The following is a 44,592-nucleotide window of genomic DNA, read 5'->3' on the forward strand; positions in this document are numbered from 1 at the left end:
GAATATATTTTCCGCTGAACGCCGCCCCAGGGGGAGAGACCATGACATCCAGCACGTCCCTGCCGCGCCGTGCGGCCGCCGAACTCATCGGCACCGCGGCCCTGCTCGTGGTGGTGATCGGATCCGGAATCCAGGCCGCCGCCCTCACCACCGACATCGGAGTCGCCCTCGTCGCCAACTCGCTCGTGTCCGCGATCGGTCTCGGTCTGATCATCACCCTTTTCGGTCCCCTTTCCGGCGCGCACCTCAACCCCGTCGTCACCCTCACCTCCTGGTGGGGGCGACGCGCCGGCGGCGAAGGGCTCGGCGGTCGCGAGGCCCTCGTCTACGCCGTGGCCCAGACCGCCGGGGCCATCGGCGGAGCCGTCCTCGCGGAGGCGATGTTCGGCCGTACGCCGGGCACCTTCTCCACCCAGGTCCGCGACGGCGGGCACCTGCTCGTCGGGGAGGTCGTCGCCACCGCCGGGCTGGTCCTCGTGATCCAGGGGCTGGGCCGGACGGGACGCCCGAAGCTCATCCCGGCGGCGGTCGCCGCGTACATCGCCGCCGCGATCTGGTTCACCTCCTCCGGCTCCTTCGCGAATCCGGCCGGCACCATCGGGCGCAGCTTCAGCGACTCCTTCACCGGCATCGCCCCGCAGTCGCTGCCGGGCTTCGTCGTCGCGCAGCTGCTCGGCGGGATCCTCGGCCTGGTCCTCGCGGCACTGCTCTACGGAAGCGGGCGCGCATCCTCGAAGATCACGGTGACCGAGTCGGCCGAGCTGGCCGAGCTGGCCGTGCCGGTGGCCGAAACCCGCGCCGCCGGCACGGCGTACCAGACCGCGAGCTGAGCCGAAGGCGCGGTTCCCCACAGGAAGAACGGAGTTGTCCACAGCCCTTTGGGTCGGTTTCGGCGGCAACGAACTGATCCGACCTGTGGACTACTGATCGAGTACTACCGGCCGCCCCGGCTGGCCAGATCGTTCATCGTCCGGGCCTGCAGCTCCCGCTCCGTGGCGGCTCGGACGAACTCCGCCACATGGTCGGGACCCACCAGGTCCTGCACCGCCCGCACCGTCTCGGCGGGCAGCGCGACCGGTGCCGGCCCCGAGGGCTGCGGTACCCCGCCCGCGCCGAGGTGCCGCTGCAGGTGCCGGGTCGCGAAGAGCCGCATCGCCCGCGCCAGCTCGGCGTCCACCGTCTGCTGCGCCAGCGGCCGCAGCCTGCGCACCATCGTCGCCGCTTCCGCGGCGTCCGAGTCCGTCGGAGGAACGTCCCCCAGGTAGCGGGCGAAGACGTGCTCCGTGGTGAACTCCAGGAAGCGCGACGCGATGTGTTCCACCTGGCCGCGCAGCTCCCGCAGATGACCGGTGATGGCGGGCAGCGGTACCCCGGCCGCGTACAGCTCCGCGGCCACCGCCAGTTCCTGCGGGGACGGTACGCGGAACTGGTCCGGGCAACCCGGGATCCGCTCCAGCACCCCCAGCTCGCAGGCCTCGCCCACCGCGTCGTCGTCGGGCCTGCCGCCGAACCGCTCGTTCAGCTCGTCCCGGCTGATCCGGGCCGCCTCCTCGTCCGTCCACGGTCCGTGCACCTCGGCGACCAGCCCGAGGACACCGCCGAGCCCGCGACCCGCGTCCCAGGCTTCCAGCAGTTCCTTGATGGAGGCCAGGGTGTACCCGCGGTCCAGCAGGTCGGCGATCTGGCGCAGCCGCGCCAGATGCGTGTCCCGGTAGACGTTGGAGCGGCCCCGCCGTTCCGGCTTCGGCAGCAGACCGCGGTCCTGGTACGCCCGGATCGTGCGGACGGTCGCACCGCTGTGGTGCGCCAGATCCTCGATCCGGTACTCGGCTACTGCCTGATCGGACAATCCCGGCTCCCTACGACATCGCGGCTCGGCCGACCGCGCCCGCGGCGGACCGGGCGGCGGGCGGAGCCGCAAGGTACCCGACCGCCCTGCGCAGCGAGCCCTCCTGCGAGGGATGGTACGACTGCCGCAGGGAGCGGGGTATGGCCGTGCCGAGCTCTCTCCGGCTGGGCGGCAGACACGCGGCACCCGGTCGCCCGGGGCTGCGCCGGACCGGCTGGGCGGGCCCGTTCACAGCTTGGGCTCCAGCTTCGCGAACCGCCGCAGGGTGCCCGGCGCGAACCGGGACATCCACAGGGCGCCCTTGGACTCGGGCGTCACCGGGACCACGGCCTGGTTCTTCACCACGGCGAGCAGGATCGCGTCGGCGACCTTCTCCGGGGGGAAGTTGCGCAGTCCGTAGAGCCGCGAGGAGCGCTGCTGTCGGCGCTTCTCCTCGGCCGCGTCCACCCCGGTGAACCGGGAGGTGGCCGTGATGTTGGTGTTGACGATGCCCGGGCAGATCGCCGATACCCCGATCGACTGCGCCGCCAGTTCGGCGCGCAGGCACTCGCTCAGCATCAGCACCGCCGCCTTGGAGGTGCTGTAGGCGGGCAGGGTCTTGGACGGCAGATAGGCGGCGGCAGAGGCGGTGTTGACGATGTGGCCGCCCTGGCCGCGCTCGGCCATCTGCTTGCCGAAGATCCGGCAGCCGTGGATGACCCCCCACAAGTTGACGTCGAGGACCCTCTTCCAGTCCTCGGCGCTCGTCTCCAGGAACGGCCCGGACAGGCCGATCCCGGCGTTGTTGACCAGGACGTCCACGATCCCGTACTCGGCGGCCACCTTCACCGCGAGCTTCTCCATGGCCTGCTCGTCGCTGACGTCGACGCACTCGCCCCAGGCCTGGGGCGAGCCGACGAGGCGGGCCATGTCCGCGGTGCGCGCCGCGCCTTCGGCGTCCCGGTCCACGCACACCACACGGGCGCCGGCCTCGGCGAACGCGAAGGCGGTGGCCCGGCCGATGCCGCTGGCGGCTCCGGTGACCAGCACCAGCTGGCCTCCGAAGCGGTCGGCGTACTTGCCCGGGGCCTTGAGCTCGGGAACCCGCGTGGAGGGCTCCTCCCGGGAGGTGACGAACTCGGTGATCCAGGCGGCCAGCTGGTCGGGCCGGGTCCGGGGCACCCAGTGCTTGGCCGGCAGGGTGCGCCGGACCAGGTCGGGGGCCCACAGCTCCAGTTCGTCGTAGAGCCGCTCGGAGAGGAAGGCGTCGCCGGTGGGGGTGATCAGCTGAACCGGCACGTGGGCGTACGCGTCGGCGCGCGGCCGGCGCAGTCGCGGCCTGATGTTGTCCCGGTAGAGCCAGGCGCCGCGGGCGGCGTCGGAGGGCAGCGAGGCCGTGGGATAGGTGCCGGCCGGGACCTTCTCCAGCCGCTGGAGGATCTTCGGCCACTGCTTTCCGAGCGGCCCGCGCCAGGCGAGCTCGGGCAGCAGGGGGGTGTGGAGCATGTACACGTACCAGGACTTGGCGCCCTGGTTGAGGAGCTGTGCGGCCCGGCGCGGGGTGGGCCGCGCCATCCGCTTCTTGATCCAGTGCCCGAAGTGGTCGAGGGAGGGCCCCGACATCGAGGTGAAGGAGGCGATCCGGCCCTCCGTGCGGGAGACCGTCGCGAACTCCCAGCCCTGGACGGAACCCCAGTCGTGGCCGACCAGGTGCACCGGGCGGTCCGGGCTGACCGCGTCCGCCACCGCGAGGAAGTCGTCGGTCAGCTTCTCCAGGGTGAAGCCGCCGCGCAGCGGCTGCGGTGCCGTGGAGCGGCCGTGGCCCCTGACGTCGTAGAGCACGACGTGGAAGTGGGGGGCCAGCCGCTCGGCGACCTCCGACCAGACCTCCTTGCTGTCCGGGTACCCGTGGACCAGGACCACGGTCGGCAGCCGGGCGTCGCCGAGTTCGACGACGCACAGCTCGATCCCGCCCGTACTCACCCGGCGCTCGCGCGCCCCCGCGAACGCCGGGCCCGATGCCGTCCCGAATGCCGTCCCGCTCATGCCGTCTTCTCCTCAGCCCAGCGCCGCACGTGCGGCAGATCGTCGTCCAGCCAGAACGCGCTTTCGCCGGGATCCACGGAGTCGGTGACGACCAGGATCTCCTCGAACTTCGCGCCGGTGCCCCGGAAGCCCAGGTGGGGCTCCACCGCCCACAGGCCGGGCTGCGGGGGATGGTCGGAGAAGCGGTAGGGGCTCCACAGCGGGGACCAGCCCTCGCGGTGTCCGTGCAGGGCGTCCGAGACCAGCCCCCTCAGGGCCTGCGTGCCGAACCCGAACGCGGTCGGCGACCAGCGCCGCTCCCTGACCCGGTCTATCTTGTGCGCGATGACGCCGAAGGGGTAGGCCCGGTGCCGGTTCGCGTACCCCTGGCTGATCATCAGCCGTTCCACGTCCTCATAGATGTCGCGCAGGGAGCGGCGCTCGCGCACCTGGTCCAGGATCAGCGCACGGTGGGCCCTGAGGTCGGACATGAGCCGGTCCTGCACCGGGTTGAGGCCGAGGCTGCCCGAGTACCCGATGTCCGCGGTGTAGCCCTTGTGGACCGGGGCCATGTCGAGGATGAACGGCATCCCCGGCTCCAGGGCCCGGTTCGTCGGGAAGAACTGCAGGGGGATCTTGAAGTCGGTGAAGGCCGTGCGGTCGCCGAACCAGGCGAACGGCATGTGGAACCAGTCCCGGACCCCGCGCTCGCGCAGCCAGTCGCGCTGCATCCGCGCGGCCTCGCGCTCGGTCACACCGGGCCGCAACTGGGCCGCGACGGCCTCCGCGCACTCGTAGGCGAGGCGCTGCACTTCCTTGAACCCGCGCAGTTCGGCGGAGAGTTCTGTGGTGCGTTGCTTGGTGTCCCCAGCCATGCCAGCCGTCCGTCCGTAGAGCCGTACGCGCCCGTAACTTGACACTGATGAATGTGACAATGACCGGAGATCACGTCAAGGCCCGTGCACGGACCTGTGGACAAAGTTGGCCGGTGCGCGTCAGTCTGGAGTCAGCCTTATGTCGGGGTCCGTAGTCCTGAAGGCGGAGGGAGGATCGGGCTTCAGGTCTGACGATGCGAGCCCGGACCGCCACTAACGTCGTTCCCGTGACTGTCATCGCGACCGAAAGCCTGAGCAAGCGGTACCCCCGAGTGACCGCCCTCGACCGGCTCTCCCTGGACATCGGGCCCGGCGTTACCGGGCTCGTGGGTGCCAATGGAGCCGGCAAGTCCACGCTGATCAAGATTCTGCTGGGACTCTCCCCCGCCACCGAGGGCACCGCCGCCGTGCTCGGACTCGACGTAGCCACCCATGGCAGCGCGATCCGCGAGCGCGTCGGCTACATGCCCGAGCACGACTGCCTGCCCCCCGACGTCTCGGCCACCGAGTTCGTCGTGCACATGGCGCGCATGTCCGGGCTCCCGCCGACCGCCGCGCGCGAGCGCACCGCGGACACCCTGCGCCACGTCGGGCTGTACGAGGAGCGCTACCGCCCCATCGGCGGCTACTCCACCGGCATGAAGCAGCGCGTCAAACTCGCGCAGGCGCTCGTCCACGACCCCCAGCTGGTGCTCCTCGACGAGCCCACCAACGGGCTCGACCCGGTGGGCCGCGACGAGATGCTGGGCCTGATCCGCCGCGTCTACACCGACTTCGGCATCTCGGTCCTGGTCACCTCGCACCTGCTCGGCGAGCTGGAGCGGACCTGCGACCACGTCGTCGTCGTCGACGGCGGCAAGCTGCTGCGCTCGAGCTCCACCAGCGATTTCACCCAGACCACCACGACGCTCGCGGTCGAGGTCACCGACTCCGACGCGCACCCGGACGGGGCCGCCGCCCTGCGCAAGGCGCTCACCGGGGCGGGCGTCGCCCTGCACGCCGGCGAGGAGGCGGGGCTGCCCGGAGCCGGTCACATCCTCCTGGTCGAGGCGAACGGCGAGGCGACGTACGACATCGTCCGCGACACCGTCGCCGACCTCGGCATCGGCCTGGTCCGCATGGAGCAGCGACGACACCACATCGCGGAGGTCTTCCGCGACAGCGACCAGCAGGCCGCCCAGGCGGCGCAGGCCGCAGCCCTGTACGCCACCCAGCAGAAGGGAGCCGGTTCCGATGGCGCCTGACACCTCGACCCAGATCCACAACATCGGCTACCGGTCCTACGAAGGCCCCCGGCTCGGCCGCGCCTACGCCCGCACGTCGCTGTTCTCGCAGTCCCTGCGCGGTGCCTACGGACTCGGCCGCTCGGCCAAGTCCAAGGTGCTGCCGATGCTCCTCTTCGCGGTGATGTGCGTGCCCGCGCTGATCCTCGTCGCGGTCGCCATCGCGGTCCCGGGCTCCACCGACCTGCCGATCAAGTACACGACGTACGCGCTGACCACCCAGGTGATCATCGGCCTCTACCTCGCCTCTCAGGCGCCCCAGTCGGTCTCCCGCGACCTGCGGTTCAAGACCGTCCCCCTCTACTTCTCGCGGCCGATCGAGCGCGGGGACTACGTGGTCGCCAAGTTCGCGGCCATGGCCTCGGCCCTCTTCATCCTCACCTCGACGCCGCTGCTGATCATGTACATCGGTTCGCTGCTCGCCAAGTTCGACTTCGGCGACCAGACCAAGGGATTCGGGCAGGGACTGGTGTCCGTACTGCTGCTGTCGCTGCTCTTCTCCGGCCTCGGCCTGATCATGGCCGCGCTCACCCCGCGCCGCGGTTTCGGCGTCGCCGCCATCATCGCCGTGCTCCTGATCCCCTACGGCGCGGTGACGGCCGTCCAGGGCATCGCCTACAACACCGGTTCGACCGGAGTCGTCGAATGGCTGGGACTGTTCTCCCCGATCAGCCTCATCGACGGATTCCAGGCCGCCTTCCTCGGCGCCACCTCCGCCTTCCCCGGCCAGGAAGCCCCGCCGGCCGCGGCCGGCACCGTCTACCTGCTCGTCATCCTCGGCCTGATCGCCGGCTCCTACGCCGCCCTGATGGCCCGCTACCGGAAGGCCGGGCTGTGACCATCCTCGACATCGACCACACCTCCCGCTGGTTCGGGAACGTCGTCGCCGTCAACGACGTGACCATGCGCGTCGGTCCCGGCGTCACGGGCCTGCTCGGTCCCAACGGCGCGGGCAAGTCCACCCTGATCAACATGATGGGCGGCTTCCTCGCACCCTCCACGGGCACGGTCACCCTCGACGGTGCGCCGATCTGGCGCAACGAGCAGGTCTACAAGCAGATCGGCGTCGTACCCGAGCGCGAGGCCATGTACGACTTCCTCACCGGCAAGGAGTTCGTCGTCGCCAACGCCGAGCTGCACGGTCTCGACGAGGTCGCGGCCCAGCGGGCCCTGGCCACCGTCGAGATGGAGTACGCGCAGGACCGCAAGATCTCCACCTACTCCAAGGGCATGCGCCAGCGCGTGAAGATGGCCTCCGCCCTGGTCCACGACCCGTCCGTGCTCCTGCTCGACGAGCCCTTCAACGGCATGGACCCGCGCCAGCGCATGCAGCTCATGGACCTGCTGCGACGGATGGGCGACGACGGCCGCACCGTGCTGTTCTCCTCGCACATCCTGGAGGAGGTCGAACAGCTCGCCTCCCACATCGAGGTGGTCGTCGCCGGCCGGCACGCGGCCTCCGGAGACTTCCGGAAGATCCGCCGCCTGATGACGGACCGCCCGCACCGCTACCTCGTCCGCTCCTCCGACGACCGGGCCCTTGCCGCGGCCCTGATCGCCGACCCGTCCACCGCCGGGATCGAGGTCGACCTCAAGGAGGGCGCGCTGCGCATCCAGGCCGTCGACTTCGGGCGTTTCACCGAGCTGCTGCCGCGGGTCGCCCGCGAGCAGGGCATCCGGCTGCTGACGGTCTCGCCTTCCGACGAGTCCCTCGAGTCGGTCTTCTCCTACCTCGTCACGGCCTGAAGGAGCTGGCATCCATGTACAACCCCACCGTTGCCCGGCTCACCTACCGGGCCCTGCTCGGCCGGCGCCGCGCGCTGATCCTCTGTGCGCTGCCCGCCCTGCTCATCGTCATCTCCGTCGCCGTCCGCGCCTTCGCGGGCCTGGACGACAAGGTCGCGGCCGACCTCCTCGGAGGGTTCGCACTGGCCACCATGGTTCCGCTGATCGGGGTCATCGCCGGAACCGGCGCCATCGGACCGGAGATCGACGACGGCTCGATCGTCTACCTGCTCTCCAAGCCGGTGAAGCGCCCGACGATCATCATGACGAAGCTGACCGTCGCGATCGCCGTCACCATGGTCTTCTCCGCGATCCCCACCCTGATCGCCGGCTACATCCTCAACGGCAACGGCCAGCAGATCGCCGTCGCCTACACCGTGGCCGCCCTCATCGCGTCGGTCGCCTACAGCGCGCTGTTCCTGCTGCTGGGCACCGTCAGCCGGCACGCGGTCGTCTTCGGTCTCGTCTACGCGCTGATCTGGGAATCGCTCTTCGGCAGCCTGGTCGACGGAGCCAAGACCCTCAGTGTCCAGCAGTGGTCCCTGGCCCTGGCCCAGAAGATCGCCGGTGAGGGATACGTGGACGCCACCGTCGGGCTGCCCACCGCCGTGATCCTCCTCGTCGCGGTCACCGTCGGCGCCACCGTTTACGCCGGACAGAGGCTCCGCCGCCTCACCCTGGCGGGCGAGGAGTAGGGGGCACCCGGCTCCCCGCCTCGCGGCGGGTGCCCCTGCCCGCTTCTGAACGTGGATGTTTCACGTGAAACAGTGCCCCGCCCGGCCCACCGGCCAGGCGGGGCACAGGTTCGCGCGGCATCATCGGGACATGATCGAGCACAGGGAGCCCGAGCCGTCCAGGCCCGTATGGGCCTGGATACGCTCCGCGCCCGGCACCCACATATGGCTGCTGATCATCGCCCTCACCAGCGTGGTGGTCGTGATCGTGCCCGACCATCTGGAGCACGTCCTGCTCCACCGCAACAGCAGTAACATCCACGAGCTCGCCCGCCACCCCGTACGGGCCTTGCTCAGCAGCGCTTTCTGGATTCAGAGCCCGTCCTCGCTCCCCCTTTACGTGGTCCTCTTCGAGGTCTTCCAGGCCAACGTCGAACGCTGGCTCGGCACCTTGCGCTGGCTCTTCGTCATCGCGACCGGTCACATCACGGCCACCCTCATCAGCCAGAAGCTGGTCCTGATGGCCATCGAGGACCACCGCGCTCCGCGCAGCATGGTCCACGTCGTCGACATCGGCGTCAGCTACGGCCTCGCGACCGCCGTCGGGGTGCTGACCTACCGCCTGCCCGGCCCGTGGCGCTGGCTCTACCTGGCCGGATGCGTGGCCTTCTTCGGCCTTCCGCTCACCACCGGAGGCACCTTCACCGACCTCGGCCACGCCATCGCGCTCGCCGTCGGCCTGCTGGCCTGGCCGATGACCCGGCATCCGCGCCCGCGCCGGGCCGCCGCTCATGTTTCACGTGAAACATGATCAGGAGCGGTCCGTCCCCACCACCCCGTGCTCCCAGGCCCAGGTGGCGATCCCCACCCGGTTGCGGACCGCCAGCTTCGCCTGCACATTGGCGACGTGCGTCTTGGCGGTCCCCGCGCTGATGAAGAGCTCGGCCCCGATCTCCGCGTTCGTGTGTCCCTTCGCCACCAGCCGTACGATCTCCACCTCGCGCTCCGTCAACGGATGCGCCACCGGCGCGATCCGGCGCTCCCGGGCCGGCCGGCTCAGCAGCCGCACCGTGATCTGCGGGCTGATCAGCGTGTCCCCGGCCATGGCCGCCCGCACCCCCTCGATCAGCAGCGCCGGCCCCGACCGCTTCAGCAGAAAACCGCAGGCACCCTCGCGCAGCGCGGTGTGCACGTACTCGTCCAGGTCGAAGGTGGTCACCACCACCACCCGGGTCTCGGACGCCAGCAGCCGGGTCACCTCCAGCCCGTCCAGCAGCGGCATCCGGATGTCCGTCAGCACCACGTCCGGCCGCAGCTCCCGGGCCAGCGCCACCGCGCTCCGACCGTCCGAGGCCTCCCCCACCACGGTCATGTCGGGCTGTGAATCGAGGATCAGCCGGAAGCCGCTGCGGATGTCCTCTTGGTCGTCGGCTATCAGGATGCGTGTGGTCACCCCGACATGATCACCCGTCGAGGCGTCCCGCCGCCGGGAAGACGGCACGAACACGCCAGCCCCCGCCCTCGTCCGGACCCGCCTCCAGGGTGCCGTCCGCCGATTCCACCCGCTCCCGCAGCCCCACGAGCCCGGTACCACCGGCATGCGTGCGCCGGCCCAGCAGCGTCCGCGTCGTGCGCGGTGGCGCGCTGTTCGCCACGCTCAGCTCGGTGTCCGCCCCCACCCGCCGCACGACCACGCGCACGGTCCCGGCGCCGGCCGCATGGCGGCGTACGTTGGTGAGCGCCTCCACCGCCACCCGGTACGCCGTCGCGTCCGCGTCCCGCGACAACCCCGCCAGCGCCCCGGCGTCGGCCTCCAGTACTCCGCCCTCGAACCGGCCCACCAGCTCCGGCAGGTGAGCGAGCCCCAGGGCCGGGGCCTTCGGACCGCCCTCCCCCTCGCGCAGCGCGTGCACCGTCCGGTCCATCGACGCGAGCGCGTTCAGCCCCGCCGCCTCGATCCGCTCCAGCGCCAGGACGGCCTGACGCGGATCGCTGTCCGCCACGAACCGGGCCGCCTGCGCCTGCACCACGATCGCGCTCACGTCGTGCGCGACGTAGTCGTGCAGGTCCCGGGCCAGCTCGAGCTGCTGATCCCGGCGCGCGTCGAGAACAGCGCGCCGGGCACGGTCCGCCTGACGTCGCAGGAACGCCCCGGCGCCGGCCGCTCCCAGCGCGGGCGCCGCCCAGAACGCCGCCGCACCCGCCGCCTGGAGCCAGCCGCCGAGTCCCGCGCCGCGGTCCAGCACCAGAGGAACGGGCCACACGGCGACCGCCGCACCGCCCACCGCGCAGGCGGCGACGGCGCTGCGTACGGGAGACCAACGGGCCGTCAGGGCCATCAGCGGCAGCAGGACCCCCACGCCCGCGAGCGTCCACGCCCCGGGGGCCCGCAGGGAGGAGCAGACGAGCGACACCAGGGCGGCCGAGATCAGCAAGGGGGCATAGGGGGCACGCGATTTCCAGGACACCCGCCCGACCCTACGAGTCCCGCGCGCCGCCGGACATCTGCCGATCGGCAGAGACGGGCCGGGCCGGGCGGCCCGCCGAACGTGCTGATCGGCGGATGGTTCGCGGGGACCCCGAGGACGAGGCTGGAGACATCAACCGACGCCTCCTGAAACGGACTCGACGATGACCGCCACCGCGACCCGCCCCCCGCTCCACACGGCTGCCACCGCCCCTGCTGCCGGTGTCTCCCGTCCGCTCCGCTGGATCGCCAAGGGCGCCGCGCTCACCCTGCTGCCGAGTGGCCTGTGGCGCATCGGGATCGCCTTCGGCATCCCGTCCGGTTTCAAGGCGGGTGACCTGCTGCACGCCGACAACTTCCCCGGTCCGACGTCCTTCTACTTGATCGGACTGAGCATCTTCGCCGAATGCGTGGGCCTGCTCAGCCTCGGTCTCGTCCAGCGCTGGGGCGAGGTGATGCCGTACTGGGTGCCGCTGCTCGGGGGCCGGCGGATCCCTCCGCTCGCGGCCGTGCTGCCGGCGGCCCTCGGAGCCGCGGCCGTCACCCTCATCACCGTTGACGGCGCGTTGCGCTGGGACGGCGCCATGGCCGGCCCGACGGCCCCCACGGGGGCCGCGTACTGGGTCATGACCGCCGCCTACGCGCCCCTGGTCCTCTGGGGACCCCTGCTCGCGATCGTCACCGTCGCCTATTGGCGTCGGCGCCGGACGCAGCGCTGACGTACGGAAATTCACTGGTACGCGGCGTGCGGCGGGGGCAGAGTGATGCGTGCGGGGAGCAACAAGAAGGTCCGGAACAGCCACTTCGAGCGCGCCTCGCGGCGCGGGCTGTTCCGGACCTTTCCCGTTCTTCTTTCGGGCTACGCGGCGCCCAGCAGACGCTCCAGAACCACGGCGATGCCGTCCTGCTCGTTGGACGTGGTCACCTCGTCGGCGACCGCCTTCAGCTCCGCGTGGGCGTTGGCCATCGCCACCCCGTGCGCGGCCCATCCGAACAGCGGAATGTCATTGGGCATGTCGCCGAAGGCGATCGTCTCGGCCGCCTTCACGCCCAGCCGGCGCGCGGCCAGCGAGAGGCCGGTGGCCTTGCTGAGCCCCAGCGGCAGGATCTCCACGATGCCCGGACCCGCCATGACGATGCCGACCAGGTTGCCCACGGTCTGCCGGGCCACCTCGACGAGGGTGTCCTCGTCCAGCTCGGGGTGCTGGATGTACAGCTTGTTCAGCGGCTCCGTCCAGACGTCGGCGGTGTCCTCCAGGTAGATCGCCGGAAGCCCCTCGTGCACCTGGTAGCCGGGACCGAACAGCACCTCGCCGTCGACTCCGTCCCGGCTGGCGGCCAGTGCCAGCGGACCCACCTCGGCCTCGATCTTCTCCAATGCGAGGGCGGCCAGTTTCCGGTCGAGCGTGACCGAGGTCAGCAGCCGGTGCGCGCCCGCGTCGTAGACCTGCGCGCCCTGACCGCAGACCGCGATGCCCCGGTAGCCGAGGTCGTCGAGGATGTGCCGGGTCCAGGGCACGGCGCGGCCCGTGACGACGATGTGGGCGGCACCCGCCGCGGTGGCCGCGACGAGTGCCTCACGGGTGCGTTCGGAGACGGTGTCGTCGCCGCGCAGCAGCGTGCCGTCGAGATCGGTCGCGACGAGCTTGTACGGGAACGGGGCCGCGCTCACTTGGCGATCGGCTCCAGGAATTCACGGCCGCCCAGGTAGGGACGCAGGACCGGGGGAACACGGACCGTGCCGTCGGCCTGCTGGTGGTTCTCCAGGATCGCGACGATCGTGCGCGGGACGGCGCACAGCGTGCCGTTCAGTGTGGACAGCGGTGCGGTCTTCTTGCCCTCGCGGTAGCGGATCGACAGCCGGCGCGCCTGGAAGCCGTCACAGTTCGAGGCGGAGGTCAGCTCGCGGTACTTGCCCTGGGTGGGGATCCAGGCCTCGCAGTCGAACTTGCGGGAGGCGGACGATCCCAGGTCGCCGGTGGCGACGTCGATCACCTGGAAGGGCAGCTCGAGGCTGGTCAGCCACTGCTTCTCCCACTCCAGGAGCCGCTGGTGCTCGGCCTCGGCCTCCTCCGGCGCGACGTACGAGAACATCTCGACCTTGTCGAACTGGTGGACGCGGAAGATGCCGCGGGTGTCCTTGCCGTACGTTCCGGCCTCGCGGCGGAAGCACGGGGAGAAGCCGGCGTAGCGCAGCGGCAGCTTGTCCGCGTCGATGATCTCGTCCATGTGGTACGCGGCGAGCGGGACCTCGGACGTGCCGACCAGGTAGTAGTCGTCCTTCTCCAGGTGGTACACGTTCTCCGCGGCCTGGCCGAGGAAGCCGGTGCCCTCCATGGCGCGCGGGCGGACCAGCGCCGGGGTGAGCATCGGGATGAAGCCGGCCTCGGTGGCCTGGGCGATGGCGGCGTTGACGAGTGCGAGCTCGAGCAGGGCGCCGACGCCGGTGAGGTAGTAGAAGCGCGAGCCCGACACCTTGGCGCCGCGCTCGACGTCGATGGCGCCGAGGGACTCGCCGAGCTCCAGGTGGTCCTTGGGCTCGAAGCCCTCGGCGGCGAAGTCGCGGATGGTGCCGTGGGTCTCGAGGACGGTGAAGTCCTCCTCGCCGCCGACGGGCACGTCGGTGTGGACGATGTTGCCGAGCTGGAGGAGCAGCTGCTTGGCGGCTTCGTCCGCCTCGTTCTGCTCGGCCTCGGCCGCCTTGACGTCCTGCTTGAGCTGGTCGGCCTTCTTCAGCAGCTCCGTGCGCTCCTCCGGAGAGGCCTTCGGGATGAGCTTGCCGAGCGACTTCTGCTCATTGCGCAGTTCGTCGAATCGCATACCGGAGGACCTGCGGCGCTCGTCTGCGGAGAGCAGGGCGTCGACGAGTGCGACGTCCTCTCCACGGGCGCGCTGCGAGGCGCGGACACGGTCAGGGTCTTCACGGAGCAGCCGGAGGTCAATCACCCCTCCAGGCTACCGGCCCGGGCTTCCGGGGATCACACCGATATCACGCTGCGTGTCACTATGTCCCAATTGCGGCGAATGGAAAACTCCCGGAAGGCGGCCGGAAGTGACCCCTCCCCGGAGGTCGATAAACCGGGTCCATTCCCCGAAAAGGGGCGTGGTGCGGGGTGCCCGGTCAGCCTCTGAGCAGGGTCGCAGGCCCTTCTTTGTCCACAGGAATTCCCCACCTGGGCGGCTTATCCACAGGCTGTGCGCCGCATCTGTGGACACAGGAATAGATCAATCCGGCCCTGAGGGCGGCCAGGCTCAATCAGGGTTCAAACCACCCTCACACACTCATTCGGGTGGGAATGACTCGCCCCAAAGAGTTGATCGGCGATGTACGGGTGACGCCGTTCACCTTCCGCTCCTCAGCGCGAAACCTGGGCCGCCCGACCGATTTGTCGACCTTGTCGTGCTGCACTGTCGACTTGTCCCCAGGCGTGACCCGCGCCTGTGGATAACTCTGTGGATAGTGGACAGAGCCCTACGGGCGGCCGTCGAGGCAGCGGGTCAGCCAGTCCGAGGCAGCCGTGAAGTCGCCGTCCGAGGTCCCCGGGCGGGCGGCGTGGACCTCACCCTGCGCGACACCGGCGCGCGGATACGAGCCGAGGAAGCGGATCTGCGGGCAGGTCCGCTTGAGGCCCATGAGGGCCTCGCCGACCCGGCGGTCGGAGATGTGCCCCTCGGCGTCGACGGCGAAGCAGTAGTTGCCGATGCCCTCACCCGTCGGGCGGGACTGGATCAGCATCAGGTTCACCCCGCGGACGGCGAACTCCTGGAGCAGCTCCAGCAGCGCACCGGGACGGTCGTCCCCCAGCCACAGCACCACGGAGGTCTTGTCGGCTCCGGTCGGCGCGGCCGGCCGGGCGGGCCGGCCGACGAGCACGAAGCGGGTCTCCGCGTTCTGCGCGTCGTGGATCTCCGTGACCAGGGGGACCAGTCCGTAGGTGGCGGCCGCGAACTCGCCGGCGAAGGCGGCGTCGAAGCGGCCCTCCTGGACCAGCCGGGCCCCGTCGGCGTTGGAGGCGGCCGACTCCCAGAGCGCGTCGGGGAGGTTCGACCGCAGCCAGTTGCGCACCTGCGGCTGGGCGACGGGGTGACCGGTGACGGTCTTGACGTCCGACAGCGCGGTCCCCGGCCGCACCAGCAGCGCGAACGCGATCGGCAGCAGCACCTCGCGGTAGATCATCAGGGGGACGCCGGAGGCCAGCTCGTCGAGGGTCGAGGTGACCCCGCCCTCCACGGAGTTCTCGATCGGCACGAGCGCCGCCGCGGCCTCCCCGTTGCGTACGGCGTCCAGTGCGGCCGGGACCGAGACCATCGGGACGAGCTCCCGGGTGGCGGCTTCGGGCAGCGTGCGGAGGGCGGCTTCGGTGAACGTGCCCTCGGGACCGAGATAGGTGAAGCGGGTGGCCGACATGCGATCAGCCTAGTGCCGGGCCCGGAGGGCCACAGAGCTGTTCATCCCTCGAGCAGCCGCTGCCCCACGTACTCCCCGGCGCGTGCGCCGGGGGGCACCGCGTACAGGCCGCTGGACTCGTGCCGGATGAACTCCGACAGGGCGTCGCCGCGGTCGAGCTTGCGCTGCACGGGCACGAAACCGCGCATCGGGTCGGCCTGCCAGCAGATGAAGAGGAGACCCGCGTCGGGGGCGCCGTCGGAAGCCGTTCCGTCGTGGAAGGAGAAGGGGCGCCGGAGCATGGCCGCCCCGCCGTTCTGCGCGGGAGCGGAGATCCGGGCATGGGCGTTCGAGGGGATGACGGGCTTGCCGTCCGCGCCCCTCGCGTCGAGCTTCATCGCGGTGGTCTCGCCGCCCCCGGTCAGCGGGGCGCCGGTGGCCTTCGTACGGCCGATGACCTGCTCCTGCTGGGTGAGTGACTGCTGGTCCCAGTGGTCGAGGAGCATGCGGATCCGGCGTACGACGGCGTACGAGCCCCCCACCATCCAGGCGTGCTCGGCGGGCACCGTGCCCTGCACGAAGATCCGCTTGTCGAAGTCGGCTTCGGCGGGCTTCGGATTGTTCGTCCCGTCCACCTGGCCCATGAGATTGCGGGCGGTCAGCGGGGTGGCGGTGGCGCCGGGAGACCGGTTGAAACCGTTCATCTGCCAGCGCAGGCGGGCGGCGTCCCCGGCGTCCTTCTGCAGGGCGCGCAGCGCGTGGAAGGCGACCAGCCCGTCGTCGGCGCCGATCTGGACCCACAGGTCGCCGTTGCTGCGCTGTGCGTCGAGCCGGTCGGAGGAGAAGTCCGGCAGCGGGTCGAGCGCGGCGGGCCGGCGGTCGGTCAGCCCGGTGCGCTCGAAGAAGGAGTGGCCGAAGCCGAAGGTGACGGTGAGGGAGGACGGTCCGGAGTCGAGGGCGATTCCGCTGTCGTTGGTCGGCGCGGTCTCGCCTGCCGTCAGCAGACGGGCGGTGTCGGACCAGCGGCGCATCAGGGCGGCGGCCTCGGTACGGCCGGCTCCGGGCACCAGGTCGAAGGCCAGGACGTGGCCCTTGGCCTGGAGGGGAGTGGTGATGCCGGCCTGGTGGTCCCCGTCGAAGGCGACCCGGGTGGCTCCGAGGGCGGCGGGGCCACCTGCCGCGCCGCCCGGACCGGCCGTCCCGGAGCCGGCGACCGAGGAGTGCACGAGGGCTCCGCCGGTGGCGCCGAGGGCGAGCCCGGCGGCGCCCGCGGCGCCGACGGTGCCCAGCAGGCGGCGCCGGGAGATCTCGACCTCGGGGCGGCCCGTGGTGCTCTCGGTGGACTCGCTGTTCTGGGTCACGCTGGTCAGCCGATCTTCACGTTCTTCTGCACGGTCGTCTGGTCGGTGTCGGAGGTACGGACGGTCACGTCGATCCGCCAGTCACCCGTCAGCGGCAGCTGGACGCCCGACGCGCTCCAGTGTCCGGGAGCGGCGAGCTCGGGGAGGACCGGCAGCGGGCCGATGTCCTTGGCCTCGAGGGTGAAGGAGACCTTGATCTCGGGCAGTTCGAACGGCTTGCCGTCGGGGGTCTCGGCCCACACGTGGAGGGTGTTGGCCCCGACGCGGCCCGGGTCCAGCTGGACCTTGACCGATCCCTTGCCGTTCTGGCCGCCGGTGTCGAAGGGCAGCGTGATCTTCACCGCGCGGTCGGGAACGGCGGCGGAGCGGGAACCGCTGCCGGTCTCCAGCTCCGCGGCGCGGCCGGGCTCGGTGCTGGTGAGGATGGTGGTGACCGCCAGCAGCACCACGGCGACGGCCGTCTCGGCGAGTACGGACCGGCGTAGGCCCACGCGCTGCGGGTCGGCGTCGCGTGCCTGCTTCTCCCGCGCGCTGCGCCGGGCGACTCCCTGGCGGGCGAGCTGGGCGGCGCGCTCGGGGTCGGCGGTCGATGTTTCACGTGAAACAGCGCTCGCAGCGCCGGCCGCGGTCGTGGTCGTGGTCGTAGCTGTGGATGTGGCCGTAGCCGTGGATGTGGCCGAGGTCTTCGCCGTCGCCGGGGCCTTCGTCGTGACCGGCTCCCCGACCGCGGCCGCCCCACCGAGCCGCGCGGTCCACTTCCGTGAGACGGAGGCGATGGCGACCAGGACGGCGACCAGGCCGAGCTTGACGAGCAGGAGCCGTCCGTAGTCCGTCCCGGTGAGGGCGGACCAGCTGCCGACCTGGCGCCAGGACTGGTAGACGCCGGTGGCGGCGAGCGTGATGACGCTGACGAAGGCGACGGTGGAGAAGCGCCGGATGGCCTCGCGCTCGAGCCCGGGAACCTTGTGCAGGGCGACGAGCAGCGCCGTGAGTCCGCCCAGCCAGGTCGCGACGGCCAGCAGGTGCAGGATGTCGACGGGCATGGCGAGGCCGGGCTGGACGCCGGTGGAGGCGTGCTCGGACAGCGCCCAGGTGGCGGCGATGCCGGCGGCGACGACCGTCCCGCCGATGGCGAGGCCGAACAGGAGGTCGCTCTCCTCCCTGGCGTCGTCCCTCGTGGCGTCCAGGGCATCGGCGGAGTCCTTGGCGTCGGCGGAGTCCTTGGCGTCGGCGGGGCCCCCGGCGCCGGCGGAGTCCTCGGCGGCTTCCGTGCCCCCGCCGCCCCGGTGGCGCCGGGCGTACGAGCCGAACAGGACGGTGATGAACAGCGCGGCCGCGCCGAGGAGCAGCAGCCGCGAGACCAGCGAGGCGCCGGACTTCGTCTCCAGCACCGTCCTCAGCCCGGCGAGGTCGAAGGCGTCGGAGAAGTTCCCGGATCCCGTGTACGGGTTGCGGAGCAGCAGCATCGCGAGGGTGGCCACGGTGAGCGTGACCCAGGCCCGGACGACCAGCTTCTGCATCGGCCGCTCGGCGGCGCCCCGGCGCCAGCACAGCAGGATGAAGGCGGCGGCGCCGGCCAGGACGGCGAACCCGGCGTAGGCGGCGTAGCGCGCGATGTCGTAGGCGAGGGCCACGGGCCCGTCGCCCGCGGTCTGCTCGGGCAACGAGACCGCGGTCTCGGAGGGGGCTCCGACGGAGAAGGTGAAGGCACCGGCGACCGGGTGGCTGTCGGCGGATATGGCCTGCCAGGCGACCGTGTAGGTGCCGTCCGGCAGTCCGGGGCGCAGGGCGGTGCCGTAGCGGATGGTGTTCCCGCTGCAGAGGTCGCGCAGTTCACCGGTGTCGACGCGCTTGCCCTGCGGGTCCAGGACGCGGATGGAGTCGCCGTTCATGGCGACCCCTTCCGAGAACGAGAGGGTGACCTGGGCGGGCGCCGTGGCGACCACCGCCCCGTCCTTGGGGTCGCTCGCGGTCAGTGCGGCGTGCGCCGTGGCCGGGGCGGCCGCGGTGAACAAGGCTGCCAGCAGGGCTGCGAGGACCAGCGTGAGCCGCGGCAGGAGTGCCGTGGCGCGCACGCGGGCCGCGGATGGGGCGGGGGCGGTGGCCGTCATGGCGTGATCAGTCCCTCGGTCCGTCAGTGATCGTTGGAGTTCGGTGCCTGGTACGTACGCTCCTTGACGTCCAGCTCGACCGTGACGGGGCCGGACTTCTCGAAGCGCAGCTCGACGGTGACCTTGTCGCCGACCTTGGGGGTGCTCTTCAGGCCCATGAACATGACGTGGTTGCCGCCGCGTTCCAGCTTCAGCTCGCCCTTCGCGGGCACGTCCATGGACTGAACCTGCTGCATCTTCTGGTCCTTGGTCTCGTGGATCTGGAGATCGTCGGAGAGCGGGCTCGTGACGCCGGTCAGCTTGTCGGCGGTCTTGGAGCCGTTCTTGATGACCATGAACGCGCCGGCCATCTTGTCGTTGACGGGCTCGGGCATGTAGCCGCCGCTGACCGTCAGCTCCGGCCTGCCCGCGGAGTCGGCGGATGCGGCGCCGGCACCGGAGCCGCCGGCCGCGTCCTTGTCGTCCGAGGAGCAGGCGGATATGCCGAGCACGGCCGTCAGGGAGAGGGCGACGGCGAGGGTGCGGGTGGTGCGGGTGTTCACGGGTTCTCTCCCTTGACGATCTTCGGCAGGTCCTTGGTGTAGTCGTCGACGGTGGCGCTCTCCCCGTAGAGGAGGTACCCCTCGTCGTTCTTGGGCGAGAACGCGATGACCTGGGCGCCGTGCATGGAGACGACGTTGCCGTTGGCGTCCGTCGTGGCGGCCTCGATACCGACGCCGAGCGTGCGTGCGGCGGCCTGGATGGTGGCGAAGTCCCCGGACAGCCCGACGAACGCCGGGTCCTGGCCCTTGAGCCACGAGCCGAGGGCGGCGGGAGTGTCCCGGTCCGGGTCGGTGGTGACGAAGACGACCTGGAGCTTGTCCCGGTCGGCCTGGGGGAGCGCCTTCTTGGCGACGGCGATGTTGCTCATCGTCAGGGGGCACACGTCGGGGCAGTTGGTGTAGCCGAAGTAGATGAGCGTCGGCTTGCCCTGGGTCTGCTCGCGCAGGTTCCACGGCTTGCCGGTGGTGTCCGTGAGGACGAGGTCCGGCTTTTCGAAGGGGCGGTCGAGCACGGTCGCGGAGCCGGCCTTGGCCAGCCCTCCGCTGATCTGGGTGACCTTGCCGGGCTTGGCGGGCTCGTTACCGCAGGCGGTGAGGGCGAGGGCGGCCGCCGCCACGAGGGCGGCGACCGTCACACGTGTGGTGCGCATGGGAATGTCCCTGGGATCGGGGGTGGTACGGGTGGATCGGCGCTCCGGCCGCGCCGGTGGGCGGGCCGGACGCGCGGGACCGGAAGGTCAGGAGGTGCGGCGGCGCGAGGCGACGCCGAAGGCCACGCCTCCGAGGCCGATCACGATGCCGGCGATGCCGAGGGCGCGCGCGGTCGTGTCGGAGCCGCTCTTGGCGGCCTCGGTGTGGCCGTCCTTGTGGTCGGCGGCGCCGTTCTTGTCGCCGTCCGCCTTCGTGGCGTCGTCGTGGTGGTCGCCCGCCGCCGGGGCGGCCGTCAGCTTCAGGACGGGCGCCGGGTTCGCCGGTTCGGCGGCGCCTTCCTTGGCCTCTTCGATCCAGCGGACGACCTCGCCGTTGTCGTAGGTCTGGATCGCCTTGAAGACCATCGTGTCGGCGTTGTCGGGCAGCTTGCCGAGGGACAGCGGGAACTGCTGGAACTTGCCGGCCTCGATCTTGCCGCCCGACCAGGTCACCTTGGTGACGGCCTCGTTGATCTGCTTGCCGTGCACGGTGAGCGGCTTGTCGAGCTTGCCCTTCTCCACCGTCACGGTCCAGCCGGGAACGTCCTGCGGCATGACGGAGGACAGCGGCTGGTCGGCGGGGAAGGTGACCTCGAGCTGGGTGGTGGAGGCGTTGTCGCGCTCGTTGGGGACCTTGAAGTTGATCGTGGCGTAGCCGCCCTTGACGGCTTCGCCGGGCTGCACGCCGACGTGGGCGAAGGCGGTCCCGGAGAAGACGAGGACGGTACCGGCGGCGAGGGCGGCGGCGAAGGAGACGCGAGAGGTCTTCATGGCAGAAACACTCCACGGAAGCTGTGGTGACGGTGGCTCCGCGCGCGGCGCGCGCGGAGTGCACGGCACCGGTGCTCCCGGCGTGTGGGCCGGGGAGGAGGGGTGCCGCGTCAGGCTGCGAGGGCGAGCGCCGCGGGCGGCCCGCGCCTGATCACCGCGTGCTGGAGTGCGTCCCGGCCGGTGGGGACGCCGGGGCCGGCGGCGGGCCGGGCCGCGCGGGGGGTACGGGACGGCGCGGCGGCGAGCCCGGCGCCGAGGGCCCGTACGTAGGCCAGCGCGGCGCGCAGCGGGCGTACGGGGTCGGCTTCGGTGGAGAGCCGGGACAGTTCGACGAGCCGGAACAGCGCGGCGTCGCCGCGGCCCAGCAGCCAGCCGGCGGCGAGCGCGGCCAGCAGATGGCCGATCAGCATGGCCGGGCTGAACAGGCCGACCAGGCCGTTGGCCGGTTCTACGAGGCCCTGCCCCATGTGGGCGTGCCCCAGCTGGCCCATGGCCGGCTGCCCCGTCGCCAACTGCCCCTGTGCCTCGGCCTGCGCGGCCAGGGCGACCGGGTCCAGTCCGGCGCTCTCCAGGATCCGCCGGGCGTCGGCCGGGGCCAGCGGGACGGAGTTGCCCCCGCACACCAGCTGGGCGGCGAGAGCCGCGAGCGAGGTGTCGGCGGCGGAAGCGCCGCCCGCCGGGAGCGTGGCGCCGTGCTGGCCGAGGGCGAACAGCGAGTGCAGCGCGAGCTGTCCGCAGGCCAGTCCGGCGGCGATGCCGGGGAGCCCGTGACGGTGTCCGGCGAGCGGGGCGGCGACCGCGAAGACGACGACGAAACCCGCGCAGAGGGACCACCAGGGCACCGTGGCGCAGGAGGCCAGTGCGTGCCCGCCCGCGGACAGCACGACACAGACCGCGGTGAACACCGCGGTCCGGATCAGCCTGAGGCCGGGTCCGGCCTGCGTCGCGTGGGGGGCAGTCATGGCCGGGCCATCATCGCACTGGGCTTAGGCGCTCCCTACGGCAGGTGCGCATGATGCCTTGCGTTCCCGCGCACGGGGGCCGTGGCCGGGGCGCCGGGCGGCCGCCCGCGCGGGAGTTCGCACCGGCAGGGTCATCAGGGTCCATATCGCCGCAAACGCCTCCGCATACACCGGAGGCCGGGAGCGCCGCATCGGCCGAACGAGGGCTCTGTGGGCCTTTGGGCGCTTACACCCCGTCGCGGGAGGCAATACGTAACCGTATGAGCATCTGGTGGTCTCTCCACTTGAGGCGCGAAGCAGCGAGCGTGCCCCTTGCCAGACGGCTGCTGTTGGGGACGATGGAGACCGCGGGGGTGGATCCGGACATCTCCTTCGATCTCGCGGTGGCGCTGAGCGAGGCCTGCGCGAACGCCGTGGAACACGGCGGCCGCACGGTCGCGCCGCTCGGCCGCGACGCGCAGGACGCCGGGGCGTACCACGTCACGGCCTATCTGGACGGGGACCGTTGCCGCATCGAGGTCAGCGATTCGGGTCCCGGGTTCCCGGCCGCGACGGTGGCGCGCCGCAGACCCTCCCTGGCCGAGAGCGGCCGGGGCCTGCACCTGATCGCCGAGCTCTCCGACCACGTCCGCCTCCGCAACCGGCCGGGCCGCGGAGCCGTGGTGAGTTTCGACAAGATGCTGAAGTGGCGGGACGACTCGCTGCTGAAGGCGTCGTAGGCGCACCGACGGGTGCGTGGACGCACCGACGTGCGGGTGAACGCGCCCGTGCTCAGCTGGACGTGAACGCGCCGATGGGCGGGACCCGCACAGGGTCCCGCCCATCGGCATGCCCGCGCCGGGCGCCGGGCGAACGGCGTCAGCTCTTGAGCCGCGCCATCCACGCCTCGACGTCGTCGGAGGTGCGGGGCAGACCGGCCGACAGGTTCCGGTTGCCGTCCTCGGTGACGAGGATGTCGTCCTCGATCCGTACGCCGATGCCGCGGTACTCCTCCGGCACCGTCAGGTCGTCGGCCTGGAAGTAGAGGCCCGGCTCGACGGTCAGGCACATGCCCGGCTCCAGAGTGCCGTCCACGTACGCCTCGGTGCGCGCGGCGGCGCAGTCGTGGACGTCCATGCCGAGCATGTGGCCGGTGCCGTGGAGGGTCCAGCGGCGCTGCAGGCCGAGCTCGACGACCCGCTCGACCGGGCCCTCCAGCAGGCCCCACTCGACGAGCTTCTCGGCGAGCACGTACTGCGAGGCGTCGTGGAAGTCGCGGAACTTCGCGCCCGGCTTGACGGCGGCGATCCCGGCCTCCTGAGAGGCGTGGACCGCGTCGTAGATCTTGCGCTGGATGTCGGTGTACGTGCCGCTGATGGGCAGCGTGCGCGTGACGTCCGCGGTGTAGAGGGTGTGGGTCTCCACGCCGGCGTCGAGCAGCAGCAGGTCGCCGGAGCGGACGTCGCCGTCGTTGCGCACCCAGTGCAGGGTGGTGGCGTGCGGGCCGGCGGCGCAGATGGAGCCGTAGCCGACGTCGTTGCCCTCGACGCGGGCGCGCAGGAAGAAGGTGCCCTCGATGTAGCGCTCGGAGGTGGCCTCGGCCTTGTCGAGCACCTTCACGACGTCCTCGAAACCGCGGACGGTCGAGTCGACGGCCTTCTGCAGCTCGCCGATCTCGAACTCGTCCTTCACGACGCGGGCCTCGGAGAGGTAGACGCGCAGCTCCGCGTCGCGCTCCTTGGTGACCTTGTCGGTCAGGGCCGCCTCGATGACGGTGTCGTGGCCGCGCAGGACGCGGACCGGGCCCTCGGCCTCGGCCAGCTCCTCGGCGAGCTCGCGCACGTCCTTGGCGGGCAGACCCAGCAGCTGCTCTGCCTCGGTGAGGGAATGGCGGCGTCCGACCCACAGCTCGCCGTTGCCGGAGAGCCAGAACTCGCCGTTCTCGCGGTTGGAGCGGGGCAGCAGGTAGATGCTGGCCGTGTGGCCGGTCTCCCCGGTGGGCTCCAGGACGAGCACGCCGTTCTCGGTCTGGTCACCGGTGAGGTACGCGTACTCCGTGGAGGCGCGGAAGGCGTACTCGCAGTCGTTCGCGCGGGTCTTCAGCCGGCCGGCGGGAACGACCAGGCGCTCGCCGGGGAAGCGCGCGGACAGCGCGGCGCGGCGGGCGGCGGTGTGCGCGGCCTGGGCGATCGGCTGCAGGCCGTGCAGCTCGGTGTCGGCCCAGCCGGTGCGCATGCTCTCCGCGAGTTCCTCGCTGACGCCCGGGTACAGCCCGTTCTTGCGCTGCTTGTGCTTCTTCTTGGGCTGCTCTTCTTCCGGGGTCTCCGGGGTGAGCTCGTCAGCCACGTCTTCTCCTCAGTACGACGGACACGGACCGGGTACGGACCTCAGCCATCGTATGTGTGAGCGGAAGCAGTGCGGCGAGCCATGTGACAAACAAGTCAAAACGGACCGCGCTCGGGCAGGAGACCGGACCGGCGCGCGGAACCGGATCGGAGGCCGGGGCCGGGCCGGAAGCCGGGACCGTGCCCCCCGAATCCGAAGCCGGAACCCGCCCGGGCGGCTCGCCGTCCGGAGGTCCGGTCCGCCGGTCCGGTCCGGTCGGACCGGGTCCGGCCCGCTCAGTCGAAGCGGGCCGCGAGCAGCACGATGTCCTCCGCCGCGTCCCCCGCCGAGGCGCCGCCGCGGGCCTCCCCCTCCGGCAGTACCGTCCGCAGGATGTGGTCGCAGACCGCGGCCGGGTCCTCGCGGGCGCCGCGGGGGACCCCCGCTGCCGCGGCGTGCAGCCGCGCGTACGCCCGGTCCATCGGATCGCCCGTACGCCGCAGCAGCCCGTCCGTGTACAGCAGCACCGTTTCTCCCGGCGCGGGCTCGATCTCCACGCTCGGCGCCTCCCAGCAGGACAGCATCCCGAGCGGTGCGGAGAGCGTGGTCTCCACGTACTCGGTGCGCCGTTCGCCGATCAGCAGCGGCGGGGCGTGCCCCGCCCCGGCCAGGATGATTTTGTGTCGCCGACTGCCCGACGGGGTGGTCCCGGCGGGCTCGCAGTACGCGAAGAGCGCGGTCGCCGAGCGCGCGGGCTCGGTGAGGCGCAGCAGCAGCTCCAGGTCGGACAGGACGGCGACGGGGTCCTCGCCCTCCATGACGGCGTACGCGCGCAGCGAGGCCCGCAACCGTCCCATCGCGGCGACGGCGCTCGGGCCGCAGCCCGTGACCGAGCCGACGGACAGCCCGAGGGCGCCCTCGGGCAGCGGCAGCGCGTCGTACCAGTCCCCGCCGCCGCGTGGACCGGTGAGGTGCCGGGCGGCGAGCTGGACCCCGGGGATCCGGGGGAGCCGGCTGGGGAGCAGCTCCCCGGCGATGGTGGCCAGGTCCGCGCGGGAGCGCTCCACCCCCACCAGCCGGGCCACGTGCTCGGAGGCGTGCCGCACGTACAGGCCGACCAGGTCGCGCTGGCGGTCGCTGGGCTCGGCCTGCTCGTCGTAGAGCCAGACGGCCGCGCCGAGCCGGCCCGTGGCCTCGGCGGCCAGCGGCAGCGAGTAGCTGGCGGCGTAGCCCAGGCGCGCGGCCACCTCGCGGTGCCGCGGGTCGACGGGTGCGGCCTGGCCGGCGCCGCCGGGCGCCGGGACGAGGCCGGGTTCGGGGAGCACTTCGGAGCCGCCGTGGGCGTCGGGCAGTCCGTCGAGGATGCGTCCGTACGAGGTGGAGCCGCGCGGCACCGTCTCGATGTGGCCGAGGTCGGCGCGGCTGAGCCCCAGACCGATGGTGGTGGTGGGCCCGAGGCCGTCAGAGGGCTCCAGGGCGAGCAGTCCGCGTCGGGCGCCGACGAGTGCGGCTCCGGCGCGCAGGAACTCCTGGAGGGAGGAGCTCAGGTCACGGGCGCGGGCGATCCGCTCGGTGAGCTCGTGGAGGGTGGTGAGATCGGAGACCATGCCCGCCAGGCGGTCCTGGATGACCGTGCTCGCGGCGGGGGCCGGCGCCGGAGCGTGGGCCGTGCGCGCGGGCACGGACGGGGGAGTGGAGGTCGATGGGGGCGCCACAGTGTGCGGGGACGCTGTAACTGCTGGATCGATTCCAGCCACTTTCGGCAAATGCGGGGCGCTCATGGCGTCCGCCTTTCCAGCTGGTGCGATTCGCCATTTAGCATCGCAAACCCCCAGATCATGCTGCGTCGCCTTCTATGAATCCACATCTACACGCACACGAGGAGCGATGTCCAGCATTGCCCAGGTGGGAATCCTGGTGTCCGTGAGACGACAACCTACGGTCCGGTCGAGGCTGGAACTTGGCCGGAAAACGGGGGAAGCTGGCGGTTTTTGCGGTCGACTGGGCGGGTCCGCAGGCCGGTCAGGGTACGTAATCGGTGGTGTACGGGGACAGTTGGTGTTGCCCGGCACTCGCCGGGAACCGCTCGGCGCGGCCCGTCGTCCCCATGGACGACAGCGCTTCCGGTGTGGGCACGGGGCCGCGTTCCTCCCCCTGCCGGACGTTTCACGGACCGGTAAGAAAACTGCACGAACCGTGTGAACCTGCTTCTGGCGGACAGTGACGCGAAACGTGTACGTGTGGTGAGACACCGCCTACATGGTGTGATGTGGCCCTCGACGTTCAACGGAAAGGAACGAGCGCTCATGCGCGAGATCCTCGGAAGGCGTCTCCAGCGGCTCCGCAATCGCTTGCGATCCATGCGCCCCGCCCCGCCGCAGGGCGACCCTTCGGACCACCTCGAGGCGGCGCTCGCCTGCGCCACCCGGTGGCAGTGGCCCGTGCTGCCCGGCATCGGGCGCTCCGGCGCCGACGACTCGAGGTGCGCCTGCCCCGACCCCGACTGCGTCGTACCCGGCGCGCATCCCTTCGATCCCGGACTGCTCGCCGCCACCACCGACCCCCGGATGGTGGCCTGGTGGTGGGGCAACAGGGCCGGCGCCTCGGTCCTCCTGGCCACCGGCGGCGCCGCTCCCTGCGCGGTGAGCCTCCCCGCCGCCGCGGCCGCGCGTGCCGTCGTACGGCTGGACGCGCAGGGCATGCGGCTCGGGCCGGTCGTGGCCACGCCCACGCGGTGGTCACTGCTGGTGGCGCCGTACTCGCTGGAGCGGCTGGGCGAACTCCTCTACGCCAAGGACCACGTGCCCTCCTCGCTGCGCTTCCACGGCGAGGGCGGCTACCTGCTGCTGCCGCCCTCCACCGCGACCGGCGGCGGGCAAGTCCGCTGGGAGCGCGAGCCCGCCGGGGCCGGCGGCGCTCCGGGGGAAGCCGGAGACCTCTGGCTTCCGGAGGTGGAGGCGGTCGTGGACGCGCTGGTCGAGGCGAGCAGCGGAGCGCCGGGCGGCGGCAGCCGACTGGCGTACTGACGCCCGTCGGCCGATGCCCGAACGGGGCGTACGGGCCGTCGCGGATCACTCGTACGGGTGCCAGTGGAACGAGTTTCCAAGGGAATTGGGCGCGGGGATCTCCGCGCCCCATTCCCGCATCGCTATCTTCGGCGAATGAATCTCCGCCTGATCGGTATCGGCGCCGGTGTGTTGATCATCTTGTCTCTTCCACTCGCGGGAGCGATCGCCGGGCCGGATTTCGCCGGTCAGAGTGACGGAAAAGGCGGCGGGCTGCTCTCCACCTTGGGTCTCGGTGACTCTTCCGATTCCGGCGGGAGTTCGCCGTCCGGCCGTTCCGGTACGCCGGCCGTCGGTGCGGACCGGTCGCCCGCCCGGCCGGGCCCGCCCGAGCAGCCGCGTACCGACGCGCACTGCGGACCCGAACTGTCCTCCCCGCAGGGCCTGGAGGCGCAGACGTGCGTACTGACCGGCGAGGGCCGGACCTGGGGGCGCAGCTACTACCGCAACACCAGCGGGCGCGCGCTGGACGCGGTGCTCACGCTGATGGGGCCGGCGGGGCGGACGGTGCAGATCCGTTGCGCGGTCGGCGCGGGCGACGAGCCGGGTCTGTGCGAAACGCCGAGGGATCCATCGGCGGGGGCGCCGAACGACTACTCGGCTGTTGCGGAATTTGCAGTTCCGGATGCGGAAGGGGCTCTGCTTCTCAGGTCCGGGAGCAACTCACCGGCGCCGAGTGACGGTTGAACGTCACCGGAAAATCAAGGGCCCGGTCGCTGGCGACGGGGGATGCACCAGCGACCGGGCTACAAGAACGGTAACAAGAGATCGCCTGTTCGCAAATTCGATCTCTGATATTCAGACACCGATTTGCAGGCGATTAGCGGGAGTTGTGACTCCGGTCACCGGTCCCGGGTGAGCCGTGGCCGTTGGCCGCGGGGACCCGGGACCGGGCCCTCGCGGCCAATCGGCCGAAGGCCGGCCGAGGTTCAGCTGAGGGTCACCTGACGGTTGGTGAGACCGCCGCGGGCCCGGCGCTCCTCCGTGGTGAGCGGCGCGTCCGTGGACAGCGCGGCGGCCAGCCGCTCGGCGAGCTCGGCGGCGGGCTTCTCCACGTCGTCCGCCGAGACACCGGTGGGCAGGTCCCAGACGGGGACCATCAGGCCGTGCGCGCGGAAGGAGCCGACGAGCTTGGTGCCCTCGCCCAGCGAGGACGTGCCGGCCGCGTGCAGGCGCGCGAGCGCGTCGAGCAGCTTCTCCTCGGGCTCGGGCATGACCCAGCGCAGGTGGTTCTTGTCCGGGGTCTCGCACCAGTAGGCGGCGTCGACGCCGGTCAGCTTGACGGTCGGGATGGCGGCCGCGTTGGCGCGCTCCAAGGATGCGGCCACCTCGGGGGAGGCGCTCTGGGCGCTGTCCGCGTCGGCGATCCAGAATTCGAAGCCGCTGTGGACAACCGGCTCGAAAACGCCGTCGGCCGCCAGGAGGTCCTGAAGGCGCGGACCCTCGGCCGGAACCCGGCGGGCCGAGACGATGGTGCCCGGCTCGGCGGCGAGCGCGCGCTCCAGGGTGTCGGCCATGTCCCGGGCGAGATCGCCGGTGGTCGAGTCGTTCTGCAGGCCGAGCAGGACGGAGCCGTCCTCGCGGCGCAGGGCCGGCGAGGCCATGGGAAGTACGGTCACCAGCGTGACGGACGGGACCCCCTCGGGCAGGCCGTCCTTGAGGGTGAGCGGGACGGTGGCGGCGGGGACGAGCTCGCGCAGCGCCACCCAGTCGCACTCGCCGGGCAGGCCCTCGAACGGGCGGGCCACGTGCTCGGTGACGGCGTGCGCGGCTGCTGCGCCGTGGCAGGCCTTGTAACGGCGCCCGGATCCGCAGGGGCAGGGCTCGCGAGCGCCCACCACCGGGATCTCCCCGTTGTTGAGCTGCGGCTTTGCGGTCTTCGCGGCGGGGCGCTTCTTGGCCATCGTGGGTGTCTCCCGGTTGCGGCGGTACGGCGTCGGTCTGGGCGCGAGCCTAGCCGTTCGTACCGCCACAGCCGGTGGGGTGCGGCCGGGAGCACGGTCGGCGTGCACTCCCGGACGGCCGCCATCTGCCTTCTCGGAGACCGGTAATGAGCGATCAGGGATCCAGATCGTCGAAGGCCGTACCGAAGTCGATCGCCGGGGGCGCAACGCGCGTAGCGAAATCTTCGTGCCGGGCCCCACAGGCGACGATCACCCACACGGTGATCTCACCCGCCGCTCCGTCCCGGACACCCCAGTCCTGGGCCAGGGCGCTGATGATGTTCAGCCCCCGGCCGCCCCGTGCGGTGACCGAAGGCGTGGCCGGGACCGGGCGGGTGGGTCCGCCTCCGTCCGTGACCTCGACCGTCAGCCGTCCCGCCTTGTCGACGCGCCACGAAGCGCGTATCTCGCCGTCACCGACTTCCCGTGATCCCAGCGGTCTGCCGTGCCGGCAGGCATTGCTGAGCAGTTCGGAAAGGATCAGTACTGCGTCGTCCACGACCGATTCGGACACCCCGTAAACGCGCAGTTGCTCGCGCATCCGGTGCCTCGCCTCGCCCACGCCAGCAGGACCATGGCGTACGTCCATGCACGACGACGTGGGCACTTCTTGTGCCACCATCAACGCCACCCCCGGAACCTCCTTAGCCCCACGCATGGTCTGGATGCCCCAATGGCCTGGACCGGAAACCGCCGGAGCGTGACCCTCTGACGCATTCGTCACGACCGGATGCGGAGCGGATGCGCCGGTGCACACCCCGTCACGGAAGCGCCGCATGTGACGGGTGTGCAAATGGGGACGTCAGCGCCCTAGTTGTGACAGAACCTGTCGGGGTCTGTTCGTGATGATCGCTTCCACACCCAGATCAGCGCAGAGCTGAACATCTTCCGGATCGTTCACGGTCCATACATGCACGGAGTGGCCCGCGGCCTGAAGTTTGCGGATGAAGCCCGGATGGCCGCGTACGATCCGCATGCCCGGACCCGCGATCCGTACGCCTGCCGGCAGCCGGCCGTCCCGCATCCGGGGCGAGATGAACTGCATGAGGTACACGGTCGGGATCGTCGGCGCCGCCGCCCGCACCCGGTGCAGGGAGCGTGCGGAGAAGCTCATGACCCGGATCGGGTGCGGGCCCTCGGCGGGCGGGGCGTCCAGGCCGAAGCGCTTGAGGAGGAAGATCAGGCGTTCCTCCACCTGTCCGGCCCAGCGGGTCGGATGCTTCGTCTCGATCGCCAGCTGCACGGGGCGCCCGGCGTCGGCGACCAGTTCCAGCAGCCGCTCCAGCGTGAGCACGGAGGTGCGCTCGGGGTCGGCGTCCCAGTCGGGGGACTCCTCGCGGTCCTTCCACGAGCCGAAGTCGAGTGCGGCGAGGTCGGCGAGCTCCAGGGCCGAGACCGCCCCACGGCCGTTGGAGGTCCGGTTGACCCGGCGGTCGTGGACCAGGACGAGATGGCCGTCGGCCGTCAGCCGGATGTCGCACTCGAGGGCGTCCGCCCCGTACTCGATGGCCCTGCGGTAGGCGGCCAGGGTGTGCTCGGGGGCATCCTCCGAGGCGCCGCGGTGGGCGACGACCTGGATGGGGCGCGGCGTTGCGTGGGTCACCGGGTCATGGTGCCACCGAGCGGGCATCCGATGTCGGGGCGGCCTCGGTGGACGCTTCTGCGGATGCGCCGGATATGTCGGAGATAAAGGATGGGGGAGACTCACAGGTCCGGCTTACAGTGCTCTGACGGGTCATGGGAAAGGCTTTGCCCAGGAACTTGTACGGCACGTCGAACGTTCAGTCGGACCGATATCGCCAGATTTTTTGAAGCCGTGTGTGACGAGGAGAGAGCGCTGTGAGCACCGAGAACGAGGGCACCGCGGCCCCGACACCCCCCGCGGCCCCGTCCGCACCCCCGGTGGCCGCGCCAGCCGACGCCGCGCCCGCCGCCGCGCCCGTGGAACCGCCGACGCCCGCGCCGGGTGGCGAGCCGACCCAGCAGCTCCCCCACACCTCTGCCGGGCAGCCCCCGGCCGCCCAGCCCATGGCTTCGGCTCCGGCCTCGGCTCCGGCTCCCGCGCCGGCGTACACCGAGAGCCCCGTCCCGCCGGTCACCCCGGCGTACGCCGAGAACCCCGCTTCCGCTCCGCCGCAGGCGACCGGAGCCGAGGGCTGGCCCCCGCCCCCGCCCGCGGCCCCCGCGTACGGGACCGGCGGCGGCCACGGCGGCGGCGCCTGGGGCGTGCCCCTGACCGCTGACGGGGCTCCGCAGCCCAAGCGCAAGGGCAAGGGCGGCCTGGTCGCCGGTGTCCTCGCGGCGGCCCTCCTCGCGGGCGGCGTGGGCGGCGGCGTCGGCTACTGGGCCGCCGACCGGAGCAGCAACGGCTCCGGCTCGACCACGGTCAGCGCCGCGAACACCCCCAAGGACCTCAAGCGGGACTCCGGCTCCGTCGCGGGACTGGCCGCGGGCGCCCTGCCCAGCGTCGTCACCATCGAGGCCTCGGCCGGCGACGGCGACGGCGGCACCGGCACCGGCTTCGTCTACGACGAGCAGGGCCACATCCTCACCAACAACCACGTGGTGGCCTCCGCCGCGAACGGCGGCAAGCTCAGCGCGACGTTCTCGGACGGCAAGAAGTACGAGGCCGAGGTCGTGGGCCGCGCCCAGGGCTACGACGTGGCCGTCATCAAGCTGAAGAACCCGCCGTCGGGCCTCAAGCCGCTGCCGCTGGGCGACTCGGACAAGGTCGCCGTCGGCGACTCGACCATCGCGATCGGCGCTCCGTTCGGCCTGTCCAACACGGTCACCACCGGCATCGTCAGCGCCAAGCACCGCCCCGTCGCCTCCGGTGACGGATCCGGCGGCAAGAACTCGTACATGAGCGCCCTCCAGACGGACGCGTCGATCAACCCGGGCAACTCCGGCGGCCCGCTGCTCGACGGCCGCGGCGCGGTCATCGGCATCAACTCGGCGATCCAGTCCGCCGGCAACGGCGGCTTCGGAGGCGGCCAGGCCGGCTCCATCGGCCTCGGTTTCGCCATCCCGATCAACCAGGCGAGGAACGTGGCCGACTCCCTGATCAAGACGGGCAAGCCGGTCTACCCGGTGATCAAGGTGTCCGTGGACCTCGCGGCCAAGACCGAGGGCGCCAAGATCTCCGAGAGCGGCGCCTCGGCCAACGACCTGGTCGACCCGAACGGCCCGGCCGGCAAAGCGGGTCTGAAGCCCGGCGACATCATCACCCAGCTCGGCGACAAGCCCATCGACAGCGGCCCGACGCTGATCAGCGAGATCTGGACCTACAAGCCGGGCGAGACGGTGAAGCTGACCTACCTGCGCGGCGGTAAGCCGACGACGGTGGACATCACGCTCGGCTCCCAGGTCGGCGACAAGTAGCCGGCTCGACTGGCTTGATGGCGAGGGGCCGCAGGCGGGATTCCGCCTGCGGCCCCTCCCAACATCTGCTTATGCTTCGAAGGTGTTCGACTCGCGGCACATACGGACGTTCCACGAGGTGGTCGCCTCCGGGTCCTACTCGGCCGCCGCCCGTGTCCTCGGGTACACCCAGCCCGCGATCACCCAGCAGATGAAGGCGCTCGAACGCGCCGTCGGGACCCCGCTGTTCACCCGCGTCGGCCGCCGCATGCAGCTCACCGAGGCCGGTGAGTCCATGGTCCGGCACGCCGAGTCCATCCTCGGCAGCCTCTCCGCAGCCGAGGCCCAGCTGAAGGCCTACGCCCGTCTGCGCACCGGCCGCGTGCGGCTCTGCGGCTTCCCCAGCGCCAACGCCACCCTCGTCCCGGAAGCCCTGAGCTGCCTGGCCAAGGACCACCCCGGCATCCAGGTCGAGCTGCTGGAGGGCGAGCCCCCGGACTCCCTGCGCAGGCTGGAGCGCGGTGAGTGCGACATCACCCTGGCCTTCACCTATCCCGGCCTCCACGAGGAGATCCCGGAGGAGGTGGCCGAGGTCAAGCTGCTGGAGGACCAGCTGACGGTGCTGCTGCCGACCGGGCACCCGCTGGCCCGGCGGCGGGCCGTCCACCTCGCCGACCTCGCCGAGGAGCGGTGGATCGCCGGCTGCCCGCGCTGCCGGGCGAACCTGCTGCACGAATGCGCGGAGCTGGGCTTCGTCCCCGACATCCGGTTCGCCACGGATGACAACCTGGTCGTGCAGAACCTGGTCGCGCAGGGCCTGGGCGTCGCCATGATGCCCGCGCTGGTGCTGCCCTCGCTCTCACTGACGAAGGTCTGCGGGAGGACCCTGGAGCCGGCGGCGCGCCGCCACATCGGCGCCTACGTCTACCGCGACCACCTGCGGATCCCGGCGACGGCGGTGGTGCTGGACGCCTTGCGGCAGGCGGCGTCGAATCGGATCGGCTGCTGAGCGGCGCCTCCCATCCATAAGTTGAACTTGGGATTTCGGCTCAGAACTGTCGTTGGACGTGATGGATGGTCTCCCCGACGCTCCCTGTATGACCACCACCACTCCGGCCCGCACGACCGCGAGGATGGCCGCCCTCGTCACCGAGATACGTACGGTCGTCGACCGGGGGCTGGCCCCGGACCTGACCGCCTACCTGGTCGGCGAGCGCCTCGCCCCGCACCTGGGGATACCGGGCCTGCTCACCGCGGAACAGCGGGAGGGGCACACCGACCGGTACCGCCAGCACATCCTGCACGCGGAGCCGGACGGCAGCTTTTCGGTGGTGGCCCTCGTGTGGCTGCCGGGCCAGGAGACCGCCGTCCACGACCACGTCTCCTGGTGCGTGGCCGGGGTGCACGAGGGCGAGGAGAGCGAACTCCGCTACCGCCTCGTCCCCGCGACGGCGACCGAGGGCGCCCGGCTGGTGGCCACGGAGCACGTGGTGAACGGCCCGGGTGACGTCTGCGGCTTCGCCCCGCCCGGTGACATCCACAAGGTCCGCAACTCCTGTCGTACGAAGGCGATATCCCTCCACGTCTACGGGGCCGACGTCGTACGCCTGGGCAGCAGCGTCCGCCGCGTCTACACGCTCCCGTCCGACTGATGGCCCTGCTGAACCGCCCGGTGAGCGGGGCGGACTCGACGGAGCCGGTCGATGTTTCACGTGAAACACCTTCGCCGTGGCCCGGGTTGGGACTGGCCCTGGCCGGCGTGCTGGTGGCCTGGTCGGTACACCGGCTGGTCTCCTGGGCGCCGATGCTGACCGTGTCGGTGGTGCTGGGCATCGCCGCCGCGCACGTCCCCGGCCTACGGGGCTTCGTACGGGGTCCCGCCCGCCCGGGCCTCTCCCTGGCCGGCCGGCGGCTGATGCGGATCGGCATCGTCCTGCTGGGCCTGGCACTGGGCCTGGACCAGGTGCTCCGGCTGGGCTGGGCCACGGTGGCGATGGTGGCCGCCGTGGTGGCGGCGACCTTCTTCGGCACGCTCTGGCTCGGCCGCAGGCTGGGCCTGCCCGGGGACCAGCCGCTGTTGATCGCCACGGGGTACTCGATCTGCGGTGCCTCGGCCATCGGAGCGGTCAGCGAGGTGTCCGGCAGCGACGAGGAGGACGTGGCCTCCTCGGTCGCCCTGGTCACCCTCTGCGGCACCCTGGCCATCGCCGTACTCCCCCTGCTCCAGGGGCCCCTGGGCCTCTCGGACCCGGAATTCGGCCGCTGGGTGGGCGCGAGTGTCCACGACGTCGGCCAGGTGGTGGCCACCGCGCAGACCGCGGGCCCGGGTGCCCTCGGAGAAGCGGTCCTGGTCAAGCTGATGCGCGTGGCGATGCTGACCCCGCTGGTGGCCGCGGTGGCCTTCTCGGTGCGGGCCCGCAAGCGCGGCGTGCGCACCCCCTCCGGCAGGCGGCCTGCCCCGGTGCCGCTGTTCGTGGCCGGATTCCTTGCCGCCGCCGCGATGCGCGCCACCGGAGTACTGCCCGACGCGGCGCTGGAAGGGGCGCACACCGTTCAGGAACTGCTGCTCGCGGCAGCCCTGTTCGGCCTGGGCAGCGCGGTCCATCTGCCCACCCTCGCGCGCACCGGCGCCCGGGCCGCCCTGCTGGGGCTGGCGGCCTGGGCCGTGGTGGCCGGGGTCTCGTTCGCGGGCGTCCTTCTCACCGCGTAGCCCCGCAACGGCGGGGAGTTGGCCAATTCCTGGCCGGAACCGACCGAACGTTCCGACTGCTTCCTGACATCTCGTCCCGGCCGTGCCACTCTGCCCCCGATCCGCATCGATCCGCATCGATCCGCATCGATCCGCATCGATCCGCACCGATTCGCGATCCGCACCGATCCGCACCGACAACTCTTCATCCGGACACGGCAGAAGGAGTCATTGCGTGAATCGTCATCGCACGGCCCTATCGGTCTTACTCGCGGCGGGCGCCCTGCTCGCGGGCGCTCTGACGGCGGCCCCGCCCTCGGTCGCGGCGGACCATCCCGCCCGGGGCTTCTGGACCGCCGAGCGGATGCGGGCCGCCGCTCCGCTGGACATCACGGCTGCCCCGGGCGCCGTGGCCCGCCCCGCACCCCCCACCACGCTGCGCCCCACGACGATCGCACCGACCCCCGCAAGGTCCGCGGCTCCCGCGGCCTTCCCGCAACCGGGCGGTCCCTGGACGGCGGGCGGCGCGGTGGTGAAGACCTCGGGGCGGGTGTTCTTCACCTTCAACGGGAAGAACGCCTCCTGCTCGGGCGACTCGATCACCAGCGCCAACGGCAGCACGGTGATCACCGCCGGCCACTGCGTGAAGTACCAGGGCGCCTGGCACACCAACTGGACCTTCGTCCCGGGCTACGACAACGGGAACGCGCCCTACGGGCAGTGGACGGCCACCAAGACTTTCGCGACCGACCAATGGGTGGCGAGCGAGGACATGAACATGGACGTCGGCCTCGCGGTCGTCGCCCCGCTGAACGGCCAGAACCTCAGCCAGGTCGTCGGCGCCCAGGGCATCGTGTTCAACGGCGGCTACAACAAGAAGATGTACGCCTTCGGCTTCCCCGCGGCGGCGCCGTACGACGGCACGAAGCTCGTCTACTGCAGCGGCAACACCGGGAAAGACTTCCTGCTGACCAAGGACCACGGCCTGCCCTGCAACATGACCGGCGGCTCGAGCGGCGGCCCCTGGTTCCAGGACTTCAACGAGGCGACGGGCCTGGGCACGCAGGCCTCGGTGAACAGCTTCGGCTACACCTTCCTGCCGAACCGTATGTTCGGCCCGTACTTCGGCCCGGAGGCGAAGGCGGCCTACGACAAGGCCCAGAGCGCCTGACCCCCGAAATCCCCAGCGCCGCCGACCTCCACCGCCCGGTACTCTGTACCGGCCAGGTGGGTTGCCCGAGCGGCCTAAGGGAACGGTCTTGAAAACCGTCGTGGCGCGAGTCACCGTGGGTTCAAATCCCACACCCACCGCCAAGCGGGCCCAGGGCCCAGCTCAGAAGGGGTGCCACCCATCCGGTGGCACCCCTTTTGCGTGCGTCAGCCGAACAGGGCGACCAGCCGGACACCCTCGTCGCCGTGGAGGCCCGCCAGGGTGCCCATGACCGACCGGAGGGGGCCCAGTCCTGGTCGGGCAGAGCCTGCTTCCGGGTGATCCACGATGCGCCCCGCAGATCCGAGCCCCACGTCTCGAAGGCGGTACGGGCCTCAGGGGACGCGTCCGAGGGCAAGCCGCGGAGATCGGCGAGCGGGCGGAAAGTGGTGGTGCCGCGTACGCCGAACAGGGCCCCGAAGGCAACGTAGGAGCGTCCGTTGTGGAGGTGAGACGGCCCCCAGGGCCCCCTTTGGCCGGTCGCCGTCAGGTCCGCTCAGGCAGGCCGTGTGACGGGTATTTCCAAGGTGGAAATCATGGCATTGGTTCCTTTGGGTGGTGTTTGTCGGAAGATCGGCGCGGGCCGTGGAGGCGCTGCGGTTGCGCTCGCATCATGACGAATGTATTCAGATCCGCCCGTCGGAACATCGCGAAATGAGGGAACCGTCATGGCTCACCGCAGCACCATCACGTCGATCTGGACCACCTTCCTCGCAGCGCTCGTGGCGCTCTTCACCACCCTCGGTCTCGGTGGCAGGGCCGCCTCGGCCGTCGCCGCCTCCCCCGCCTCGCCCGTCGCCCCCACGGCCTGCACCGTGACGCGGCCGGCCTTCTTGGCCCGGCAGACCTGGCGGGCCATGATGCGGGGCGGATCGCTGCCGCCCACCATCAAGCAGCGCATCCGCGCCGAAGCCCACGGCAAGACTCCCTCCGTTCGCCGCTCCAGCACCGCCGCCGCCCTCGCCGCGGGTTCCGGTTCCGGCCCGGAGTCGCACATCGCATCCGGACTCGGCTCCGGTCGCGGCCTCGGATCCGCTGCGGCCGACCGTTCGACCGCGGTCACCGCACTGGGCCGGAACGGTGTCGCCCAGGAGATGGCGCTTGCCGCGTAGCCGTACGGAGCGGAACGAGCGGGACCAGCACGAGCCGACCGTGGGACCAGAACGATCAGAGCCGGACGATCAGAGCCGGACGAGCAGGACCGGACGAGCAGGACCGAACGAGCAGGACCGAACGAGCAGGGCCGAACGAGCAGGACCGAACGAGCAGGGCATGGCGTAGTGGGACCGGCCCACGGGTCGGACGCGGACAGCCGCATGACCCGGAGCGCGGCAGTGTGCAGCGCACGCAGCATGCAGTGCTCATACGCCACACGGGTACAGCACGGCCTGTAAGGCGCCACGACGTAGGACGCTACGACGCACGAGGCGACGACGCAGGACGTACGACGCAGGTCAGGTCGCACAGCACACAGCACACAGCGCGAAGCGCGCACTACGAACGCGTACGACAGCAGGCGCTCGAGCCCGGTCGGTCGGTGTGAGCAGGCCGAAACCGTGGATCGCGCCGCGAGCGTGCCCCGGAGCGGGGCACGGTGGGATTGCCCCGGCGGGAGCCGGGGGCGCGCAGCTTGGGATGGCAGGGCCGCAGGCCCGGGAGACGGTGGGTTCCCGGACGGGGCGGCCCCTTTTGGCATGTCCTGTGCCGGGCAGATTAGCAAAAACGTTTCTCCTTCAATGCGGCAGAAGTTTCGAGGCCTCTCAGGGCGCTGGCCTGGAAGGACGGGGCGCGCAGGGGGCTGATCCGGTGTTGGTCGTGCTTGCGGGGGAATCGCAGGCGCCGGGGTAGTTCGCCGGGGCAAGTCCGGTGGCGCGACGCCGCACAGCACGGAACCACCGAGACAGTCGGCCAACTGGTCTGGTGCACAGACCCACTGGCAAAGGCATGGCAAGCATCCGTACCGCCCGCGTCCCCGCCCCCGGCCTTGACATCCACCTGGAATCTGACGGACAGTCAGGTTCACTCGATGATGTGATGCCGGGAGGCCAGCGCCGTGCACCTCGCCCCGACCGAAGGCCAGTTGCGGCTCCGCGCCGAACTGCGTGCGTACTTCGGAGACCTGCTGCCGGACGGGGTGCCCCAAGACCCCGCCGAGCAGCGCGCACTACTGCGCCGCATCGGCGCCGACGGGCTCCTCGGCCTCGGCTGGCCCCTCGAGTACGGAGGCCGGGGGCGCGGCCCCGACGAGCAGTTCGTGTTCTTCGACGAGGCCTACCGGGCCGGTGCTCCCGTCTCCATGGTCACCCTCAACACCGTGGGCCCGACCTTGATGAAGTACGGGACGCAGGAGCAGAAGGACTACTTCCTCCCCCGGATCCTCACGGGTGAACTCGTCTTCGCCATCGGCTACTCGGAGCCCGAGGCCGGCACCGACCTCGCTTCGCTCCGCACCAGGGCCGTGCGGCACGCCGGGGAATGGGTGATCGACGGACAGAAGATCTTCACGTCCAACGCCCAGAACGCCGACTGGATCTGGCTCGCCTGCCGCACCGACCCGGAGGCTCCCAAGCACAAGGGCATCTCCATCATCCTGGTGCCCACCGATGATCCCGGTTTCACCTGGACGCCGATCGACACGGTCGGCGGCCTGACCACGACCGCCACGTACTACGACTCCATCCGCGTGCCCGTCGGCAACCTCGTCGGGCCCGAGCACGGCGGCTGGGGACTGATCACCAACCAGCTCAACCACGAGCGCGTGGCCCTCGCCGCCATCGGCATGCAGGCCGAGGATTTCTACGAGGCCGCGCTCGACCACGTGCGCACCCCCGACCCGGTCACCGGCGATCGCCCGGCCGACCGGCCGTGGGTGCAGTCCCGACTCGCCGAGGCCCATGCGCGCCTCGCCGCCGTACGCCTCCTCAACTGGCGCCTGGTCCAGGACGTCGGCGCCGGCTCCCTGGCCCCCGGCGACGCGAGCGGCGTGAAGTTCTTGGGTACCGAGTCCACCGTCGAGGTGTACCGGATCTGCCAGGAGGTGGTGGGTGAGGAGGCCCTCGTACGGGGCCCCGGGCCGCAGGCCTTCGAGGGCGGCGAACTGGAGCGGATGAACCGGGCCGCCCAGATCAACACCTTCGGCGGCGGCGTCAGCGAGGTGCAACGGGAGATCGTCGCGATGATGCGGCTCGGCATGAAGGGGAGGAAGAGATGACCGCCAAGAGGGCCGATAGCCCCCCAAGCGCCCGGACCGGCACGACCGACGCGCCCACGACCACGACCGCAGCCACGACCGCGACCGCCACGACCGCAGAAGTCACGACCGCCACCACCACGACCGCAGAAGCCTCGGCAGCCAGCTTCGACGCGCTGCTGAGGGCCTTCGAGGGACAGCCCGCCGCTACCGGGGGGCAGGGCAAGGACGCGGTCAACGAGCCGATGATCCGCCACTGGTGCGAGGCCATGGGTGACGCCGGCCCCGCCTACACCGGGCCGGACGCGATCGCCCCGCCCACGATGCTCCAGGCCTGGACGATGGGCGGGCTCTCCGGCCACAGCGACCGCTCCTCGGCCTACGATGAGCTCTTCGCACTGCTCGACGGCGCGGGCTGCACCGCCGTGGTCGCGACCGACTGCGAGCAGGAGTACCTGCGGCCGCTGCGCCCCGGGGACGTGATCACCTTCGACGCCGTCATCGAGTCGGTGTCCGCGCGCAAGACCACCAAGCTGGGCACCGGCCACTTCGTGACCACCCGCATGGACGTCCGCGCGAACGGTGAGCTCGCCGGGACGCACCGCTTCCGGATCCTCAAGTACGCACCTGCGGCGAAGCCGGCCGCACGACGAGCCGCCGAACAAGCCCCGCGCCCGGCCGCCCACCAAGCCGCCCACCCAGACGCCCCGGTCGCGCGACAAGACGAACAGCAGGCCGCACCGAGGAACCCCGCCAGGCGCCCCCGCCCCGTGATCAACCGCGACAACCAGGGCTTCTGGGACGGCGTCCGCGACCACAAGCTGCTGATCCAGCGCTGCACCGCCTGCGCCACGCTCCGCTTCCCGTGGCTCCCCGGCTGCAATGCCTGCGCGAGCCCGGACTGGGACTCGGTCGAGGCCTGCGGCTCCGGCACGGTGTTCAGCTACGTGGTCATGCACCATCCGCCCTTCCCGGCCTTCGATCCGCCCTACGCCGTCGCACTCGTCGAACTCGACGAGGGGGTCCGCATGGTCAGCAACATCACCGGGGTCCCCCACGACAAGGTCCGCATCGGTCTGCCCGTGCGGCTGGAGTTCCTGCGCGTGGACGAGGAACTGGAACTGCCCGTCTTCCGGGGGAGCGAGGCCTGATGGACTTCCGCCCCACCGAGGAGCAGGCCGCCGCGGCCGGACTCGCCGCCCAGATCTTCGGCGACCTCGCCACCCACGACCGCCTCGCGGCCGCCGGCACCGGCAGCGACGCCGAGCTGTGGAAGGCCCTCACCGCCGCCGGACTGACCGCAGCCGTCGAGGACGTCGGCCTGCTCGGCCTGGTGCTCCTGCTGGAGGAACAGGGCCGCGCCACCGCCCAGGTCCCGTACGCCGCCACCTGCGTCTACGGGGTCCTTGCCCTGACCCGGCACGGCAGTGCCGCTCAGCGCGCCCGGCTGCTGCCCGCCCTGGGATCCGGCGACGCGGTGGCCACCGGCGCCTTCCCCCGGCGCGGCCGGATCACTGCGTCGCAGGACGGTCTGCTCACTGGCACCGCCCCCGCCGTGCCGTGGCTGCGCGAGGCCACGCACGTCCTGGTCCCGGACGAGGCCGGGGCCCTGTGGCTCGTACGGACCGACGCGCCCGGGGTGCGCACCTCGGCGGTGGAGACCACCGCGCCCTGGTCGGCCGCGAGCCTGACCCTGACCGGGGCGGCAGCGGAACGCATCGGCGGGGAGGGCGCCTACGCGGACGTGCTGGCCGTGGCCCGCACCGCCTTCGCCGGACTCCAGGCGGGCGTCTGCGCGGGTTCGCTGGCCCGTGCGGTGGAGTACACCTCCACCCGCGAGCAGTTCGGCCGGCCGCTGTCCACGAACCAGGGGGTCATGCTGCGCGCGGCCGACGCGTACATGGACACCGAGGCGATCCGGGTCACCGCGTACGAGGCGGCCTGGCGCGTCGACGAGGGGCTCCCGGCCGGGCACCACGCGCTGACCGCGGCCTGGTGGGCCTCGGAGGCGGGCAAGCGGGTCGTCCACGCGGGCCAGCACCTGCACGGAGGGATGGGAGCCGACCTCGACCACCCCGTCCACCGGCACTTCCTGTGGGGCCGCCAGCTCGACGCGTACCTGGGGTGCGGCAGCGAGCTGCTGGCCGAGCTGGGTGCGCTCCTGGCCGAAGGAGGGTCCGAAGGCCCGTCCGGCGCACAGCCCGGCACCGAGCCCGACGAGGCACCTGAAGCACGTGAAGTAGCTGAAGCGCCCGAAGAGCCCGGAGAGCCCGAAGCACCCGAGGGGGATGCCGCATGAACATCGGCGACACACTGCCGCCGCTGGAGATACCGGTCACCCGCACGCTGATCGTCGCGGGCGCGATCGCCTCCCGCGACTACCAGGACGTGCACCACGACGCGGCGCTCGCACGGGAGAAGGGCTCTCCGGACATCTTCATGAACATCCTGACGACCAACGGTCTGGTCGGCCGGTACGTCACCGACCACCTGGGCCCGGCCGCCGTGCTGCGCAAGGTCGCCATCCGGCTCGGCGCCCCCAACTACCCCGGGGACACGATGACCCTCACCGGTACCGTCACCGCCCGGGACGGGGACACCGTCGAGATCCGGGTCGTCGGGGCCAACGGCATCGGCCACCACGTCACGGGCACCGTCACGGTCACCCTTCCCGTCCAGGGAGGCGCGCGATGAGCGTCCGCAACCGCGACGGACTCGGCGGCCGCGCCGCCATCGCCGGCATCGGCGCGACCGAGTTCTCCAAGGACTCCGGCCGCAGCGAGCTCAAACTGGCCGTCGAGGCCGTGCACGCGGCCCTCGACGACGCCGGGCTCACTCCCGCCGACGTGGACGGCATGGTCACCTTCACGATGGACACCAGTCCCGAGATCACCGTGGCCCAGGCGGCCGGCATCGGAGAGCTGTCCTTCTTCTCCCGCATCCACTACGGCGGCGGCGCCGCGTGCGCCACCGTGCAGCAGGCCGCCCTCGCCGTCGCCACCGGGGTCGCGGAGGTCGTGGTCTGCTACCGCGCCTTCAACGAGCGGTCCGGCCGCCGCTTCGGCTCCGGTGTCCAGCAGCGCGAACCCTCCGCGGAGGGGGCGGCGCTCGGCTGGTCGCTGCCCTGGGGGCTGCTCACCCCGGCCTCCTGGGTGGCGATGACCGCCCAGCGCTACCTGCACGCATACGGCCTGACCCCGGAGGCCTTCGGCCATGTCGCGGTCACCGACCGCCGGCACGCCGCGAACAACCCGGCCGCCTACTTCCACGGCAAGCCCATCACCCTCGCCGACCACGCCGCCTCCCGCTGGATCGTCGAGCCGCTGCGGCTGCTCGACTGCTGCCAGGAGACGGACGGCGGTCAGGCCCTCGTCGTCACCACCGCCGAACGGGCACGCGACCTCCGGCAGAAACCTGCCGTGATCACGGCCGCCGCCCAGGGCGCCGGCCGCCGCCAGGAAGGGATGACCTCCTTCTACCGGGACGATCTGGCCGGGCTGCCCGAGATGGACGTGGTGGCCCGCCAGCTGTGGCGGACCAGCGGGCTGCGCCCCTCGGACATCGACGTCGGCATCCTCTACGACCACTTCACCCCTTTCGTGCTGATGCAGCTCGAGGAGTTCGGCTTCTGCGGGCCGGGGGAGGCCGCCGATTTCGTGGCCGCGGACGCACTGCCGCTCAACACCCACGGCGGGCAGCTCGGAGAGGCGTACCTGCACGGTATGAACGGCATCGCCGAGGCCGTGCGCCAGCTCCGCGGCACCTCCGTCAACCAGGTCGCGGGCGCCACGCACACCCTGGTCACGGCCGGTACCGGGGTGCCCACCTCCGGCCTGATCCTCGGCGCGGACGGCTGATCCCCCGCCACCACCGCTCGAGGGAGGGCCCCGCCTCCTCCACCTTCAGGAGGTGGGGCAGACCCCACCCCTACAACCTGAGGCGGACCCGGCTTCGGCACTTCCGGCCGATTCCTCGTGACGCTCGCGCTCCTAGCGTGGATGCATGACCACGCCTGTGTGCACGCTCGCCTCGAACCCGACGCCGTACCCGTCGTTCTCGGCGTACGTCCGGACCCGCGGCACGGGCCTGATGCGGACCGCGCGCTCGCTCACCGCCAACCCCTGCGACGCCGAGGACCTCCTGCAGACCGCGCTCGCCAAGACGTATGTCGCCTGGGACCGCATCGAGGACCACCGGGCCCTGGACGGCTACGTGCGCCGCGCCCTGGTCAACACGCGCACCAGCCAGTGGCGCAAGCGCAAGATCGACGAGTACGCCTGCGACGAGCTTCCCGAGCCCGGGGAACCGCCGGCCGGGGACCCCGCGGAGGCACAGGCGCTGCGCGACGCGATGTGGCGTGCGGTGACCCGGCTGCCCGACCGGCAGCGGGCCATGGTCGTCCTGCGGTATTACGAAGACATGAGCGAGGCCCAGACCGCCGAGCTGCTCGGGGTTTCCGTGGGCACGGTCAAGAGCGCGGTCTCCCGGGCGCTGGGCAAGCTCCGCGAGGACCCGGAACTTCTCCCGGTCCGCTGAGACAAGCCCCCTCCGCATCCCCTCCGCATCCCTCCGCATCCCCTCCGCATCCGCGACGGCGATGTTTCACGTGAAACAGCGCCCCGTCCGGCACCCGCTCGTCGGGTGTTTCACGTGAAACAACGCGGCGTTTCTACCGCTGGGTAGTGACATGCCGACCGGTACGTGCGCAGAATCGGCAGCATCCGTAGCCGCCGTAGCGCCGCAGCGCTCACCGGGAGGACGCTTTGCTGAGCACGATGCAGGACGTACCACTCCTCGTCACCCGCATACTCCAGCACGGGATGACGATCCACGGGAAGTCCCAGGTCACGACCTGGACCGGGGAGGCCGAGCCGCATCGCCGCAGCTTCGCCGAGATCGGGATCCGCGCCACCCGCCTGGCCAACGCCCTGCGCGACGAGCTCGGAGTCCAGCAGGACGACCGGGTCGCGACCCTCATGTGCAACACCACGTCCAAAACACTCGTGGCCTGACCTGCGGAAACGCGAAGCACTGCGGCAGCAAGCGGCCCCGACACCTGAGAAGGTGCCGG

Annotated in this window: 41 protein-coding genes, 1 tRNA gene and 2 pseudogenes; 24 read left to right on the forward strand and 20 right to left on the reverse strand. The window is 71.5% G+C overall.

The window, feature by feature from the left end:
• The first annotated feature begins 41 nt into the window (after window positions 1-41).
• Window positions 42-830, forward strand: a complete 789-nt coding sequence (locus ABZY44_RS11230; RefSeq protein ID WP_356652296.1) for an aquaporin — start codon at window positions 42-44, stop codon at window positions 828-830.
• 104 nt (window positions 831-934) lie between these two features.
• Here the strand turns inward: ABZY44_RS11230 and ABZY44_RS11235 are convergent, their stop codons facing one another.
• From ABZY44_RS11235 to ABZY44_RS11250, 4 genes and pseudogenes are all read right to left on the reverse strand, one after another.
• Complete coding sequence (locus ABZY44_RS11235) at window positions 935-1,849, reverse strand: MerR family transcriptional regulator (protein WP_356652298.1); 915 nt, start codon at window positions 1,847-1,849, stop codon at window positions 935-937.
• A gap of 10 nt (window positions 1,850-1,859) precedes the next feature.
• Window positions 1,860-2,024: pseudogene (locus ABZY44_RS11240) on the reverse strand (metal-dependent hydrolase); the annotation flags it as partial.
• A 53-nt stretch (window positions 2,025-2,077) separates the two neighbouring features.
• Window positions 2,078-3,874: an SDR family oxidoreductase gene (locus tag ABZY44_RS11245; RefSeq protein WP_356652300.1), complete on the reverse strand. Its 1,797-nt coding sequence runs from the start codon at window positions 3,872-3,874 to the stop codon at window positions 2,078-2,080.
• Window positions 3,871-4,728, reverse strand: a complete 858-nt coding sequence (locus ABZY44_RS11250) for a M24 family metallopeptidase (RefSeq protein ID WP_356652302.1) — start codon at window positions 4,726-4,728, stop codon at window positions 3,871-3,873. The genes ABZY44_RS11245 and ABZY44_RS11250 overlap by 4 nt, the downstream gene beginning before the upstream one ends.
• A gap of 194 nt (window positions 4,729-4,922) precedes the next feature.
• On the opposite strand from ABZY44_RS11250, the gene ABZY44_RS11255 reads away from it, so the two are divergent.
• From ABZY44_RS11255 to ABZY44_RS11275, 5 genes are all read left to right on the forward strand, one after another.
• Window positions 4,923-5,972 carry an ABC transporter ATP-binding protein gene (locus tag ABZY44_RS11255; protein ID WP_356652304.1) on the forward strand — a complete coding sequence of 350 codons (1,050 nt, stop codon included), beginning with the start codon at window positions 4,923-4,925 and terminating at the stop codon, window positions 5,970-5,972.
• Window positions 5,962-6,849, forward strand: coding sequence for an ABC transporter permease subunit (locus ABZY44_RS11260; RefSeq protein WP_356652306.1), 888 nt, complete (start codon window positions 5,962-5,964; stop codon window positions 6,847-6,849). Before ABZY44_RS11255 ends, ABZY44_RS11260 begins: the two co-directional genes overlap by 11 nt.
• Window positions 6,846-7,757 (forward strand): ABC transporter ATP-binding protein, encoded by a 912-nt coding sequence (locus ABZY44_RS11265; protein ID WP_356652308.1) that lies wholly within the window; start codon window positions 6,846-6,848, stop codon window positions 7,755-7,757. Before ABZY44_RS11260 ends, ABZY44_RS11265 begins: the two co-directional genes overlap by 4 nt.
• Before the next feature lie 14 nt (window positions 7,758-7,771).
• The gene (locus ABZY44_RS11270; RefSeq protein WP_356652310.1) at window positions 7,772-8,491 is read left to right on the forward strand and encodes an ABC transporter permease subunit; all 720 of its coding nucleotides are present in this window, start codon (window positions 7,772-7,774) and stop codon (window positions 8,489-8,491) included.
• Window positions 8,492-8,621: 130 nt separating this feature from the next.
• Window positions 8,622-9,281: a rhomboid-like protein gene (locus tag ABZY44_RS11275; protein WP_356652312.1), complete on the forward strand. Its 660-nt coding sequence runs from the start codon at window positions 8,622-8,624 to the stop codon at window positions 9,279-9,281.
• Here the strand turns inward: ABZY44_RS11275 and ABZY44_RS11280 are convergent, their stop codons facing one another.
• Together ABZY44_RS11280 and ABZY44_RS11285 are read right to left on the reverse strand one after the other, a co-directional pair.
• Window positions 9,282-9,923: a response regulator transcription factor gene (locus ABZY44_RS11280; RefSeq protein WP_356652314.1), complete on the reverse strand. Its 642-nt coding sequence runs from the start codon at window positions 9,921-9,923 to the stop codon at window positions 9,282-9,284. It lies immediately after the preceding gene.
• A gap of 10 nt (window positions 9,924-9,933) precedes the next feature.
• Window positions 9,934-10,938 (reverse strand): histidine kinase, encoded by a 1,005-nt coding sequence (locus ABZY44_RS11285; RefSeq protein WP_356652316.1) that lies wholly within the window; start codon window positions 10,936-10,938, stop codon window positions 9,934-9,936.
• A 163-nt stretch (window positions 10,939-11,101) separates the two neighbouring features.
• Here ABZY44_RS11285 and ABZY44_RS11290 point away from each other — a divergent pair, with 163 nt between their 5' ends.
• Entirely contained in the window at window positions 11,102-11,656 is a 555-nt protein-coding gene (locus ABZY44_RS11290; protein WP_356652318.1) for a hypothetical protein, read from the forward strand.
• Between the two features lie 140 nt (window positions 11,657-11,796).
• Here ABZY44_RS11290 and ABZY44_RS11295 read toward each other — a convergent pair whose 3' ends face one another.
• The 9 genes from ABZY44_RS11295 to ABZY44_RS11335 all read right to left on the reverse strand — a co-directional run bounded on the left by ABZY44_RS11295 (window position 11,797) and on the right by ABZY44_RS11335 (window position 21,760).
• On the reverse strand, window positions 11,797-12,609 hold the full coding sequence (locus ABZY44_RS11295) for an HAD family hydrolase (protein ID WP_356652320.1): 813 nt from the start codon (window positions 12,607-12,609) through the stop codon (window positions 11,797-11,799).
• The gene (gene serS / locus ABZY44_RS11300) at window positions 12,606-13,883 is read right to left on the reverse strand and encodes a serine--tRNA ligase (protein ID WP_356652322.1); all 1,278 of its coding nucleotides are present in this window, start codon (window positions 13,881-13,883) and stop codon (window positions 12,606-12,608) included. Before serS ends, ABZY44_RS11295 begins: the two co-directional genes overlap by 4 nt.
• A gap of 526 nt (window positions 13,884-14,409) precedes the next feature.
• Window positions 14,410-15,345, reverse strand: coding sequence for a prephenate dehydratase (gene pheA / locus ABZY44_RS11305; protein ID WP_356652324.1), 936 nt, complete (start codon window positions 15,343-15,345; stop codon window positions 14,410-14,412).
• A 41-nt stretch (window positions 15,346-15,386) separates the two neighbouring features.
• Window positions 15,387-16,685, reverse strand: coding sequence for an iron uptake transporter deferrochelatase/peroxidase subunit (gene efeB, locus ABZY44_RS11310; protein ID WP_356652326.1), 1,299 nt, complete (start codon window positions 16,683-16,685; stop codon window positions 15,387-15,389).
• A gap of 5 nt (window positions 16,686-16,690) precedes the next feature.
• A complete protein-coding gene (locus ABZY44_RS11315; protein WP_356652328.1) occupies window positions 16,691-18,796 on the reverse strand; it encodes a copper resistance protein CopC in 2,106 nt (701 codons plus the stop codon).
• Window positions 18,797-18,819: 23 nt separating this feature from the next.
• Window positions 18,820-19,338, reverse strand: coding sequence for a copper chaperone PCu(A)C (locus ABZY44_RS11320; protein WP_356652330.1), 519 nt, complete (start codon window positions 19,336-19,338; stop codon window positions 18,820-18,822).
• Window positions 19,335-19,988, reverse strand: a complete 654-nt coding sequence (locus ABZY44_RS11325; protein ID WP_356652332.1) for an SCO family protein — start codon at window positions 19,986-19,988, stop codon at window positions 19,335-19,337. Before ABZY44_RS11325 ends, ABZY44_RS11320 begins: the two co-directional genes overlap by 4 nt.
• 87 nt (window positions 19,989-20,075) lie before the next feature.
• Complete coding sequence (locus ABZY44_RS11330) at window positions 20,076-20,798, reverse strand: YcnI family protein (RefSeq protein ID WP_356652334.1); 723 nt, start codon at window positions 20,796-20,798, stop codon at window positions 20,076-20,078.
• Window positions 20,799-20,908: 110 nt separating this feature from the next.
• The gene (locus ABZY44_RS11335; protein ID WP_356652336.1) at window positions 20,909-21,760 is read right to left on the reverse strand and encodes a hypothetical protein; all 852 of its coding nucleotides are present in this window, start codon (window positions 21,758-21,760) and stop codon (window positions 20,909-20,911) included.
• A 260-nt stretch (window positions 21,761-22,020) separates the two neighbouring features.
• Here ABZY44_RS11335 and ABZY44_RS11340 point away from each other — a divergent pair, with 260 nt between their 5' ends.
• A complete protein-coding gene (locus tag ABZY44_RS11340; protein ID WP_356652338.1) occupies window positions 22,021-22,479 on the forward strand; it encodes an ATP-binding protein in 459 nt (152 codons plus the stop codon).
• A gap of 139 nt (window positions 22,480-22,618) precedes the next feature.
• Here ABZY44_RS11340 and ABZY44_RS11345 read toward each other — a convergent pair whose 3' ends face one another.
• Together ABZY44_RS11345 and ABZY44_RS11350 are read right to left on the reverse strand one after the other, a co-directional pair.
• Complete coding sequence (locus tag ABZY44_RS11345) at window positions 22,619-24,085, reverse strand: aminopeptidase P family protein (RefSeq protein ID WP_356652340.1); 1,467 nt, start codon at window positions 24,083-24,085, stop codon at window positions 22,619-22,621.
• Window positions 24,086-24,360: 275 nt separating this feature from the next.
• Window positions 24,361-25,899, reverse strand: a complete 1,539-nt coding sequence (locus tag ABZY44_RS11350; protein WP_356652382.1) for a PP2C family protein-serine/threonine phosphatase — start codon at window positions 25,897-25,899, stop codon at window positions 24,361-24,363.
• Window positions 25,900-26,370: 471 nt separating this feature from the next.
• Here ABZY44_RS11350 and ABZY44_RS11355 point away from each other — a divergent pair, with 471 nt between their 5' ends.
• Window positions 26,371-27,090, forward strand: a complete 720-nt coding sequence (locus tag ABZY44_RS11355) for a bifunctional DNA primase/polymerase (RefSeq protein WP_356652342.1) — start codon at window positions 26,371-26,373, stop codon at window positions 27,088-27,090.
• Window positions 27,091-27,225: 135 nt separating this feature from the next.
• A complete protein-coding gene (locus tag ABZY44_RS11360) occupies window positions 27,226-27,816 on the forward strand; it encodes a hypothetical protein (protein ID WP_356652344.1) in 591 nt (196 codons plus the stop codon).
• Between the two features lie 242 nt (window positions 27,817-28,058).
• Here the strand turns inward: ABZY44_RS11360 and ABZY44_RS11365 are convergent, their stop codons facing one another.
• The 3 genes from ABZY44_RS11365 to ABZY44_RS11375 form a co-directional block, all read right to left on the reverse strand.
• Complete coding sequence (locus ABZY44_RS11365) at window positions 28,059-29,033, reverse strand: DUF5926 family protein (RefSeq protein ID WP_356652346.1); 975 nt, start codon at window positions 29,031-29,033, stop codon at window positions 28,059-28,061.
• A 154-nt stretch (window positions 29,034-29,187) separates the two neighbouring features.
• The gene (locus ABZY44_RS11370) at window positions 29,188-29,613 is read right to left on the reverse strand and encodes an ATP-binding protein (protein WP_356652348.1); all 426 of its coding nucleotides are present in this window, start codon (window positions 29,611-29,613) and stop codon (window positions 29,188-29,190) included.
• A 261-nt stretch (window positions 29,614-29,874) separates the two neighbouring features.
• Window positions 29,875-30,702 carry a glycerophosphodiester phosphodiesterase gene (locus tag ABZY44_RS11375; protein ID WP_356652350.1) on the reverse strand — a complete coding sequence of 276 codons (828 nt, stop codon included), beginning with the start codon at window positions 30,700-30,702 and terminating at the stop codon, window positions 29,875-29,877.
• A gap of 209 nt (window positions 30,703-30,911) precedes the next feature.
• Between ABZY44_RS11375 and ABZY44_RS11380 the strand changes: the two genes are divergently transcribed.
• From ABZY44_RS11380 to ABZY44_RS11445, 14 genes and pseudogenes are all read left to right on the forward strand, one after another.
• Entirely contained in the window at window positions 30,912-32,453 is a 1,542-nt protein-coding gene (locus ABZY44_RS11380) for a trypsin-like peptidase domain-containing protein (protein ID WP_356652352.1), read from the forward strand.
• A gap of 82 nt (window positions 32,454-32,535) precedes the next feature.
• Window positions 32,536-33,441 carry a LysR family transcriptional regulator gene (locus tag ABZY44_RS11385; protein WP_356652354.1) on the forward strand — a complete coding sequence of 302 codons (906 nt, stop codon included), beginning with the start codon at window positions 32,536-32,538 and terminating at the stop codon, window positions 33,439-33,441.
• 88 nt (window positions 33,442-33,529) lie between these two features.
• The gene (locus ABZY44_RS11390; RefSeq protein ID WP_356652356.1) at window positions 33,530-34,084 is read left to right on the forward strand and encodes a cysteine dioxygenase family protein; all 555 of its coding nucleotides are present in this window, start codon (window positions 33,530-33,532) and stop codon (window positions 34,082-34,084) included.
• Window positions 34,084-35,142 (forward strand): putative sulfate exporter family transporter, encoded by a 1,059-nt coding sequence (locus ABZY44_RS11395; RefSeq protein ID WP_356652358.1) that lies wholly within the window; start codon window positions 34,084-34,086, stop codon window positions 35,140-35,142. The genes ABZY44_RS11390 and ABZY44_RS11395 overlap by 1 nt, the downstream gene beginning before the upstream one ends.
• A 214-nt stretch (window positions 35,143-35,356) precedes the next feature.
• The gene (locus tag ABZY44_RS11400; RefSeq protein ID WP_356652360.1) at window positions 35,357-36,292 is read left to right on the forward strand and encodes a peptidase; all 936 of its coding nucleotides are present in this window, start codon (window positions 35,357-35,359) and stop codon (window positions 36,290-36,292) included.
• A gap of 55 nt (window positions 36,293-36,347) precedes the next feature.
• Window positions 36,348-36,435 (forward strand) — tRNA-Ser (locus ABZY44_RS11405).
• 564 nt (window positions 36,436-36,999) lie between these two features.
• Complete coding sequence (locus ABZY44_RS11410) at window positions 37,000-37,443, forward strand: DUF6344 domain-containing protein (RefSeq protein WP_356652362.1); 444 nt, start codon at window positions 37,000-37,002, stop codon at window positions 37,441-37,443.
• Window positions 37,444-38,384: 941 nt separating this feature from the next.
• Window positions 38,385-39,542 (forward strand): acyl-CoA dehydrogenase family protein, encoded by a 1,158-nt coding sequence (locus tag ABZY44_RS11415; protein WP_356652364.1) that lies wholly within the window; start codon window positions 38,385-38,387, stop codon window positions 39,540-39,542.
• Complete coding sequence (locus ABZY44_RS11420) at window positions 39,539-40,672, forward strand: bifunctional MaoC family dehydratase N-terminal/OB-fold nucleic acid binding domain-containing protein (protein WP_356652366.1); 1,134 nt, start codon at window positions 39,539-39,541, stop codon at window positions 40,670-40,672. Before ABZY44_RS11415 ends, ABZY44_RS11420 begins: the two co-directional genes overlap by 4 nt.
• On the forward strand, window positions 40,672-41,820 hold the full coding sequence (locus tag ABZY44_RS11425) for an acyl-CoA dehydrogenase family protein (protein WP_356652368.1): 1,149 nt from the start codon (window positions 40,672-40,674) through the stop codon (window positions 41,818-41,820). Before ABZY44_RS11420 ends, ABZY44_RS11425 begins: the two co-directional genes overlap by 1 nt.
• Entirely contained in the window at window positions 41,817-42,215 is a 399-nt protein-coding gene (locus ABZY44_RS11430) for a MaoC family dehydratase (protein WP_356652370.1), read from the forward strand. Before ABZY44_RS11425 ends, ABZY44_RS11430 begins: the two co-directional genes overlap by 4 nt.
• Entirely contained in the window at window positions 42,212-43,378 is a 1,167-nt protein-coding gene (locus ABZY44_RS11435) for a lipid-transfer protein (RefSeq protein ID WP_356652372.1), read from the forward strand. Before ABZY44_RS11430 ends, ABZY44_RS11435 begins: the two co-directional genes overlap by 4 nt.
• A 145-nt stretch (window positions 43,379-43,523) precedes the next feature.
• Complete coding sequence (locus tag ABZY44_RS11440) at window positions 43,524-44,057, forward strand: SigE family RNA polymerase sigma factor (protein WP_356652374.1); 534 nt, start codon at window positions 43,524-43,526, stop codon at window positions 44,055-44,057.
• 227 nt (window positions 44,058-44,284) lie between these two features.
• A pseudogene (locus tag ABZY44_RS11445) lies at window positions 44,285-44,506 on the forward strand (fatty acid--CoA ligase); the annotation flags it as partial.
• Window positions 44,507-44,592: the final 86 nt, after the last annotated feature.

It is taken from the genome of Streptomyces sp. NPDC006544 (assembly GCF_040611715.1).
Classification (GTDB): domain Bacteria; phylum Actinomycetota; class Actinomycetes; order Streptomycetales; family Streptomycetaceae; genus Streptomyces.

Coding starts and splice junctions, on each gene's coding strand:
- ABZY44_RS11390 (WP_356652356.1), top strand. CDS start 33,530: ATGACCACCACCACTCCGGCCCGCACGACCGCGAGGATGGCCGCCCTC.
- ABZY44_RS11410 (WP_356652362.1), top strand. CDS start 37,000: ATGGCTCACCGCAGCACCATCACGTCGATCTGGACCACCTTCCTCGCA.
- ABZY44_RS11395 (WP_356652358.1), top strand. CDS start 34,084: ATGGCCCTGCTGAACCGCCCGGTGAGCGGGGCGGACTCGACGGAGCCG.
- ABZY44_RS11250 (WP_356652302.1), bottom strand. CDS start 4,728: ATGGCTGGGGACACCAAGCAACGCACCACAGAACTCTCCGCCGAACTG.
- ABZY44_RS11325 (WP_356652332.1), bottom strand. CDS start 19,988: ATGCGCACCACACGTGTGACGGTCGCCGCCCTCGTGGCGGCGGCCGCC.
- ABZY44_RS11340 (WP_356652338.1), top strand. CDS start 22,021: ATGAGCATCTGGTGGTCTCTCCACTTGAGGCGCGAAGCAGCGAGCGTG.
- ABZY44_RS11360 (WP_356652344.1), top strand. CDS start 27,226: ATGAATCTCCGCCTGATCGGTATCGGCGCCGGTGTGTTGATCATCTTG.
- ABZY44_RS11335 (WP_356652336.1), bottom strand. CDS start 21,760: ATGACTGCCCCCCACGCGACGCAGGCCGGACCCGGCCTCAGGCTGATC.
- ABZY44_RS11430 (WP_356652370.1), top strand. CDS start 41,817: ATGAACATCGGCGACACACTGCCGCCGCTGGAGATACCGGTCACCCGC.
- ABZY44_RS11245 (WP_356652300.1), bottom strand. CDS start 3,874: ATGAGCGGGACGGCATTCGGGACGGCATCGGGCCCGGCGTTCGCGGGG.
- ABZY44_RS11370 (WP_356652348.1), bottom strand. CDS start 29,613: ATGCGCGAGCAACTGCGCGTTTACGGGGTGTCCGAATCGGTCGTGGAC.
- ABZY44_RS11275 (WP_356652312.1), top strand. CDS start 8,622: ATGATCGAGCACAGGGAGCCCGAGCCGTCCAGGCCCGTATGGGCCTGG.
- ABZY44_RS11230 (WP_356652296.1), top strand. CDS start 42: ATGACATCCAGCACGTCCCTGCCGCGCCGTGCGGCCGCCGAACTCATC.
- ABZY44_RS11255 (WP_356652304.1), top strand. CDS start 4,923: ATGCGAGCCCGGACCGCCACTAACGTCGTTCCCGTGACTGTCATCGCG.
- ABZY44_RS11290 (WP_356652318.1), top strand. CDS start 11,102: ATGACCGCCACCGCGACCCGCCCCCCGCTCCACACGGCTGCCACCGCC.
- pheA (WP_356652324.1), bottom strand. CDS start 15,345: ATGTCGGCCACCCGCTTCACCTATCTCGGTCCCGAGGGCACGTTCACC.
- ABZY44_RS11425 (WP_356652368.1), top strand. CDS start 40,672: ATGGACTTCCGCCCCACCGAGGAGCAGGCCGCCGCGGCCGGACTCGCC.
- ABZY44_RS11435 (WP_356652372.1), top strand. CDS start 42,212: ATGAGCGTCCGCAACCGCGACGGACTCGGCGGCCGCGCCGCCATCGCC.
- ABZY44_RS11355 (WP_356652342.1), top strand. CDS start 26,371: ATGCGCGAGATCCTCGGAAGGCGTCTCCAGCGGCTCCGCAATCGCTTG.
- ABZY44_RS11420 (WP_356652366.1), top strand. CDS start 39,539: ATGACCGCCAAGAGGGCCGATAGCCCCCCAAGCGCCCGGACCGGCACG.
- ABZY44_RS11375 (WP_356652350.1), bottom strand. CDS start 30,702: ATGCCCGCTCGGTGGCACCATGACCCGGTGACCCACGCAACGCCGCGC.
- ABZY44_RS11330 (WP_356652334.1), bottom strand. CDS start 20,798: ATGAAGACCTCTCGCGTCTCCTTCGCCGCCGCCCTCGCCGCCGGTACC.
- ABZY44_RS11260 (WP_356652306.1), top strand. CDS start 5,962: ATGGCGCCTGACACCTCGACCCAGATCCACAACATCGGCTACCGGTCC.
- ABZY44_RS11440 (WP_356652374.1), top strand. CDS start 43,524: ATGACCACGCCTGTGTGCACGCTCGCCTCGAACCCGACGCCGTACCCG.
- ABZY44_RS11270 (WP_356652310.1), top strand. CDS start 7,772: ATGTACAACCCCACCGTTGCCCGGCTCACCTACCGGGCCCTGCTCGGC.
- ABZY44_RS11315 (WP_356652328.1), bottom strand. CDS start 18,796: ATGACGGCCACCGCCCCCGCCCCATCCGCGGCCCGCGTGCGCGCCACG.
- ABZY44_RS11365 (WP_356652346.1), bottom strand. CDS start 29,033: ATGGCCAAGAAGCGCCCCGCCGCGAAGACCGCAAAGCCGCAGCTCAAC.